This window comes from Candidatus Zixiibacteriota bacterium (genome assembly GCA_036480375.1).
In the GTDB taxonomy this organism is placed as follows: domain Bacteria; phylum Zixibacteria; class MSB-5A5; order GN15; family JAAZOE01; genus JAZGGI01.
Window position 1 is genome coordinate 1 of sequence record JAZGGI010000036.1, and the last position, 40,494, is coordinate 40,494.

The 40,494-nt window shown below is 44.8% G+C and carries 42 protein-coding genes; 12 read left to right on the forward strand and 30 right to left on the reverse strand.

Features of this window, described 5'->3' with window-relative positions; genetic code table 11:
• Positions 1-519: 519 nt before the first annotated feature.
• From V3V99_11675 to V3V99_11685, 3 genes are all read left to right on the forward strand, one after another.
• Entirely contained in the window at positions 520-3,345 is a 2,826-nt protein-coding gene (locus V3V99_11675; GenBank protein ID MEE9443312.1) for a PAS domain S-box protein, read from the forward strand.
• A 573-nt stretch (positions 3,346-3,918) separates the two neighbouring features.
• Positions 3,919-7,002 (forward strand): ATP-binding protein, encoded by a 3,084-nt coding sequence (locus tag V3V99_11680; protein ID MEE9443313.1) that lies wholly within the window; start codon positions 3,919-3,921, stop codon positions 7,000-7,002.
• 171 nt (positions 7,003-7,173) lie between these two features.
• Positions 7,174-8,328 carry an aminotransferase class V-fold PLP-dependent enzyme gene (locus tag V3V99_11685; GenBank protein MEE9443314.1) on the forward strand — a complete coding sequence of 385 codons (1,155 nt, stop codon included), beginning with the start codon at positions 7,174-7,176 and terminating at the stop codon, positions 8,326-8,328.
• A gap of 304 nt (positions 8,329-8,632) precedes the next feature.
• On the opposite strand, the gene V3V99_11690 is transcribed toward V3V99_11685, so the two are convergent.
• From V3V99_11690 to V3V99_11745, 12 genes are all read right to left on the reverse strand, one after another.
• Positions 8,633-8,809 (reverse strand): hypothetical protein, encoded by a 177-nt coding sequence (locus V3V99_11690; GenBank protein MEE9443315.1) that lies wholly within the window; start codon positions 8,807-8,809, stop codon positions 8,633-8,635.
• Positions 8,810-8,958: 149 nt separating this feature from the next.
• Positions 8,959-10,170: a molybdopterin molybdotransferase MoeA gene (locus V3V99_11695; protein ID MEE9443316.1), complete on the reverse strand. Its 1,212-nt coding sequence runs from the start codon at positions 10,168-10,170 to the stop codon at positions 8,959-8,961.
• Positions 10,163-10,693, reverse strand: coding sequence for a MogA/MoaB family molybdenum cofactor biosynthesis protein (locus tag V3V99_11700; GenBank protein ID MEE9443317.1), 531 nt, complete (start codon positions 10,691-10,693; stop codon positions 10,163-10,165). The genes V3V99_11695 and V3V99_11700 overlap by 8 nt, the downstream gene beginning before the upstream one ends.
• Complete coding sequence (locus tag V3V99_11705) at positions 10,671-11,108, reverse strand: MOSC domain-containing protein (GenBank protein MEE9443318.1); 438 nt, start codon at positions 11,106-11,108, stop codon at positions 10,671-10,673. Before V3V99_11705 ends, V3V99_11700 begins: the two co-directional genes overlap by 23 nt.
• Positions 11,083-11,565 carry a cyclic pyranopterin monophosphate synthase MoaC gene (gene moaC / locus V3V99_11710; protein MEE9443319.1) on the reverse strand — a complete coding sequence of 161 codons (483 nt, stop codon included), beginning with the start codon at positions 11,563-11,565 and terminating at the stop codon, positions 11,083-11,085. The genes V3V99_11705 and moaC overlap by 26 nt, the downstream gene beginning before the upstream one ends.
• A 1-nt stretch (position 11,566) precedes the next feature.
• Entirely contained in the window at positions 11,567-12,514 is a 948-nt protein-coding gene (locus tag V3V99_11715) for a radical SAM protein (protein ID MEE9443320.1), read from the reverse strand.
• Positions 12,501-13,010 (reverse strand): molybdopterin-guanine dinucleotide biosynthesis protein B, encoded by a 510-nt coding sequence (gene mobB, locus V3V99_11720; GenBank protein ID MEE9443321.1) that lies wholly within the window; start codon positions 13,008-13,010, stop codon positions 12,501-12,503. Before mobB ends, V3V99_11715 begins: the two co-directional genes overlap by 14 nt.
• Positions 13,007-13,564 carry a molybdenum cofactor guanylyltransferase gene (locus V3V99_11725; GenBank protein ID MEE9443322.1) on the reverse strand — a complete coding sequence of 186 codons (558 nt, stop codon included), beginning with the start codon at positions 13,562-13,564 and terminating at the stop codon, positions 13,007-13,009. The genes mobB and V3V99_11725 overlap by 4 nt, the downstream gene beginning before the upstream one ends.
• A 490-nt stretch (positions 13,565-14,054) precedes the next feature.
• Positions 14,055-15,950 carry an HD domain-containing phosphohydrolase gene (locus tag V3V99_11730; protein MEE9443323.1) on the reverse strand — a complete coding sequence of 632 codons (1,896 nt, stop codon included), beginning with the start codon at positions 15,948-15,950 and terminating at the stop codon, positions 14,055-14,057.
• Entirely contained in the window at positions 15,943-17,010 is a 1,068-nt protein-coding gene (locus V3V99_11735; protein ID MEE9443324.1) for a tetratricopeptide repeat protein, read from the reverse strand. The genes V3V99_11730 and V3V99_11735 overlap by 8 nt, the downstream gene beginning before the upstream one ends.
• A 45-nt stretch (positions 17,011-17,055) precedes the next feature.
• The gene (locus V3V99_11740; protein MEE9443325.1) at positions 17,056-17,598 is read right to left on the reverse strand and encodes a hypothetical protein; all 543 of its coding nucleotides are present in this window, start codon (positions 17,596-17,598) and stop codon (positions 17,056-17,058) included.
• Between the two features lie 259 nt (positions 17,599-17,857).
• Complete coding sequence (locus V3V99_11745; protein ID MEE9443326.1) at positions 17,858-19,213, reverse strand: sigma-54 dependent transcriptional regulator; 1,356 nt, start codon at positions 19,211-19,213, stop codon at positions 17,858-17,860.
• 144 nt (positions 19,214-19,357) lie between these two features.
• Here V3V99_11745 and V3V99_11750 point away from each other — a divergent pair, with 144 nt between their 5' ends.
• Positions 19,358-19,897 carry a hydrolase gene (locus V3V99_11750; protein MEE9443327.1) on the forward strand — a complete coding sequence of 180 codons (540 nt, stop codon included), beginning with the start codon at positions 19,358-19,360 and terminating at the stop codon, positions 19,895-19,897.
• A gap of 395 nt (positions 19,898-20,292) precedes the next feature.
• On the opposite strand, the gene V3V99_11755 is transcribed toward V3V99_11750, so the two are convergent.
• Positions 20,293-20,913: a hypothetical protein gene (locus V3V99_11755; GenBank protein MEE9443328.1), complete on the reverse strand. Its 621-nt coding sequence runs from the start codon at positions 20,911-20,913 to the stop codon at positions 20,293-20,295.
• A gap of 305 nt (positions 20,914-21,218) precedes the next feature.
• On the opposite strand from V3V99_11755, the gene V3V99_11760 reads away from it, so the two are divergent.
• From V3V99_11760 to V3V99_11775, 4 genes are all read left to right on the forward strand, one after another.
• Positions 21,219-21,506, forward strand: a complete 288-nt coding sequence (locus V3V99_11760) for a hypothetical protein (GenBank protein ID MEE9443329.1) — start codon at positions 21,219-21,221, stop codon at positions 21,504-21,506.
• 1 nt (position 21,507) lies between these two features.
• Positions 21,508-21,990 carry a hypothetical protein gene (locus V3V99_11765; protein ID MEE9443330.1) on the forward strand — a complete coding sequence of 161 codons (483 nt, stop codon included), beginning with the start codon at positions 21,508-21,510 and terminating at the stop codon, positions 21,988-21,990.
• A gap of 429 nt (positions 21,991-22,419) precedes the next feature.
• Positions 22,420-22,917: a ferritin family protein gene (locus V3V99_11770; GenBank protein MEE9443331.1), complete on the forward strand. Its 498-nt coding sequence runs from the start codon at positions 22,420-22,422 to the stop codon at positions 22,915-22,917.
• A 125-nt stretch (positions 22,918-23,042) separates the two neighbouring features.
• Entirely contained in the window at positions 23,043-23,375 is a 333-nt protein-coding gene (locus V3V99_11775; protein ID MEE9443332.1) for a hypothetical protein, read from the forward strand.
• Here V3V99_11775 and V3V99_11780 read toward each other — a convergent pair.
• From V3V99_11780 to V3V99_11820, 9 genes are all read right to left on the reverse strand, one after another.
• Positions 23,372-24,430 carry a DUF933 domain-containing protein gene (locus tag V3V99_11780; GenBank protein ID MEE9443333.1) on the reverse strand — a complete coding sequence of 353 codons (1,059 nt, stop codon included), beginning with the start codon at positions 24,428-24,430 and terminating at the stop codon, positions 23,372-23,374. The two genes, V3V99_11775 and V3V99_11780, sit on opposite strands and share 4 nt — an antisense overlap.
• Entirely contained in the window at positions 24,427-25,290 is an 864-nt protein-coding gene (locus V3V99_11785) for a deoxyribonuclease IV (protein ID MEE9443334.1), read from the reverse strand. Before V3V99_11785 ends, V3V99_11780 begins: the two co-directional genes overlap by 4 nt.
• A gap of 148 nt (positions 25,291-25,438) precedes the next feature.
• A complete protein-coding gene (locus tag V3V99_11790) occupies positions 25,439-25,594 on the reverse strand; it encodes a hypothetical protein (GenBank protein ID MEE9443335.1) in 156 nt (51 codons plus the stop codon).
• Between the two features lie 47 nt (positions 25,595-25,641).
• Positions 25,642-25,869, reverse strand: a complete 228-nt coding sequence (locus V3V99_11795) for a PspC domain-containing protein (protein ID MEE9443336.1) — start codon at positions 25,867-25,869, stop codon at positions 25,642-25,644.
• Positions 25,870-26,012: 143 nt separating this feature from the next.
• The gene (gene prfA / locus V3V99_11800; protein ID MEE9443337.1) at positions 26,013-27,089 is read right to left on the reverse strand and encodes a peptide chain release factor 1; all 1,077 of its coding nucleotides are present in this window, start codon (positions 27,087-27,089) and stop codon (positions 26,013-26,015) included.
• A gap of 89 nt (positions 27,090-27,178) precedes the next feature.
• Positions 27,179-28,156 (reverse strand): DUF1385 domain-containing protein, encoded by a 978-nt coding sequence (locus V3V99_11805; protein ID MEE9443338.1) that lies wholly within the window; start codon positions 28,154-28,156, stop codon positions 27,179-27,181.
• 126 nt (positions 28,157-28,282) lie between these two features.
• A complete protein-coding gene (gene rpmE / locus V3V99_11810; GenBank protein ID MEE9443339.1) occupies positions 28,283-28,492 on the reverse strand; it encodes a 50S ribosomal protein L31 in 210 nt (69 codons plus the stop codon).
• 121 nt (positions 28,493-28,613) lie between these two features.
• Positions 28,614-29,534 (reverse strand): N-acetylmuramic acid 6-phosphate etherase, encoded by a 921-nt coding sequence (gene murQ, locus V3V99_11815; GenBank protein ID MEE9443340.1) that lies wholly within the window; start codon positions 29,532-29,534, stop codon positions 28,614-28,616.
• Positions 29,534-30,277: a hypothetical protein gene (locus V3V99_11820; protein MEE9443341.1), complete on the reverse strand. Its 744-nt coding sequence runs from the start codon at positions 30,275-30,277 to the stop codon at positions 29,534-29,536. Before V3V99_11820 ends, murQ begins: the two co-directional genes overlap by 1 nt.
• Before the next feature lie 138 nt (positions 30,278-30,415).
• Between V3V99_11820 and V3V99_11825 the strand changes: the two genes are divergently transcribed.
• Positions 30,416-31,339, forward strand: coding sequence for an alpha/beta fold hydrolase (locus V3V99_11825; GenBank protein MEE9443342.1), 924 nt, complete (start codon positions 30,416-30,418; stop codon positions 31,337-31,339).
• Positions 31,340-31,345: 6 nt separating this feature from the next.
• Here V3V99_11825 and V3V99_11830 read toward each other — a convergent pair whose 3' ends face one another.
• The 5 genes from V3V99_11830 to V3V99_11850 are packed head-to-tail and all read right to left on the reverse strand — an operon-like array spanning position 31,346 to position 35,516.
• Complete coding sequence (locus tag V3V99_11830) at positions 31,346-32,242, reverse strand: DMT family transporter (GenBank protein MEE9443343.1); 897 nt, start codon at positions 32,240-32,242, stop codon at positions 31,346-31,348.
• Between the two features lie 24 nt (positions 32,243-32,266).
• A complete protein-coding gene (locus V3V99_11835; protein ID MEE9443344.1) occupies positions 32,267-33,418 on the reverse strand; it encodes an aminotransferase class V-fold PLP-dependent enzyme in 1,152 nt (383 codons plus the stop codon).
• 9 nt (positions 33,419-33,427) lie between these two features.
• A complete protein-coding gene (locus tag V3V99_11840; GenBank protein ID MEE9443345.1) occupies positions 33,428-33,853 on the reverse strand; it encodes a hypothetical protein in 426 nt (141 codons plus the stop codon).
• Positions 33,850-34,842 (reverse strand): NAD(P)-dependent oxidoreductase, encoded by a 993-nt coding sequence (locus tag V3V99_11845; protein ID MEE9443346.1) that lies wholly within the window; start codon positions 34,840-34,842, stop codon positions 33,850-33,852. The genes V3V99_11840 and V3V99_11845 overlap by 4 nt, the downstream gene beginning before the upstream one ends.
• Before the next feature lie 38 nt (positions 34,843-34,880).
• Positions 34,881-35,516, reverse strand: coding sequence for a hypothetical protein (locus V3V99_11850; protein MEE9443347.1), 636 nt, complete (start codon positions 35,514-35,516; stop codon positions 34,881-34,883).
• A gap of 256 nt (positions 35,517-35,772) precedes the next feature.
• On the opposite strand from V3V99_11850, the gene V3V99_11855 reads away from it, so the two are divergent.
• Together V3V99_11855 and V3V99_11860 are read left to right on the forward strand one after the other, a co-directional pair.
• Positions 35,773-36,228: a heavy metal-associated domain-containing protein gene (locus V3V99_11855; GenBank protein ID MEE9443348.1), complete on the forward strand. Its 456-nt coding sequence runs from the start codon at positions 35,773-35,775 to the stop codon at positions 36,226-36,228.
• A gap of 98 nt (positions 36,229-36,326) precedes the next feature.
• Positions 36,327-37,274, forward strand: coding sequence for a hypothetical protein (locus tag V3V99_11860; GenBank protein ID MEE9443349.1), 948 nt, complete (start codon positions 36,327-36,329; stop codon positions 37,272-37,274).
• A 54-nt stretch (positions 37,275-37,328) separates the two neighbouring features.
• On the opposite strand, the gene V3V99_11865 is transcribed toward V3V99_11860, so the two are convergent.
• Together V3V99_11865 and V3V99_11870 are read right to left on the reverse strand one after the other, a co-directional pair.
• On the reverse strand, positions 37,329-37,862 hold the full coding sequence (locus tag V3V99_11865; GenBank protein MEE9443350.1) for a hypothetical protein: 534 nt from the start codon (positions 37,860-37,862) through the stop codon (positions 37,329-37,331).
• Entirely contained in the window at positions 37,862-38,314 is a 453-nt protein-coding gene (locus V3V99_11870; GenBank protein ID MEE9443351.1) for a hypothetical protein, read from the reverse strand. Before V3V99_11870 ends, V3V99_11865 begins: the two co-directional genes overlap by 1 nt.
• 529 nt (positions 38,315-38,843) lie before the next feature.
• Between V3V99_11870 and V3V99_11875 the strand changes: the two genes are divergently transcribed.
• A complete protein-coding gene (locus V3V99_11875) occupies positions 38,844-40,241 on the forward strand; it encodes a sodium:alanine symporter family protein (protein ID MEE9443352.1) in 1,398 nt (465 codons plus the stop codon).
• 65 nt (positions 40,242-40,306) lie between these two features.
• Here the strand turns inward: V3V99_11875 and V3V99_11880 are convergent.
• Positions 40,307-40,494, reverse strand: a 188-nt coding sequence (locus V3V99_11880; protein MEE9443353.1) for a transposase, incomplete at its 5' end; no start/stop codon positions are given.

A 40,494-nucleotide genomic window follows, 5' to 3' on the forward strand; every position in this document is an offset into this window, starting at 1 on the left:
CTAACCACCGATTCAGGGTTCTGGCTTCTGTTGGTACTCATAACCAACTCCTCTCTGATATGCCAAATCTACAAAACTACGTCTTAACTTCAAGCCATTCCTGTCCACTTTAGGCTGAAACGACACACCAGGAAGGCTTCTACCGGCGCGGCAGCCATTTGTGATACAGTTCCTCCTAAGCCCAAACTGTTACCGGCAATCTATTACTTTCCGACGACTGCCATTCTTTGTCGAGTGGCTCATTATTACCTCGAACTCCACATAAGTTTTCTGAGAATTAGATCGGGGCTGCCAAATGTCATCGGTTAGCTGTGATATACGTCTAACAAATCCAGCCGCCAACCTCCTGAATCTCATTAGGTTACGGATAAATGCACGCCGCATATCATTCTATCGAACCTGTAAAATTTTTGCACAATCTGCCGATAGAAACAATAATGATTAGCCCGCATTGTCTACGTTTGATAAACGTAATACAAAAGCGATAGATAAGAATTTGGCCAAATTAGGGATAACTAGATGGCTGATGATAAGAAAACCAAGAAACAGTTAATTAAAGATCTGGTTGAGTTGCGTCGAAGGGTGGAAGAGGCTGAATCCGGTTGCCGCCAGAATGCTGGTTGCAATGAAAACAACATGGCCGCACAATGGAAACTGGCATGCTCACTTGACGATATCCAGGACGGCTTGGTGCTACTCAACAAACTGGGTACTATCATCGATGTCAATCAGGCCGCCGCTGATATTTTCGGCGGCTCGAAAGATGAATTAATCGGTAAACAGTTCACCCAAATCGGCATATTCACCCAAAAGGATGTCCCCAATCTCTTGAGTCGGTTTAAGGATCTCCTCTGCGGCGGTAAACGCGAATTAACACTGCAGATCACCAATAAACTCGGGCGGACTGTCCATCTGGAAAGTTCCGTATCGGTGCGGAAGATGCCCGACGGGTCGGTTGGCATCGTGGCCATCGTAAGGGACATCACCGAGCGCAAACTGGCCGAGGAGACGCTACGGGAGAGTGAGCAGTTCAGTCGGGCGGTTATAGCAAATTCGCCTCTGGGAATCTCTGTGCGCAATCGGCATGGCAAACTGTTGTCGGTCAATCAGGCGTGGCGGGATATCTGGCAGGTTCCCGAGGAAACGGTCCGCGAGTATATGGCCGCTGGTCCGGATGAATTGAGATTTGACAACAAAGACTTCTCTCTGGGCGAGTGGCAGTCGGAAGTGGCGAGGATCTATCGCGAGGGCGGACGGGTTCACATTCCCGAACTTCGTCTGGACAATCATCGATTGGGCGAGCCGCGCTGGGTATCCCAGACGTTCTATGCTATCAACGACGAGAGCGGCCAGGTTGAACGGGTAGTGATTGTCACCAACGACATCACCGAGCGCAAACTGGCTGAGGAAGCCCTGCAAAATAACGAAGAGAAATATCGCTCTCTTTTTGAAAATATGCTGGATGCTTTTGCACTACATAAGATTGTGTTGGACGAAAACAATACGCCTATAGATTACATTTTCCTTGAAGTAAATAACGCTTTCGAAGTCCAGACAGGATCAATAAAAGAGGAAATAATTGGAAAAACAATTACAGAAATATTACCCGGCATTGAAAATGATCAAGCTGATTGGATTGGAGTTTACGGAAAAGTTGCTTTAAGCGGAGAAGAAATCGGGTTTGAACAATACTCAGAATTATTAAAGAAGTGGTATAGTGTTTCGGCCTTTTCCCCCAAGAAAAATCATTTCGCAACTATATTTACGGACATCACAGAACGCAAACGAACGGAAGACGCGTTGCGTGAGAGCGAGAAAAAATTTAAAAGAATAACCGAGCGCATATATGATGTGATCGTGGCGGCTGACCTGAAGGGTAATATCCTCTATGTATCTCCATCTATCATACGAGTGTTTGGATACCAGCCGGAGGAATTGATCGGTAAGAAAATCACAGCATTTGCCCCTAAAGCTGAAATTCCACACATTATTGAGACTCTTCAACTCATTGCTGTTGGAAAGGACGTGGAAGGATATCACTCCGAATTTATCAAGAAAAACAGCTCCATTGCCAGCGTTGAGTTAAATGCTGTGCCAATCATTGAGGGTGGTGAAATTGTCGGCGCTCAAGCAATTATTCGTGACATCACCGAAACCAAGCGATTGCGGGAGTTGGAGTCAAGAGCGGCTCGACTTGAAATGGCCGGAACGATTGCCGGACAGGTGGCTCATGACTTCAATAATCTTCTGGCGCCCATAATGGCGTACCCCGAGTTCATTCGCGATGAGCTTTCACACGACCACAAAGCCCATGCATATCTTGACGCCATCGAAAATGCCGCAAATAAGATTGCGGATATCAACCAGGATCTTTTGACAATGGGTCGACGAGGCCATTACAGCCAGGAAGTGCTTGACCTCAATCGAATCGTGCTGCAGGCCGCACAGGAGATGGAATCGAGGACAAGGACAGTGGCAATCAAGATGAATCTTTGCAAAGACCTTATGAAAATAAAGGGTGGGAATGCCCAGATTCATCGTATGCTCATTAATCTGCTGGTGAATGCCCAGGATGCCATGCAGGATATTGGGCAGATTACTATCAAGACCGAGGACTATTATGCCAATAATACTTCAGTTGCGTTCGGTCGCGTCCCCAAGGGGGAATATGTAAAACTCACTATTACCGACAACGGATGCGGTATTCCTGATAAAATTATCCAGAAGATCCTTGATCCATTCTTTACGACCAAGACAACTGATAAGAAGCAGGGTTCCGGGCTGGGGCTGAGTGTGGTTGATGCGGTCATGAAGGACCATAATGGCTATCTTGACCTGAGCAGTAAAGTCGGCCACGGAACATCATTTTACCTTTACTTCCCCGCTACCAAAGAAGATACGGGAGAGGATGATTCTAAGCATTTAGGCTCAGGAACAGAGACGGTACTAATAGCTGATGATGATGATATCCAGCGAGAAGTCACTTCGAGACTACTGACGAAGATTGAATACAAGGTCAGTTCTGTTGAGAGTGGTGAGAAGGCCATCGAATTTCTCCTGAAAAATCCGCAGGACCTCCTGATCCTCGATATGGTGATGCCGGGCGGGATCGACGGGGCTGAGACATACCGACGAATTCTTGAGATCAGCCCGGGCCAACAGGCTATTATCCTATCTGGGTTTTCGGAGTCGGATCGAGTTTTCGAAGCTCAGAGGCTGGGAGCCGGCGCCTTTGTAAGAAAGCCAGTCACAAAGAGTGTCATTGCGGCTGCCGTCAGAGCGGAGTTGGATCGTAAGGTTGATAAATCAGTTCAAACGCCCGTATCTGTAACAACTTCCAAATAATTCAACAAAATTCCGAACCTGCCAATATCGCCTTCTTGTCCGGGCAACAATATATACAACGATAACTTAGGTGATCTATATTTTAGGTTGCAGATAATCAAAAGCAATGTAATAAATCTATCCAGAATGCCGATAAATAGGAGGACAGCAATTTTATATGTTGTTTGAAATTAGGGGGCATTAAAGTCAGTTAGGGCAATCACTCTATATATTCCAAAATGACTTCAATGTCATGGAAGTTTATCAACATGACCTTAAAGTTTTGTGGATGGGAAATGAAGGGGAAACACAGGCTTTTTCTACGGATTGTAATTCTTTGTTCAGTAGTTGCAATTGTAGTTGGGGCTACCTTCAGAATACTATATACCGCCGCTTTTGAACAGCAACACTCACGATTGGCAGAGGTTGCTCAAAGCCAAACGCGGCTGGTCGAAGCCATCGCCAAATATGATTTGCCACCAATCCTTCGAAATCGCGGAGCAGAGATCGCGGATGATGGATGACAAAAACCACAGAAGTAGCATGCGGAATAAGTAGAAGGGCTCCGGTTTGAGCGGTACGGAAAAGACAAGAATGACACGCGATATGAGAGAAGCGGGGAAAGGTCGGAAACATGCGTCCAGGGTGACAAAGTATGCCCTGCTACTGGCGGCGGGATGGACACTGGTCATCATCGCTTCGCTGGTGTGGAACTATTTTCACGAACAGGATGGGGCACTCACCGCGGCGAGGGTGGCCGCCCGGGCTCAATTTGCAAAAGACGTTATCTACCGCCGTTGGAATGCTGGCTATGGTGGCGTCTATGTTCCGATATCTGATTCATGCCAGCCAAACCCGCATTTGGCAGATGTCGAGGAACGCGATATCGAAACCCCCTCGGGTCGACGTCTGACGCTGATCAATCCGGCCTATATGGCACGCCAGGTTCATGAGTTGGGTTGGCAGGCCGAAGGGATACGCGGGCACATCACGAGCCTTAACCCGATTCGTTTGGCCAATGCCGCTGACCCCTGGGAAAAGGTCGTACTGGGATCCTTCGAGCGGGGCGAGCGGGAATTCGCCTCCGTCGAATCACTCGACGGTAAGTCGCATCTACGGCTGATGCGTCCCTTGGTGACTGAGAAGGGGTGCCTCAAGTGCCATGCCAAACAGGGTTACAAGGAAGGCGACATACGCGGCGGGATTAGCATGTCGATGCCAATGGCTCCGTACACCGCAATCATGCGGAAAAACACTGCGGCTATCGGTGTCGGCCATGGCGTGTTATGGCTGCTGGGCCTTGTGGCGCTGACGTTGGGCGCCCGCAACATCTGGCGCCGTGAGCGCGAACGTAAGCGGGCGGAGGTGGCGCGCGAACGCGAGCAGGAATTCATGCAGACGGTCATCGACGGGTTTCCCGAAGGCCTGATGGTAGTGAACCACGACTATACGATCGCGCTGGCTAATCGAATGATTTGCGATATGGCTGGAGAGAAAGACCCGGTAGCTGCCTGTCTGAAATGCCACCAGATTTCTCACAAAAACGAATCCCCATGTGAAGACAAGGAGCATTCCTGCCCCCTGCGTCAAGTTATCGAAACGTGCGCGCCCGTCACGGTCGAACACCTTCACTACGACGCCAGGGGCCAAGAGATAGCTTTCGAGATCACTGCCGCGCCCATCTTCGACGCGAGCGGTGAGGTCGTTCAGATAATCGAGTCATACCGTAATATCACCGAGCGCAGGCGGGCGGAAGAGGCGCGCAAGAAACTCCTGCACGACATGGGCGAACGCGTTAAGGAACTTCAATGCATGTATAGTGTGGCAGAATCTATCCGGACACGAACCACCCTGGAGGAGATATTCCATGATGTGGCCGAGTTAATCCCCCCCGCATGGCATTACCCGGAGATCACAAGAGGCAAAGTGATCTTTGATGGGAAGAAGTATGTTTCAGAGCCATTCGAGGAGACCCGGTGGAAGCAGTCAGGCGACATCATTATGAACGGTGAGTTCCGGGGGTTGATAGAGGTTTATTATCTGGAGGAGCGCCCGGAGCTGGATGAAGGTCCGTTCATGACAGAGGAACGAAACCTGATCGACGGGATGGCCAGGAATATTAGCGAAGCTATAGAGCGCAAACAGGCGGAAGAGGCATTAATAGAATCGGAACGCCATTATCAGGAATTGTTTAGTTCCGTTATGGAAGGCATCGGTATTGTCGATGAAAACGAAACAATAAAATTCGTCAATCCGGCTTTTGTAAAGATATTCGGGGAAAATTCGGCAAATGACATGCTGGGGAAAAATCTTCTCGACTACTTCTCTGAAAGCCAGAAGAATATTATTCTTTCGGAAACTGACAAAAGAAAAACCGGAGATAGTTCTCAATACGAGTTGGAAATAACAACTGCGGAAGGCATGAAAAAACATCTTCATGTTTCCATAACGCCAAGATTTAATAAGAACAATGAATATAGAGGAGCCTATGGTTCAGTTCTGGATATTACCGAAACCAGGCGTCTGAAGGATTTGGAATCCCGGGCTCAGCGTCTCAAAACCGCCGGACAGATTGCCGGTCAGGTAGCTCATGATTTCAATAACTTACTGGCGCCTCTGGTTGCCTATCCGGAATTTATCAGAGATGGGCTTCCCGAAAATCACTCTGTTTTGACTTTTCTGGATGACATGGAAAATTCCGCTCGAAAGATCGCCGATATTAATCAGCAGCTTCTGACGTTAGGAAGACGCGGACATTATAATCAGGAATTATTTAACCTCAATGAATTGGTCGAACAGGCTATCAAGGAACTGGAGGCGGTTCCGGATACTTTGAGTATCAAGACCGACCTGGATTTGACATTGATGAATACAAAAGGCGGCAAAGCTCAACTATATCGCGTTTTAATAAACCTGTTAAACAATGCCCGGGATGCGACGCGAGACACCGGTGAAATTTATATCAAAACCGAAAATTGGTATATCGAAGAGGACATTGATGGTTACAATCGGATCCCCGTTGGGGAGTATGCCAGGGCGTCTATTACCGATAAGGGCTGTGGAATTCCCGAGGATGTTCAACATAAAATATTTGATCCCTTTTACACGTCTAAATCTACGGATAAAAAGAGAGGCTCCGGTCTGGGATTAAGCATCGTTGATTCGGTCGTGAAAGACCACGGTGGGTTTATTGATCTGGATTCTACCGTCGGGGAAGGGACGACTTTCCATTTATATTTTCCCATCGCCCGAGACGTTAGAGACAAAAATGAACAGGTTCAACCAATGGCCGGCTCAGAAAAAATGCTGGTTGTTGACGATGACGAAATTCAAAGACAGGTGACTTCCCGATTGCTAAAAAAACTGGGATATCAGGTCGTCATTGCCGAAAGCGGCAATAAGGCGATTGAGCTGGTTCGGGAAAATTCATATGATTTGATTTTACTCGATATGATTATGCCTCCCGGAATTGATGGGGTGGAGACATTTAAGCGCATTAGAGAAATTAAATCCGATCAAAAAGCTATAATTGTATCCGGTTTTTCCGAAACGGATCAAGTTATGAAAGCGAAGTCGATGGGTGTTGGCGCGTTCGTAAAAAAGCCTTTAACTAAGAAAACTCTTATGATGGCCGTCAGAAGAGAACTGGACAGAAAGAACGAACCGGTTGTATCGTAATTGTTTTAACCTAATTTCGAAATTTCCCATATACCAAATCCAAGTCAGGATTTTTTTTGCTGCGGAGTAAACATTTATATTGTCCGAGAATAAATTAACAGCGATATTCCATAATTGCCGAACAGTCTATTGATACGTAGCATATTAATCGCTTGAACAGGCGGGGCTTAAATGTCAGGTTTACTTGCGTACCGTTCACAATTTAATTCACTCAACAATTGTCATCACTTAATATCAAACTCTCTCGGTGCAATGCCGAATCAGACCGCGGAAATGCTTTCCCAATTTGCCCGGATGTGGGCCGATCGCTCTGTACGAGCCTGGGAAGAAAAATGGTGGATGCTGGCCAGGGAAGTGGGTGATAAAATCGGCCGTCTAATCAACGCGCCTTCAAATTCCGTAACAATGCAGCCCAACGTAACCAGCGCCGAGGCGGTAATTCTTTCCTGCTTTGATTTTCAAGCCAAACGCAATAAAGTAGTCATGGTTGATGCTGAGTTTCCTTCGCTGTTATATTTGTATAAATCCTGGCTTGGACCGGCCGGTCGATTGGAAATTGTTGAATGCGGAGCCGGCCCGATCCTCCCTCTCGAAAAACTTCTTGATGCTATTGATGAAAAAACGCTGCTGGTCTCGATTTCGAGCGTATTTTTCAGATCTTCATACTTAATCGATGCCGCCGCGGTTATCGAAAAGGCTCACCAGGTGGGCGCAAAGGTTGTTCTTGATATTTACCAGGCCTTTGGCGTGGTACCTCTGGATGTTAAAAAACTGGAAGTTGATTTTGCCGCTGGCGGTTGTTTGAAATGGATATGCGGTGGACCAGCCGCCTGTTTCCTGTATGTCAGACCCGATTTGTCATCCAAACTTAAACCGCGCATTACCGGATGGCTGGCGCATGTCGAACCGTTTGCCTTTGAAGCACAACAAATGAATTATACCGACGGCGCTTATCGGTTTTTAAATGGCACGCCGTCGGTCTTGTCTTTTTATGTTTGCCAACCGGGTCTTGATATAGTCTCAGAAATTGGTGTCGAAAGGATCCGGAAGAGATCGCTTGAGATGACAACGAGAATGATTGATAACGCCGCCGGGAAAGATTGGTCTGTTTTCGTGCCGCAAGAGGAAGAACTGAGGGGCGGTACGGTAGCGCTGAATATACCTCATGCCCAGCGAATCTCAAAAATACTCCTGGAACGGGATTTCCTGATTGATTATCGCCCCGGAGTGGGAATTCGCGTCTCACCTCATTTTTACAATACCGACCAGGAGATAGATGATATCTTTGATGAAATCGAAAAGATAAAGGCCGAGGAAAATTGGTAACCTTCTCCGCATTTACTATTATCGCAAATCACTCAATTCTGGGCTGGGTTTGCGCTCTCAAACGTCCCCATTATATTTTTTATCCTTAGTTTTTCAGTATTTTGCGTTCTTTTTATGCCCCTAATATTCGAATTCGTAATTAGGGGCCGAAATGTCAAAAGAGCTTGAATCCGCCGAAGAGCTCTACCCCGCCAAACCTTGGCGGCCGCCCTTGGAAATGAACTGAATCGAAAGAAAACAGCAGCGATCTAATCGCAATTGAGTAATCTTCCGGTATGATAGTTCATACTTTCACTCCTCGCCACTACTTGAGTATGAATCCGTCGAATATCCAATTATCCCCGGGAATAAAATTTCCCACAATTGAGCGAACGCTCATCAATTCGACCTGATTTTTGCATTTGGAGCAGCATTTATTGTAATCAGAATCGGCGCAGTTTTTTTCCCGAATACTCTTCTCTTGCCTGACGATCTTAAGCACTTATTCCTCCTCTAATATTTTTGTATATGTATATATGTCTATATATGGATAAAAGTTTCAATTATTTTTTGGCTTTTCGAATATTTTTACATGGCATTGAAAGTCAATGGCTTGATAATAGAAATAAGAATGAAGCTTCCTATGGTGTATTAACTTAGAAGCTGATTCCAGAAGATTACTTGTACTTGAGTCGAAGCCGGTACATTATTTCCGGAGAGATCACTAAAAATCAATCCGTCCGAATTTAAAAGTGCCGACAATGCCGCCGATGACTTCTTTTCCGAATACTCGGCCGTAATACCGCTCCGGGTCCGCCGGAATTTTCCCGGCCAGATAAGCAGCCGCCCGCCCGGCCTGATTTGCTCGGGATTAATAACCGCGTTTTCGGCACGAATCTCATAATCATCTCGACCGATCAATTTCTTTAGAACTGGAATAACAAAAACGGCGCAGGTTACGGCGGTTGATAACGGATTCCCCGGCAAACCAAACAACAACCGTTGACTTTTTTTGGCGAAGAAGATTGGTTTGCCCGGTTTGATTCTCGCCTTATGAAAAACCTGCTCGAAGCCGATTTTATTCGCCGCTCCGATAACGAGATCTTTTTCGCCAGCCGATACCCCGCCGCTTGTAATGATGACGTCAAAATCAGCCGAGAGGGCTTGCTCGAGTTTTTCAGATTCATCGATAACCGTCGGACCGATTTCAATCCGTTCGACAAAGGGTTTAATTAGAGACGAGACAGTGTACTTGTTACTATCATATATTTGTCCGAATTTTAATTTTTCGCCGGGGGAAACGAGCTCATTGCCGTTGGAAAACACAAGTACGGACGGCTTTTTAAATACCGAAACTTCTTTAAGACCGATTCCGGCCAGGATACCGATGTCAAGGGGAGTCAATAAATGACCTCGTTTTAATACGAGTTGGTCTTTATGTATATCTTCCCCGGCCGGCCTTATGTTTTTCCCCTGAGTAATAGGCTTTGCAAAAACAACATGGGCATCATCATAAACCGTATCTTCGAATTTAACAACCGTATCAAATTTATCCGGCACAGGAGCCCCGGTCATTATTCTAATCGGTCGATTTTCCGATATTTTCGCGCTGCCGGAATCACCGGCAAAGACAGTCGTATCGATCGGCAATTTAATTGGATTATCGGGTGAGCATCTTTCCAACCATTCGGCCCGAACGGCAAATCCATCCATCGCGGAATTTCTAAAGGGTGAGATCGATAATGGCGAGATTATATCTCTTGAAAGAACATAAGAGACGGCGTCTTCAATCGGTTTTGCCATTTCACCGAGCGGATTAGCAGCATCAAAGATCAAGGAAGAAGCTTCTTCGAATTCAATCATTTTGTTTTGAATCCTTCTGGCAATCTTTTAATTGTCCGGCGATTAGCCTGAGGGGATGCCCAATTATGGGGAGCAAAAACTCGAGTATTTCACTAACCGCCTTGGGTGAACCGGGCAAATTAATTATAAATGAATTTTTGGCGACTCCCGATACGGCCCGGGAAAATATGGCGTTAGAAGAATACTGGGCGCTAAATGTTCGTATCGCCTGGTCAACTCCCGGAGTAGGTTTCTCAATTATCTTTTTGGTAACCTCGGGTGTGATATCTCGCGGGGTGCATCCGGTACCGCCAGATGTAAGAATCAAGCAGGTATCAGACGCGATCATTTTATTGAGGGCGGCCGTTAATTTCTCGGCATCATCGGGGACAATATCGGTATGCTCTATTGAATATTTTGATTCATCGAGAAATGACCGAAATGCCGGAATGCATTTATCTTCCCGCTCACCCGCTGAAGCCCGATCGGAAACGATTATTATGCCGACTGAAAATCTCATATTATTCGAGCGCGACCGTATCACCGACTGATATTTCTCCGCTTTCGACGACGCGCGCGAAGACGCCTTCCCGAGGCATGATGCAGTCGCCGACCAGTTTTTTTATCTGGCAACCGTTATGACACTTTTTACCAATTTGCGTGATAATTAGTTTTATGCCTTTGCCAATGGTAACCGTGTCGCCGATTTGAACCCGCGATAAATCGATTCCGGCAGTGGTTATATTCTCCGCAAAATCGCCTGGCTGAACATTCAGCAGTTCATGTTTGACTTTGACAAATGATTCCAGGGGCAACAGGGATACCTGTCTTTTACTCCCAAAATGAGCGTCGCCCTCCATGCCCTTATCCATAATCAGGTGGGCTGATTCGACGTTTTTCTTTTTTCCCCCTTTATTTTTGGAAATCGAAATTCTATGTATTTTCCCGGCCGAAGTCACCTGACTTGCCTCCTGTTTTCTCAAGTAGCATCAAATCTGAAATGACAATATCTTTATGTACCGCTTTGAGCATATCATAAACCGTCAGGGCCGCGACGGAACAGGCTGTCAGAGCTTCCATCTCCACTCCGGTTCGCGACGAGCACCTAACAGTCGAAAAGATTTTTATCATATTTTGGGATTGGTCGAATTCAAATTCAATTTCAACATGATTTAACGGTAGTTGATGACAGAGAGGAATTAATTCCGAAGTTTTCTTGGCCGCCTGAATTCCGGCCAGTTTTGCCACCGTTATAACGTCGCCTTTGGCGCTGCGATTTTCACGAGCGATCTCAAAACTTGTCTCATTTAGTTTAACAGAAACAGTTGCTCTTGCCTGGCGATTGGTAATCTCTTTTTCGCCGACATTTACCATTCGAGCCTTTCCGTCTGAATCGAGATGGGTCGGTTTATTCATATTATCCCCCGACCTGATAAAATGAAGGCAGACTATTGAGATTATTCATCGCGGCATTACATCCTCGAAGATTTTTCGACGCCAATATCTGCGACAATTTGTTCTGCAAATCAATTGATTTATCATTCAGTATACTAAACAGATTAAATCCTTGTGAAGAAAACAGGCAGCCGTATATCATCCCATCGGCGGTCAATCGAATTCGATCGCATGAGGCGCAAAAAGGATGGCTGACCGGGCTGATAAATCCTACCCGAATATCCAAATCCGGCGAGCTGAAGTAACGGGCCGCTGCCGAATCTTTATGAGGCAATGGAGAAAATTCGTATCTTGAATTTGCCCTCAGCTCTTCATTAGCCAGATACCCTCTCCTTTGTTTATTATTATGCCGGGTAGGCATGTATTCAATAAATCTGATATCGATGCCCATTGTGTTCGCGAATTCAATCATATCATCGGCTTCATCGTCATTAACACCGTTGATGAGAACGCAATTCAATTTTACTTCCGATATTGATTCACGGGTGGATTCGATTCCTCTGATTACTTTATCGAAGCCATCAACCGATGTTATAGACCTGAATTTATCGGGATTGAGAGTATCGAGGCTGATATTAACGCTGTCAAGTCCGCTTTCGGCATACAAAGGCGCGAGTTTTTCGAGAAGAAGTCCGTTTGTAGTTATTGCGGTAAAAATATCGGGATCGAATTCTTTGGCGTGGCTTATGAGTTTGGGGAGCGGTTTATAAAGAGTAGGTTCGCCGCCGGTAAATCGAATTTTGCGTATGCCCAATTGATGCAATGCGCGAATAGCATCAAAAAATTTCCCGGGAGGGATTTGAGGCAATTTCGGATCATTTGTTCCCGGCGGACGGCAATAGAAACAGTTCAAATTGCAATTAGACAATAATGATAATCGAAGATATTCTGGCATCTTAATCGCGTTCATGGTCATCATCCTCGGGTTGCAAGCCAAAACGGCCAATCACAAATTCAGCCAACTCTTCCGTTTTGTCGAGAGGGAAATAATCGTTCGCCATATTGTTATTAACGGGTCCGTAAACGGCAATAATATGGTCGGAGCTAATCTCTCCTAAATCATCAATTTTGCGTGTCAAAAGTATCGTGGACCTTTTTGCTCCTTTATTACCTTCAACAAAGCAAACATCACAGTTGTTCTTGAGAAACTCAAAAATTTTTACCCTGTTTTCTTCATCGGGTGAGGCGAAAAGCGCCATGTCGGCGCTGCTAATCCCGACCGTAAAGCGCGCCCCGGCCCGCCGGTGGCGAAAAGTATCTTTACCTTCGGTATCAAAAGTATGCGAATGAAAAGTATGTTTTACCGTCGCCACTCTCAACCCGCGATGGCTCAGAAGGGAGGCCATTTTTTCTATCAATGTTGTTTTGCCGGAATTCCGGGCGCCGATAATACCTATTTCAATCATAACTCGACCCCCGATAATTCCGCGTCCCGGGGAGTATTGATATTTCTCCACTTTTTATTCGGTACCGGCAGAAGCCGGGTATCTAATTTTCCAACCGCATCCTGCATTTTGAAATTTCCTCGCTCAGCCATTGGCAGCATAACCTTCAATGCCGACTTGTGGTAAATGCCGCACAGAGGCTGGGACAGACCATCTTCACTATACCCAAGAAATTGCTCAACCCTGTAGAGCCTGAATAAATCGGTGAGATTTTGGGGAGTTATATCAATCAAATCGGCGGCCGTGATGAAGCAAATATCTTCGGGGCAATCCTCGAGAGCCGAAATAACTCCCGCCATTGGTCCCCGAGCGTGAGGGTAGTCGGATAGCACTTTGAAAGTTTCAGATTGATTAATTCCAACTCCATTGCCAACCAGTTTTATATCATCGCATACTGAGGCGCATGTTTCAATTATGCGTTCCAAAAGCGACAGGCCTTTTAGCTTCAAATGCAGTTTATCTGTTCCCATCCTGGAACTGGAACCGCCGGCAAGTATGTAAGCGAATCGAGTCATATTAAAAAATCCATAGCCCGACGGCTATGGATTAAAAAAAATCCCTCTCCTTTGCCAATTCGGGCAGGCTGGGCGATTACTCCCCCAACCGTAGAGTCCCCGCCGACCTCGTGGGCGCAACGGGATTCGGAGATATTCGAAATCTATTGTCAATTAGATGATACTGTGTTTGGGCGTGAGCCTCCTCAACTATCTTCTTTACAATTCACGAAAGCCTCAAATTTCGTTGAACTTTGAGGCAATCAATTACTTAATTTGGAATTTACGAAAATCTTAAGAGGATTCCAAATTATTTTCATCAAAGAGTCATCTATATTACCTAAATTTCAATAAGACCGCGCCAGGCCCTTATGAATGTAAATTCATCCATTTCGATCGGATTTACGTTAATGCAATCTGATATAAATTTGATATTTTTGTTGGGATTGAGAATTGTCTGCAATAAGTAAAAGAAATTGCCTGGATGAAATTGATCGAATTTAGGAATTGTTTAGCTCAATTGCCGGGCTTCTTCAGAAACCTCGGCCATGCATTGAGACCAAATGCTATACATCTCGTCATCACGGGTACGCGAGTTAATCACCAGGTCGGCTTTACCTTCTCCAATCATGGTCTCGAAGCATTTGAGAATAACCGGATCGAAAGTAGTGGCTGATTCCTTCCTCATGATTTCGAGGGCCGTTTGAACATCGCGGGCCGGACGGTAAACTCGGTCGGACGTGAGGGCGTCAAATACATCGGCGACACAGATTATTCTGGCGCCCAGGGGAATATCCTCGCCTTTGAGACCCAATGGATAACCGGTGCCATCCAATTTTTCATGATGATGGAGAATTGATGGTTTGACATCCCATGGAAGTTCCTTGGCCCTAAGAAGTTCAACGCTTAATTCCGGGTGTTTCATGATATGCAAATATTCTTTTTTGGTTAGTTTTCCCGCCTTTTTCAAAACTTCATCTTTAATGTTTATCTTGCCAATATCATGTAAAAGCGCCGCGGCCGCGATCGTTTTCAGCATATTGGTCGGAAGCCCCAACTCACGAGCTAATAGAAGAGCCAGGGAGGCTACCCGATCGGAATGACCCTTGGTATACTTATCTTTAAGATCGACATCTTTCGCCATGGAGTCAAAAATTTCGAGATATAATTTTTCAATGGAATTGATAACCTGCTCGGTTTGTTCTCGCTTCCCCTCGGCTTTGATGCTGGCATAAATCTGGTAGGAGGATTCCAGATCATTGAGGGCTTCAAAATGATTTTGTGTAGCTCGATAGAGTTTACCGCGTTCAAGAAGCACTTCCGCTTCAAGAAATCGGGTTCCCATGTCACGGCTTATTTCGAGAGCCGTTTCAAAAAACTGCTTCGAAACTTCATATTCTTCTTCATGAAAAGCGATCTTGCCGGCGATTCTTTTGACTTCAATCAAATGGCTGTTAACCAGCCCGGTTTCCTGCAGATAAGCATCGGCATTCTGGCAATGGATTTTGGCGTTGGTCAAATCGCCTTTTTTCAGAAACAGGTCAGCCAAATTGATATTGACTATTAAGGTCAAAGATGCATCGTTAATGCTCCGCGCGATATCGTTGGCTTCTTTGAAATATTCAAAAGCGTCGTCTTCTTTGCCCTGTTCAAGATATGCGATAGCGATATTATTTTTTGTATAAGCGCTTTTACGGACCTGATTATTGGCCTCATAGATTTTCAGAGATTCAGAATATAATTCCAGCGCCTTCTCGCGATTGCCTTTCATATTCATAATAGCGCCGAGATTATTGACCAAATCGGCGTAAAGAATCTCATCGCCGATTTTTTCGGCCAGCTCGATAGCCTGACCATAATTGACTTCGGCTTCTTCAAATTCGCCCAATTCGAGATAAATAACTCCCAGGTTGCGCAGCGCTTTGCAAGTACCCCGATCGTTTTTTAATCTTCGATTGGACCCGATTGCCCGCTGTACGTATCCCAGGGCTCGATCAAAATCGCCCTGTTTGGCCAACAATTGTCCAATTTGTGTGAAGGTCTCCGCCTTGATATTCAATTGGCTGGCATCACGGCAATATTTTAATATTTTCTGGAATTCATTTATGGCTTCATCATACTTACCCTGGGCGGAAAAAGCCTTACCTTTTTCCTGATGCAACTCAAAACGGAGTTCAAGAGAAAACTCCGGAAGACCTTTGGAGTCCCAAATTTCTTCCAGAGTACATAAGTAATTGATGGCTCTGTCGTATTCAAAATCTTTGTTCGCGCTCTTTGCCAGAGCCATCAAGTTACTTATTGTTTTCGCCCAATCTCCATCAACATTAAGCTGAATACTCTGTGAAGTCTTACCCGCCTCACGCTTAATGCTGATTTCACGGGTCATGTCCTGGTAAGCGTTAGCCACTTAATCCTCGCTTGAAATGATCCAGGGCTTGAACGGCATCGTGCAGACCCTTATCCATTCCAACCGATCGATACACATTAATCGCCGCGTCAAGCTTGGCAATAGCCTCGTAGCTATTACCCAGTTCTTTTGCCAGAAGGCCCTGTTCGTACAATACATCGGCTTCCAAGGCAGACAGTTTATGCTCAATTGTCATTTGGAGCGTTTCCTCAAGCAATTTCTTTGATTCTGTTAAATTCCCGGTCAATCTTAAGGTTTTACATTCCAGTACACCGAGTTCAGCTTCCAATGCTTTTGAAGATAATCCGGGAAGTATTTTGCGAGCGGTTTTCAGGACTGACTTTGCCAAACGATATTCTTTGTTTTCCAAATAACATTTGGCAATGTTTTGATAACATATTTCTACCAAATTGAGATCTTTCTCTTCCAAAGCCAGGGCCAGGGCTTTATTCAGACTATCGGTGGCCGCCAAAGTGTCCCCCAGTTCAGTCTGAGTCAGACCGATGTTCAATAAAACATAACCCTGTCGAATTAAATTGCCCGTACTCTGAAAATCAGCCAGGCAGAGTTTAAAGGTATTAATTGACTCCTGTAATTTGCCGGTAGCTGATTGAATAGCTCCGAGAGTATTTAATATAGTCGCCCGGAGTTGATAATCATTTGCCTCAGATACCCATTCGAGGGCAGTCTGGCAAAGATGTTCGGATTCGCGATAGTTGCCTTGCTGAAACAGCATATTGGCTCGATTTCTGGCGCATTGCGCCGCACCGCCGGGATTTTCCAGTTCAATGAAAATCTGTTGGGCTTCACGATAATTAAAGGCCGCTTTGTCCCAATCAGATTGCATCATCCAGGCCCGACCGGTCTCTTTGAGAATTTGAGCCCGTAGCTCTTTGTCACGAGACGCCTGTGGCGAGTCAATTGCCGGAACCAAAAGTTCCATTGCTACCACGGGATTTCCCTGTTTGAGCCAGTCTCGCGCCAAGTTAAGCAGAGCGAATCCATCGTTAATCCGGGAAGCTACTTCTTGATTTTCCTGATTTATGATTAACTCTTTCATCGTCCATTCCATCTTTTTAATGGTGAAATTTCCTGCTTATCCCAATTAGTCCGATATCAAGCCATAGGCTGAAAAATGATAAAGTTGGCCGACAACGATTTTTCGCTCAAAATCAATCTCGCAATCCATCTCAACGAAATTGCCATTACGGTTTATATAGACGATCCGGATAGTTGATTCATCAATACCGTTAAGATTGGCGTCACGATAAGACATTGTTACCGTAACCGGCTTATTAAAGACCAAACCATGAGTGCCGAACTCATTATAGAAAATCTCGGCATCCGGGATATCAATGCTGAATAAAGTGTCATTATCAATTGCCCCCGGAGGAATATCAAGAGCTACGTCATAAAGCTCAATTCTACCGCCTTCTTTAGCCGATATAGCCTTCTCAGTATAAAGGCTTAAACCCTTGGCGAACATAACCCCTTCATCGGTTCTGTTCAAGAGCCTTGGCCCGTCGCTGGAACTCGAATCAATCGCGACAGGGTTATTTGAACATGCCGTAAAAAGCATGACCAAACATGCTAAAATTACAATTGCCCCGATTTTGTTAACGCTGTTGAAAAGATTAAAACCCTTCATTTCAGCACTCCTTGTTTTTTGTGTGTGCCCTTTTCTCATTTGGAATAATCTTAAGCAAGGCCTGTGCCATTGATGTAAATTAGTCTTATCTTGTTGTACTATTAGTACTTACGCTATTTCATATGGGAGTGTCTGGAATAGGTAAATTACAAAGAATTGGAACGAATTGGACCACCGGACAATCATAAATCATTGTTAGTTGTTGTATATTAATAACTTACTGGAAATTTCGAGAATTTGGAACGGTTCGTTCCATCAATCAACTTTTGCGGCGATTTTGTTCCAGTTTGTGGAAATCTATTATGCGCCTTAAGCGGGGACGGGATATCTTAAGGTATTCGGCCGTCTGGGATTTGTTCCATTCACATATATTGAGGACTTCCAGAACAACCTGAGCCTCAATTTCGTCGAGAGCCTTTCCCCGCGGAGGCATATTTATGGTAACATGCTTTCTCTCGGCGACGCCCACGCGGCTTTTTTTGAGGGCCGACCGGATTTCCTGCAGATTGATTGTCCGCCCTCTATTTAGTAATACCGCTTTTTCTATGACATTGGAAAGTTCCCTGATATTCCCGGCCCAGTAATGACTTTTCATCTCTTCGATTACTTCATCTTTTATAATCAACTGCGGCTTACTATATAGAGAACTGAAATGTCTGAGAAAATGATGCACCAGTTCAGGGATATCTTCCGGGCGTTCACGCAGAGGCGGGATTTCAATCGTCAACAAATTAAGTCGAAAATATAAATCCTCTCGGAATTTCCCCGATTCTATGGCATTTTTCAAATCAAGATTGGTTGCCGCGACGACCCGAACATTAATATTTCTCTCGGCGACCTCCCCGACACGGCGTAGTTTTTTATCCTCGAGAATCTTAAGCAGCTTAGCCTGAGCCGAAGCGGTCAGGTTGCCGACTTCGTCGAGAAACAAAATACCGTTTTGGGCAAATTCAAATAATCCCAGTTTTTCGGCCTTTGCGTCGGTAAAAGCGCCTTTGGAATGTCCGAACAATTCAGCCTCAAATAGTTCATCGGGAATCGCCGAGCAGTTGACCTCCACCATATTGGAAGCCGCCCGAACGCCGGTACTATGGAGAATTTTTGATATTAAACTTTTACCGGTTCCGGTTTCACCCAGTATCAATGCGCTGGGGAAATCGACATCCGATAAGACTAATATTGTTTTGCGGATTTCCTGAATATGTTTGGAATTTCCGACCAGGGCCTGAATATCGAATCCATCTTTGCCGGAAGGAGGGGCGGGAATTTCATTTTTCAGTTCTTCCAGAAAATAATGGAGTTTTTCCAGACATTCATCGGAGGTTAATAATTCCGAGACACCCAATTTGGAAACCCGGATTGCCTCATCAATAGTCGGATTTTTTGACTTGCCGACGATTTTGGCTTCCTTGGAGTTATGGGCCAGAGATACCAAAAAATCAGGGGATGAAAATTCGGGATTATCAAGATCGACAAATACCAGGGAGGCATCGCCGAGCTGCTCAACCGGGCCGCTTTTTTCTACCCAATGGATATCGTTGGAATTTCGGCGCTCTAATTTGCTACGATCTTTGCCACCGCAAATATCGCCGTAAATAATCGATTTATCTGGCATTTTGCTCCTTTTGATGATAGTATCGGATATTGAGCCGATTCTCTAAACAAAACCGGGGCAAAAGATTTGGCCGGAACAGTTTAGAAAAAACGGTGTTGAAGATTTATTATAATTACCGGTTTCAAAAAAGCGGGAGCAAAAACAATGTTAAAACTTGATAACACGGCACTGGCCATCGTTGATATTCAGGGCAAGCTGGCCGGATTGATGCACGAAAAAGATAAGCTGTTTGAAAATGCCATTAAGATGATCAAAGGCGCACAGGTGCTGGAGTTGCCGATTCTCTGGAATGAGCAGGTGCCCGATAAATTGGGGGAGACGATCCCTCAGGTAAAAAAACTGTTTGCTCAAATTCGGCCGATGTCCAAATCGTCGTTCAGTTGCTGTGGTAACGAAGATTTCATCAAAGCTCTGACGCAGACCAGACGCAAGCAAATAATCGTCATAGGTATCGAGACGCATATTTGCGTTTATCAAACGGTTATCGATTTGCTTAATGCCAGTTACGAAGTCTATGTGGCCGCCGACGCGGTGTCATCACGGACGATGGAAAATAAGCATATTGGCCTTACGACAATGAAAGACGCCGGAGCGAAAATTACCAGTGTCGAGATGTCCTTGTTTGAAATTCTCCGGAAAGCCGGCGGCGATCGCTTCAAACAAATCAGCAAGATCGTAAAGTAAACTTGCCTTCTCAAAATGGGTTTGTTTCCTCAGATTAACGTTTTGGGTCATATCAACAAGCGAAAGCCTGTTTTCAGCTGTCGCGTAGATGACCTACCGTCGGTTCACCGCTTCGCTAAGGGACCGACGGCACAGAGAGCAACTTCTAAAATGGGTTTGTTTCCTCAGATTAACGTTTTGGGTCATATCAACTCGGTGTTAAATACGAAAGGTAAATACCTGTTTTTCCAGTAGGGGTCGCTCGCGAGCGACCCAGAAAGCAGGCGTCGCCTGTCGCGACGGTTATGCATATTATTTTTTAGATAACCCATACTACTAAATGAGGATGTTTTCGGAAATTACATCAGATTAGTTGATTAATTGTGAATGCTCATATGTGGGAACTCGTAGAATAATTAAGCTTTTACAGATATATATTCGCTCAATAATTTCCGCAATTGCTCATATGTCTTTTTATTATTAACTCTTGCGGGATGCCTAAATGGAACAACTAAATATTTTCCGCATTTGGATATTTTTTCATGTGGGTTATCTGGATTAACACCCAAATTGAGAAGCCAAATAAGGCTTTCAAAAGTTCCGCATGCTATAATTATATCTGGGTCAATTTCTGTAATTTGTTCGCTAAGAAGATGTCTTCCGATATAAGCGTGCGCATTTATAACAGCCATATTAGAAATGCTTCCCCCTGAAGTTTTTTTAAGATTTATACAAGCAATTTTATGAATGTCCTTGGTGTAAATTTCATTTTTGTCAATGTCTTTATACTCTGGAAAACCATTTAAGATTCCTGATGTCCAGCGGGCAATAGTAAACCACATGCGAATTCTTAATCCATCATTGAAGAGTGTTCTCAGGTCGCCGCCCGGCCAATCATTAACCTCTTTCATCACATACAATATTTTTTTAGACGATTCTTCATATTGCTTCTCATTAAATATTCCATCCTTACAGATTTTGTTTGAATCAATCCCTAATTTTCGATAATGATCAACCCATTTTTCCCAAATATCCATATAATTTACCCCTTTAATTCGTACCCCACACATTGGTGGATTTAAAACGATTCATCGGCTATGATAATAATAGAAAAATAATAGGATAATGGCAATCACTTTCTTTGTCGGGAACCTGTGTTTCTGACAATTGCGCAAAGAGCGATAATTCCCAAAATGGCGCAGAACAGGGATGTTACCCCACTGCTTGTTTTCCCTTATAGGACTATCACACAGTAAAATTCGATATAAAATAATTATTTCAGCTAATCTTATCGCACACTAATACCGATAATAATTAAAACAAATATTATAGGAAATACGATATGAAAACGCATGATATTGATTTTAGCCCATCGGCAATGAACACTCTGGATGATGTGAGTCAAGGGATGTATGCCACTCTACTTGATGAAGCGCAACAATTAGCCAGGAACAACTTTGATGACAGGGTAGAGCCAAGGCACGTTTTGACCGCCGTAGGGAATATTGCCAAACGAATAGTAAATGCCGGTTCTCAAGGAAATAGATTTGTGAATAGTGATACCAAAAATCGCTGGAGAGAACCAATCACAAAACAGGAACCAATTGAATTGATGTCAACAGAGGCATAAGATGGAAGATGATAGAAAATTCGATGATTTAAACAGAGAAGAATTTCCGGAATCGAGTAATGAGCCCGAAATTCCCACGAGTTTAATTGACCAAATTTTTGGCAGGAAACTAACTCGACGCGGCGAATTCAATTATTCTGGAAATATGAATTGGCATAAGGACGCTCTTGAGGAACGCAGGTCGGCTGGAAATGATATATTGAAAGCGCTTAGCCATGCATCGACAACAATGGCAAAGGCCAGGAGATCATCGGTAGTAACTGATGCCGATGTGCGAGATGCACTCCGTCGATTGGTATTGGGTCTTAATCAAACACCGTTGGTTAGATTATGCCGTTTAATATCTATAGCTGCAGTTTTTTGGGGTGGCACTCTAACCGCGCAAGGTTTCCAAACCGGAGATTACAATCTCATTGCTATTGGAACAGGATTTGGAATTGCCCTTATTGGCTTTGAAGAACTTCTTCTACATTTTAGAAGGTGATAAATTCGTACCCCACCCATTGGGCTTGTTGAAAAACCACCGCCAAGAGTTGCGGCGGGTCTTGGTTTTGTGAAACAAAATTGTGATCTGCTGTGTATCAAGAACTTACGATTCGAAATGTTTCCCCATTCTTTAGGCTGAAGATCATTTCAGGACTTTTTCAACATGCCTCATTGGGTGGGTTTAAAACGTCCTATTGTACCCTTGGGTACGAAATTATAAATCAATGAACCGTAAGAAGCATTGATCTACCCAAATTAAATACCAATTTATAGATTTTGCCATTACAATTTTCTGTGCCCGGTAACGTATTTAATAAAACGAAGCTCTTGGAATAGGGGAAATGTCGGACAGATAACTTGACTTTATTACGGAGTTATGATAGGTTTTCCACATTAATTAGTCAATTAAACGCAAGGAGAATTTCAGATGAACGCATTTGAATATGCCAAGAATATGGAATTGGATGGAAAAAAATATTATGAAGAGCATGCCGATCGAATGACCGAGCCAGTGCTGAAACGGATATTTGAGGAGTTGGCTCACGATGAGGACCGGCATTATAGAATATTTATCGCCATGGCCAGAGGCGAATTCGGTGACGTCGAAGCCGGTTTCAAAACAGCTATCTTAGAGACGACTAAAAATGTCTTTCAAAAATTGAAAGATGAAGAAAAAGACATCGATGCCTTCTCAGCCGAAGTTCGGGATGCTTGGGTCAAGGCCTGCAATATTGAAGAGCAGTCTGAAAAATTCTATAAGGAACAATCTGAAAAAGCCGAGTCGGATGAGCAGAAAGATATCTGGAATAGAATTGCTGCTGAAGAGCATAAACACTGGGTGGCTATTAATAATGTGATAAATTTTTTGGATCGGCCCAAGCAATGGCTGGAAGATGCCGAATGGTCGAATCTCGATAATCTCTAAGATCAATGATTCAAGCAATTCTCATATTAACCCCCGCTTCGGCGGGTTTTTTTATTGGCATTGTTTGACATTCCTCGCGTATTCGGGTAAATTAGTAAATTCTAATTTTTGAAAAAGGCGTTTTTATGAGTCGTTTTTTTATTATATGCCTGCTCTCTCTGGCGATTGTTGTAACGGTCTCATGCACCAAAAAGAAAAAACTTATCATCCTCGATAATTGCGGCGAAGTGGAACGGATTGTCGATTTGTACGGCAATGTCCGCAAGCTGGATGCCTTTCTGGTTAAATATAATATCGATACCGCAATGGGTGATACTCTTCCCGGCTGCGGGTATTTATTACAATTGGGCGATAATGCCGTCCAGATCGACACGATCATGCATTACAAGGAATTAAAAGAAGCCTGCGTCAAATTTTTTGAACTGGATACTTTGAACACCGAAAAGAATAGTAATTAGATATTGAAACGGAAGAGAATAACGTCTCCATCCTGAACAATATAGTCTTTGCCTTCCAGCCGGTACTTCCCGGCGTTTTTGGAAGCCGCCATTGAGCCGCATTCTGCAAAATCATCATATTTGATAACTTCGGCCCGAATAAATCCTCGCTCCATGTCAGTGTGAACCGCTCCGGCGGCCTTGCGGGCATTGGTGCCGCTTGAGATAGTCCATGCTCGGACTTCCGGATCACTGAGGGTGAAAAACGAAATCAATCCCAGGAGGCTGTATGATTTTTGAATCAATAATTCCATCGCAGGTTGTTTTATGCCCAGATCGGACAGGAAGGCGTCGCGGTCTTCGGGGTCAAGCGAACCGATTTCCATTTCTATCTTACCGCAGATGGCGACAAATTCTCTAATGCCCGGAATTTCTCGGTCTTTAAATAAATCCAGCCATTTCGATTCATTACCGATATCATCTTCGGAAATATTGAGCACCACCAGAAGAGGTTTCTGCGACAGGAAGCGATATCCCCGCAGAAGCTTTTCCTCGTTCTCTTCCAGTCCCGTTTCGGAAAGCGGCGTTTCATTTTCGAGATTGCCGAGGCATTTTCTCAGAGTTTCGACTTCACCCTGAAGAGTCTTATCACCGGTCAGTTTGGCGGTACGTTCTTTTTTCTCAATATTGCGCTCGATAATCACCTGGTCGGAAAGCATCATCTCATCGAGAAAAAGCCCGAAGTTTTTTTTGGGCGTACAGTCGGGGGCATAACAATTGATGACGACCATGAGAGCATCGGCATAGCGCAGATCATCGGGGATATTTAACGTTGACGCGTCGGTATTTTTGCCTTTGCCGGAAAAGGCGGTAATGTCGAGATAATCAATTTCGGCGTAAGTTGTCTTTTTTGGTCGAACAAGCTCAGACAATTTATCGAGGCGGGCATCGGGGACTTTGATAATCGCACGGTGTGAGGCTTTGGAGAAATCGCCAACCGCTTCGGATTTTCCGGCGGCGGCGTTGAATATGGTCGTTTTGCCTGACTGCGGCAGGCCGATAATTCCAATTTTCACTTTTTGGCTTTCTTCTTTTTTATCAGCGACCTGAGGATTTTCAGATTTTCAATATCTTCTTTAGCCGATTCTTTAGGCGTTTCCAAAATCATGGGGACTTTTTTCAAACGACGGTCATTCAGGAAAAATCCAAACGGCTCCTTGCCAATAAATCCTTTCCCGATATGTTCATGACGGTCAACCTTGGCGCCGAAGTCCTTTTTGGAGTCATTAAAATGTATGATTTTGAGCCGGTCCAGTCCAATAATATTGTCGAAATCTTTGATGGATGCCTTGTAATCTTTTTCAGTCGAGAACGGGTAACCGGCGGCGAAGATGTGACAGGTATCGAGGCAGAGGCCTATCCGATCTTTATTTTCGGTCAGGTCGATAATTCGGGCGAGTTGCTCGAACGTGTATCCCAGGTTCGTGCCCTGCCCGGCGGTAGTTTCGAGACAGATGGTCACTTTGCCGTTTAGGTCGGTGTTCATGATTTTATTGAAAGCGTCGGCAATTCGTTTTAACCCGACTTCTTCGCCGGAACCGACATGAGAGCCGGGATGCATGACGAGGTTCTCGATACCGAGCATATCGCATCGTTTCATTTCTTCGGCGAAACCGTTTGATGATTTTTCAAATAGTGTATCATCCGGCGAAGCCAGATTTATCAAATAGCTGTCGTGGGCGCAGACGACTTTGACGCCGGTTTCTTGTTGAGCTTCGTAGAATTTTTCGATATCATCATCGGTCAATGGTTTGGCTTTCCATTGATTGGAGGATTTGGTGAATATCTGGATTGCATCACAGGTAGCTTCGAGCCCGTGATGCGGGGCGTTGAAGACGCCACCGGCGATAGACATGTGCGCACCGAGAATCGACATACTCGTTTTAACCTTTCTCAAGATGGTGAATATATATGTCATATACGCAAAAGGGCAAGGAATAAGGTGAGGGGATGTTGGGTAATTCGTAATTATTATTACGTAGCGATAACCCTGGGATTGTGGCCAGGTGAATATAACCAGAACTTTAATTCGGTGTTTTGATATCCGATACGATCAATCCTTTATGATTGGAACCGATCTTACGCTGGTCATTATCAAAAATCAATTTGATGCGGAAACCCTGACGATGGAATTCCTTGTAGGAAACCAGAACCGAGCCGATATTCCCGACCCCGACCATGGCAACGTTCCGGATGCGGACATCTGATCCGCAATCTAATCTTCACCTTACCCCGTTGCGGCACCGTCTTTGACGTGGGTGTTCTTTGGGACGGCGTTGGGAATGAATAGACAGCTAACAAAATAAACGATCACCGTTGGAAATATAGCGGTGCTGATTGCCAGGACAATTGTTATCAATCGTACCAGCGTCGGATCGACTTCGAGCATCTCACCGATCCCGCCACAAATCCCAGCAATTTTGCGATCTTCTATCGAACGATATAATCTTTTCATGCTACACCCCTTTTATATTTAGATACGGGCGACTGGCACCAATGTTACTATATATACAAATCGTAAGGCTGATTATTCATAACTTCTTTGACAGCCAGACCGGATGGGATAGTTGAAAAACTGAGTTTTGGAATAGTTTTTACTTATTTAGCCATCCCTGCCACGGCCAGTTGATGTTCCTGCTCGTGTTTGCGCAAAGCCTCAATCGTTTCACTCAAATCGCCGTCAAGGATAGCCTGCAATTTGTACAGCGTCAGATTTATCCGATGATCGGTAACGCGCCCCTGAGGGAAATTATACGTCCGAATTTTGGCCGAGCGGTCACCCGAACCGACCATCGATTTGCGGTCGGCGGCGATTTTATTCTGTTGCTCTCGGATTGCCTTGTCAAGAAGCCTCGCTCGCAAAACTTTCATAGCTTTGGTTTTATTTTTCAATTGAGATTTTTCATCCTGACAGGTGACAACCAAACCTGTCGGAAGGTGCGTGATACGCACGGCCGAATCGGTAGTGTTGACCGACTGCCCGCCCGGACCGGACGAACGATATACATCCACTTTCAATTCGGATTCTTTAATCTCGATATCGACATCCTCGGCTTCGGGAAGAACCGCTACCGACGCCGCCGAGGTATGGATTCGGCCCGAGCTTTCGGTGGAAGGTACTCTCTGGACCCGATGCACGCCCGATTCAAATTTCAAAAGTGAGTAGGCGCTATCGCCGTTGATGCCGAAGACTATTTCTTTCAGGCCGCCGATTCCGGTCGGGTTGCCGGATAATAGTTCTACCTTCCAGCCCTGGTCTTCGGCATACCGGGAATACATACGGTATAAATCGGCCGCGAAAAGAGCCGCTTCCTCGCCGCCGGTCCCGGCCCGAATCTCGACTAAAACGTTTTTATCGTCATTGGGGTCACGGGGAAGAAGAAGTATCCGCAGCTTATCTTCAATCTCTTTTTGCCGGGATTCGTTTTCTTCCAGTTCGGTCGTTGCCATCTCAACCAAATCGGCGTCTTCATCGGCCTGAATAATCTCGCGCGCTTCATTGATGTCTTTTATTAATTTTCGATATGCGTCGCCGATTCGTTTTATCTCCTCGAGATGACGGTGTTCGCGCGCCAGACTTTTCAATTTGCTCGGACTGGCAAGAACCTCGGGCGAAGATAATTCCACTCCGACCGCGTCGTATCGTTCATCTATTTTATCGAGTAACTCCAGCATAGTATCCTCATTGCTACCTTAAAAATATAGACAAGATAAACTTGCCGTGCAAGGCGTTTTAGTTTTTGCGGATTGAAATTGAAGAAACGCTAAGTCGCGGGGACCTGGACTCGTTTGACCGATAGCTCCGAATTCTCAATATTCATGGCCGATTCCAACGCGACGATAGCGACTTCGATCTGGTCAGTTGTCGGTTCTTTGGTGGTGATACTTTGCAGCCATAAACCGGGAGCGATCAGAAGCCTGGTAATTTTGGAATCGCGGGTTTTGCCTGACAGCTTCAACAATTCGTATGACGCCCCGGCCACCAGAGGCAGAAGCGAAAAATGAATGCCGAACCGCTTCATCAGCCCAGGCGCTTCTCCCGTTACAATTGCGTAAATCGTATCCGAGATAGAATAAATAAGAATGGCAAAAATCGCGACGATCAATATAAAACTTGTTCCGCAACGGGGATGACGACGGGGGTAAGAACTGACATCTTCCGGAGACATTCTGGCCCCCGATTCAAAAGCGAAAATCGATTTATGCTCGGCTCCATGATAAGCGAAAACCCGTTTAAAATCAGCGATAAATGAGATTCCCCAGACATACATAATAAAAAATATTACGCGAATAATTCCGGCAACGATGTTAAATAACAGCGCGTCTTTCTTTACATGAAGAAGGGAAGAAATTACCAGAGGCAGAAAGAAAAAGATCGTAATCCCCAGCGCCAGGGCGAAGACAACCGTTCCGGCCAAAACCAGAGTATTCGATTTTTTCTTTTCTTTTTCTTTGTAAACTTCGCCGTTTTTGGCGGCTTCTTCTTTTTCGATTTCCGTAACCGCGACATCCGCCGAAAAATTCAATGATTTGATGCCGATAATCAGCATTTCAATGAACGAAACGGCTCCCCGGATGATCGGCCAGCCTAATATCTTTTTACGTTTGGTCAGAGAAATATATTTATCGGTTTTGACCTTGATTTCACCGGAAGGAATACGTACCGCCGTGGCGATGCGGTCATCCGACCTCATCATTACGCCTTCGATTACAGCTTGTCCGCCCACCGCCAAATCCGGCATGATGTCTCCTGTAGTTCTATAAAGAACAGTCTCAACTAATATAAAAGCGGCTGGAGGCTATCTCCCAAAAATCTCCAACCGTAAGAATAATACGCATCAATCAAACCTGAAGCTAAAAATAATCTATTATTTTTTCTTGTCCAGTTTATATTTCCGACGGAAACGCTCGACGCGACCGGCCGTATCGACCAGTTTCTGCTTACCGGTGAAAAACGGATGGCAATCGGAGCAGATTTCCACCTTGATATCCTTGAGAGTCGAACGGGTTTCAATCACTGCTCCGCAGGCACAGGTGATTGTGGTCGGTTCATACTTGGGATGAATTTTCGGTTTCATATTTACACCTTTTTCATTTCAACTTTATACGCAGGCTTTTTCCTCAAGACAGTCGGTCAATATAACGTTTTTCGGTAAAAAGACAAGTAATTTTACTACGGCTCGATTGTTGCCGGTTAGACTATTCTTCGAGTAATTTCCAGAGATAGCCGCCGGATTTTTCGAGCTGTTTTTTGGCCTCGGATTTGTCAATCCCGAGGGTCTGCATGGCAATAGCGACTTTAACCGAACCGCTGGATGCTTCCAGTAACTTATCGGCCTGGTCATAGTCAATATCGAGAAGCTCTATCAAAATCTTGCGAGACCGGGCTTTGAGTTTATTCGAGGTCGCCTTCAAATCCACCATCAGGTTGCCGTAACATTTTCCCAAAAGTACCATGGCCGCGGTTGAAATCATGTTCAGCGTCATCTTTTGGGCTGTCCCGGATTTCATCCGGGTTGATCCGGTAATTACCTCCGGGCCAACTATTAGCTGAATAAGAAAATCGGGTTTAATTTCCAATGAATTGGCATTATTGCAGATGATAAAAGCCGTTGCCGCTCCGACAGATTTTGCATACTCGATTCCTGCGATTGTATAGGGTGTCTTAATCGAAGCGGCTAAGCCAATCAGCATATCGTCCTTAGAAAAATTGAATTTCACCAAATCGATTTTGGCCTGTTCGGTTTCGTCTTCGACTCCCTCTTTTGATAGTACCAGCGTATCTCTGCCTCCGGCGATAACGCCGGTGAATAGAGATGGGTCGGCTCCAAAAGTAGGCGGTATTTCGGCGGCATCAAGAACGCCCAATCTTCCCGAAGTTCCGGCTCCGATATAGAATATTTGCCCGCCATTTCGAATGACATTGGCGACTTCTTCAGCCGTTCGGGCGATTTGAGGGATTTGTTCGGCAACGGCACCAGCGACGGTTTGATCTTCCTGATTAATTATCCGGCATATATCGACCACCGGAAGGCGGTCGATATTAAAAGATTTGGGATTGGAGCTTTCGGTTTCGAGTTGTTTCAGGTGACCAAGGAGTTTTCTCGCTTTGTCGCTCATCAATTCGTCACGATTATCGAATCGGGAGAAGAAATAACTATTCCAGCTACCCGACCGGTTACGTCGCCGGTCGTAATGTTATTGGCCGGACGGCCTGTTGCCGGGATATCAAACGGAATTGCATCGCCATCAAACGGAGCTCCGGTATAAGCGGCCACATATATCATATGAGTGCCGACTATCCGATCGGTAAGATTTAGCATAAACGTTTCCGAGGGAATTGAACCCGATAGATTTCCTGTAAATTCACCATATCCGTCCAGGTCGGAAAATGCCGCCGGAGGAGTTGTCGCCAAAATATAACCGGAACTTCCCGAGCTACCACTCCAGGCAACCGCTTCAGCGCCCCCGGTGTAATTCCTAATATCCGGGCCGTTAATTGTCACCGAGCCGGGCAACGTAATATTAGTAGAAAGTATCTGGGTAGTCGAATCGCTGATTTGCAATTGATAACTATTGCCCACTAATATTGTATCGGGACCATAAGCCCGATAATATCGAACAGTATTGCTTGAAATTTCTATGCTGGCCAGAGTCACATTTGCTTCGGTAAAAACTTGATTATTTTTGAGCAACGAAATCTCAATAAAGGCCGAATCGGTTTCGAGGCTTTTTGTCAATACTGCCGCGACAGTGTAACTGTCTTCATCCCCTGAACCGGGGTTCGTTAAATCCCCTCCGCAACCGGTCATCAATACCGTTGCGGCAACTATTATCCAGGATATTTTGAAAATCTTTTTCATATCATTATTATCGGAACGGCGTCATGCACAATTTACCCTAATATGGTAGCGATTCCGAATAATAAACGCAAATAAGAATTTTAGATTTTGTGCAATTTTTATTGCCAATCCTTATGTCAGACTGTTATTTATCGGATTATGACAAAAAAGACAAAAGAAGCTATCAAAGCAAGTATGGCCATCGTAATCGCCGTCGTGGCGGTTCTGGCTCTCTGGATTTATCCCCTGATTCAATCGGGAAAAATTATCAGCCGACCTGAAATCGAAGGGGTGTCTGAAAAGTCCGATTCGGGACTTAATACCGAACCGTTCACGATCATGACCGAAGATAATTTGAAACTGGTTTGCTATTTCATGGCGGCGCAAAATGAAAACAATGGGGCGTCGGATTCGGCATTAGGTACCGTTATCGTTTTGCATGGATTGTCGGATGATTTATCCAGTCGATATGAAAAGGCGCGCCATCTGACCGATGCCGGATTTAATGTATTTTATTATGACCAGCGGGCGTTCGGCGAAAGCGAAGGCGATTACCGCAGCGGCGGGTATTTCGAAAGTAACGATTTGCAGACGGTCATCTCGCGCCTCTATCTTGAGGATAAAATTATCGAACCCCTGATTATCTGGGGAAAGGACCAGGGCGGTACAGCCGCTATCAGAATCTGGGAAAACGAAAGTCGGATAGATTTTGTTATTGCCGAAGAACCGATTATTGACGGGCGCGACTGGCAAAAAAGAGAAATCGCCAGGAGAGATTTGTCCATTCCCGATTTTTATCTCGGGTTTATCTGGTGGTGGATGAAACAAAAATCGGGATATGAAATTGATATTGAGGAAACCGATATATCCGACCAATTCGGAATGGCGACCGAATTCCATCCCGATAATTTTTTGCTTATTGCTTCCGGAGAAAACGATATTCCCCAAAATGAATCTCTGGCCGAATTACGCGATATCGGAGGGAAGTGGATGATCCTGCCGGAAGCAGAGGAGGACTTAATTAATGCCAATAGTGATAGATTGATGAATGCGTTTGTGGAATTGGTAAAATCTAAAGAATAATTATTACTACTCAACAAACAGCATCGATACGCCGATGACGGCGATTATCGCGCCCAGTACCGAACGAAGGGTTGGGCGCTCTTTATAGAATATCATTACAAGTAGAATCACCACGACCGGAAATGACGACATAATTGTCGCCGCGATTCCGGCTTGAGTATGTTTAACGGCAACCAAAGACATCCAGACGCCTATCGTCGGCCCCAAAAAGGCCGCGCCTACTAAAGCATATAAAGCCTTGCGGGATGAAATTGCTTTAAACGTTGAAATTATTTCACTGCGTAATCCGGCAAAAATCCAAATTATAACTGCCGATGACAACATACGTATAAAGGTCGCCGAAAGAGGGTTGAATGATTCCCCCATGCCTTCTTTGGCCAATACCAGCCCCAAAGCCTGACCCGCGGCGCCTCCGACACCCATTAGTATTCCAACCAATTTCGAACCTTCCCGACTATTGATCTTTGAATCTTTTTTATCGGTTGATACCCAGGCGACTCCAAACAAAGTTATCCCGATTCCGGCAATTGCCATGAAAGATAAATATTCACCCAGCAAAAAGAAAGCGGCGATGGCGGTCATGGGCGGAGCCAGTGACTGCATCAATGCTCCGTGACGCGGGCCGAGTATGACCAGGCATCTAAAATAACAGGTATCCCCGAGAACCAGGCCGATTAGTCCCGATAATGTCAGATAAAGTATGGCTCGGGTGTCGGTTCCGGTTGGAAATAAAGTACTATATCCAAAGACAAGAAACAGCGCGAGGAATATCGCCGAGATTGGTATGCGCAGTTTATTGACATTATATGAGCCGATACTGCGCCCGGCAATCGTAAATAACAACGTCCCGCCTGCCCAGCAGAAGGCTGTTGATAAAGCAGCCAGTTCACCCAGAAGATTCATTAAAATATCTCATATTCAAAACGGTTAATGGGGAACGCATTTCCTTAAAGCGGATATTAAAGTCTTCATGTCGGATTCATTATTGTACAGGTGAACAGAAACTCGGATACATCCTTCACGCAATGACGTGATAATCGATTTACGGGTGAGATACTTGTAAATATCTTCGATCTTATCACCCGTGTCTCTAAAACTCAAAATTGAGCTTCGATGTTTTTGCGCCAGGGAACTCGCGATTTGAAAATACGGTTCCGATTTGAGATAGGTGATCAATTTATCAAGTAAATTATGATTATGCTTTTGAATATTCTTAATCCCGTTTTTAAGCATAAAATCAAGAGACCATTCAATAGCATTCACCAGTGACACCGGATACGTCCCCAGTTCATATTGCTGAGCGCCCAATACATAGGATTTATTGAAATTGCGAAAATTTGACCAGTTAGCTTTCCAGTCAACTCCCAGCCAGCTTCGCCAGGGGGGCAATATAATTTTCTGGATCCTATCGGAAGCGTAAAAGATCCCCGTTCCCTGTGGTGACAGCAGCCATTTTTGACCTCCGGCCGAAGCGATATCGATGCCCCAGTCTTTGACTCGTAGCGGTTCACATCCGGCGCCCTGAATGGCGTCGACGACAAAATATATTTTGTGCTTCCCGCAAATCTCTCCGATTTTTTTCAGGTCATTTTTATGACCGTTAAAAAACTGCACGAAAGAAATCGATACGACTTTCGTTTTTTTCGTTATAGCTTTTTGCAAATCATCGATATTTAGAAACCCGTTTTGCGTCTTAATAAATTTAACTTTAATGCCGCGGTTGCGGAGTTCCAGCCAGGGATAAACATTGGCGGGAAATTCTACATCGACGAGAAGCACTTCATCATCTTTGCCTAAGGGCAATCCAAACGCGGCCAGGTTGATGCCGAAGGTTGTATTGAATCCAAATCCGGTTTCCGACTGCCGGCATCCGAAAATCTTCGAGGCATTTCTACGTATTGAATCTAACGACGAAAACAATTCTTTCCGCGCTCCGATGGCCGCCATATTCGCGATGCGATTACTGTCGGTTATGATTTTGAAAGCCGGATTGGGGAGAGGACCATTTGAGGCGGCATTGAAATAAACTTTCTTACTGGTGTGTGGAAAGTGTCTGCGAAGAGATTTCTCGATGCTCATTTTTAATCCTTAAAGAATATATATATATCCGATTATGCCGTAGACTATGACCAGCTTTATCAAATAACCGGCCAGTTGAAATAAAACATACGATAGAGGTAATTTTACTCGCATAATCAGGGATATCGTAAAAGGTACTATTCCCAGGACAAAAAGAACAAATGCGACGGCGATGCCCGCCCGCGCGCCATAAAAAGGAAGGGTTAAATAAAACAAACTGTAAATAGCGGATGGGACGGCAACGAGAAACGATAATTGCATTATATATTTGGAGAAGAAATAACCGATGCTGATCTCTTCCAAAATATCTTTGGGGAGTTTATTGAGTAACGCCAATTTTTTCTCCAGAAGATACCAGATATAATCGATTATCAAAAGCGAGATTCCGGCCCAGAGAAGTGAAAAGAGCAAAAGCTCAAAACTGAATCCCATCATTTTAGCCATCCTTTTTTGCGGTACCACTTAATTGCCATTCGAGCGCCATGGGTAAAATTCGTTTGCGCCTCGAAACCCAGTTCATTCCTGGCTTTGGATACGTCAAATTCCCAGTCGGCGGTTAATTCTATTACTTTTTCCCGCGAAAAGTGAGGCGTTTGCCCCAAAGCCCGGAATAAAAATTCGGAGAATAACGCCATGCCTTTAAGAAACGATAGAGGGATCGAGATACCAATCCCTTTTTTATTAAGTAATGTACCTATCTCATCGAGCATTTCCCGAATTGTGTGCGCTTCTCTATCTGCGATTATATATGCCTGGCCGGAAGAAGTTGATGATTCGATCGCACATTTAATTGCTTCAGCCAGGTCATCGACATAAATCATCTGAACTCGATTTCGCCCCCCCGCCATATAGGGACGGATACCTTTGTTGACGATATTAAACAGTGGAAAGATTGCTTTGTCTCCCGGACCGTAAACACCGGGCGGGCGAAGAATTGTAATCGGGAATAAATCAAAATATGGTCGAGCTGCTTCTTCGGCGGCAAGTTTGCTCTGTCCATAAGTTGTCAGGGGTTGCGGCGGGTTTTCTTCGCGACGGGGCTTACCAGGTGACGGCCCGTAAGCTGCGGTCGATGAAATAAGAACAAATCTCTTGAGATTAATATTGTGATTCTTGACGGCGTTCAATATATTCAAAGTTCCCTGCTGATTAATCCGAAAATATGTTTCCTTCCTTTTCGCCTTAACCAGGCCGGCCAGATGAATTATGTAATCGGCACCGGTTACCGCCGGAATGAGAAAATCGGGATTGGTAATGTCGGCCATGTATTTGCTATAGGGAATATCGCTGAGTAAGCTTAAATTTGAACTCTCTCGACAGATAATCCTGATGGCGTATCCTGACGCGGCCAGGAGCCGGCAAACTCGGCTGCCGATAAAACCATTAGCGCCTGTTATTAAAATCGTTTTGATTTCGCCCTGCATCCCGCCAATTTACCGGATTGAAGGCTGCTTTTCAAGCTTTAGTTATGCTCAGATTCATCGTTATAAATCTTGTATTGTGATCCCAATTTTACCAGAGCCATCGCCATGACCGTTCGGGGCCGTTGATCCCAGATATGCTGAGCGGCTTCAATCATGCTTTGTCCGGTCGCGAAGATATCATCGAAGAGAAGAATATTTTTTTCCTGGACTAATTCAGGATAATCGAGGCGGTATCGCCTTAAATTATCCTCTATTCTCTCGTTAAAGGTACGCGCCTTTTGAGGCGGGCCGACATTAATATGCGAAAAAATATCATGACGAACCGGCCAGTTAAATTCTTTTCCTATTGCTTCAGCCAGGTATTTCACGGGACTTATCGGGCAATTTGTAATTGTATCGGGAATTGTTATTATCAAATCCGGATGTTGAGGAAGAGGATATTCCCTGATAAAACTAATTAGAATCCCAGATAGTTTCTTTGCCGCTTGCGCATTTTGGCGGTATTTCATCAAATGAATCAAACGTCCCATATCAGTCTTTTTGTGAAAAATATCCTCCGAATACTTGCCCAGAGCAGCCGAGTATGAAAAAGGACCCGGCAATTGATTGATGTTTATCTCGGGATTTAATCGGGCAATATCATTTTCATTCGCCCACAGCCGAAAAAAGGACAAAATATATTTTTCTAATAATTCCCGGAGTTTCATTAAATTACAATTTAAGCTATTTGGAAAATTTGGCAACTATTTCGCAATAATGGACGCTTAAGTATTCAAAAAATCTTACGATTCAGGAACAAAAGGCAAGATTGGGGGTTAAAGTCATCAATAAGACAATCGAGGACAAATGTTGTTATATATTGACTTGACCGCGAGAAGAAAATCCTTATATTGTTTGTAGATAAAACTATTTTAGGAGGCTTGAGTGAAAATGCGTATATTTTCGGTATGTTTGATGTTGGTCGCTCTCTTTGCGTTTGGCAGCTCGGCGATTGCCGGTGAGGGATGTCCTTCCTCCAAAGCCAAGTTGACCAAAGCTAATAGCGATGGACACACGGGCGCTTGTGTTCCGGGTAAGGATTGTGAAGTCGTTATTTTTACCGTATCGAACATGACTTGCGGCGGATGCGTCGGTAGAATTACCAAAACTCTGACGGCCGTTGAAGGCGTTCATGGCGTCAAGGTCAGCCTTGAGAAAGGTACCGCCACCGTTCATTATAAGATAGATTCCAAGGTGGAACCTTCTATGTTGACGGCGGTTGTTACCAAAGCCGGTTATCCGGCCAAATTGTCTGACGCCAAGGCCACCGGTGCAAAGGCCGCTCACGGCGGTTGCGACCCGGCCAAGTGCAAAGACAAAAAGGCCTGCTGCCCGGGCAAGAAATAAGTTTATATTATAAACTTAAAAATTTGGCGGAGGAGCCTGGGTGAGTTTCTCCGCTTTTTCTATTGCCCCAATCAGATATTTTGGGCTATATTAGCGCCATGAAATTTATAGAATGTTTTCTTGCGATAAGCATGATATTTATTCTCGTTATCCCCGCTTACGCCACCAAGTACGCCGGTGAGCCGTTTTCGTTAGGCGTTGGCGCCGGGCCTCTCGGTATGGGGGGAGCCGTCATTGCGGGACCATTCAACGCGACATCCGGTTATTGGAATCCTGCCGGACTGGCCTACACTTCCGGACGCCAGATAATGACCATGCACTCGGAAACATTCGGTTCGCTTCTGAATCATGATTTTATCGGATTTTCTTCTAATTCTGGAAAATCTACGGGATTGAATAGCTATGGTGCCTACCTGTATTATCTGGGAGGGGGTGGCATAAAAATTACCGAATTTGATCCCCAGAGTCAATATCCGGTTGTCGTTCGAGAAGAAAATCATTTTGATATTATGCTGGGCGGATCGCTGGCAGGCAAATATCGGGATAATGTATCATATGGCATCACCGCCAAGATAATATACCGCGATATCGCCGTTGAAACCGCCTACGGTCTGGGCCTAGATGCCGGGGTTGTCTATAAAGTAGATACCATAATAACCGCGGCGCTGGTCGTCACCGATTTGACCTCAACTTTTCTGGCCTATTCCAATGATAATACCGAAACGATTTATCCCGCTGTCAAACCGGGGATGTCGATTCGCTTCGCCCATCAAAGTATGACGGCTCTTGCAACAGGACAGGTGATTTTCAGATTCGAAGGACGAAAGCAAAACGCCGAGTTATGGCAGGGCGAAATCTCAGCCGATTTTCAAGCTGGTTTACAACTGGGTTATAAAGATATCGCGTTCGGACGAATCGGGTATGACCAGTCTCGTTTTACTGCCGGACTCGGCGCCATTTTTGATAAATATATAATTGATCTGGCGTATTTACATCACAGTGATTTTGATGAAACTTTCCGCATCTCCGCGGGAATAAATTTCTGAAAATAATTATTCTGGTGGGACAAGATCAAATCCGACCAGACTATCCTAAACACTTTAATTGCCTTTGATGGGTAAGACGAACTCAAATGAATCGGCTTCCTTGTCTGAAGGCAATGTGAATCCGGCTATTTCTTGAAAACTTCTATCCCAGTCAACTGCTTCTTTGGCTTGGCGTTTAGTCTCACGGCCGAATTCTTTCAGTAGTTCGTTAATGAAAACTTTTCCTTTCCCTAGGGCTTCTTGTTGTTCAGTCACTAATTGCTTTCTCGCCTCCAAATAACTGATCTTTAGGCTATTCGGATTTCCCTTACTATCAAGTACAATTCGATGTGCTTGATGTCGGGCTATCTCTATAAGATCTTTGTCTTTAACAAGGCCGAAGTAGTTTTTGCCTAGCGCAATAAAAAATAAAAGTACTTGACCTACAATGAATATAAATCCCCACCGGAGCAAAGACCATTCGCGTTCAGTGAGTTGAGAACCTTCGGTGGTAAACTCATGCCAACCATGATAGAAGAAGAATATCCATGAGGCAATAATGATGCCACTAAATATGGTCAAGACTACTATTCTCGTCACAAGCCGCATTATGTTTGCCCTCCATTAACTGAAGTACCGGGAGGAGACCAATCTCCACCGAGATAATGTTTTATCAGTTCTCGTAATTCCATATCTTCTGATTCTGTAAGAAGGAAGTTAGTCCCCGGTGGATACCGAAACAGCAGATTATTTCCCAGAACCGGATTATTTTGAATAAGCTTACTTGGGATAAATCGTTTTGGGTGGGCAAGAAAGGACTTCTTACACTCAACCTTAACCCGATTAACACCCTGCTCATCTACGAACGTGTGCGAATCCGATATTTGACCCCATCCGTAAAGTCCACGATGTTTTGGACTGCCAGCCAGCCAGAAGTATATGATGTTTCCAGCATTCATCTTGTCGCGTTCCCTACTGGCAAGCCAAGCTACGCGATCACCAACCTTGAGGTGTTTGCGAAGATCGTACTTTTCAGGTACTGATTGAAATATGAAACTCATAAATTCTCCAATGTGGTTAAAGATCTATATTGCCGTTAACAAGATATCCTTGAGTCCTATACATTATCCTGGTTTTCATTTCTATTATCATTAATAACAATCTACCATTCGTAAGCTAAGGAAATCTAATTAAAAGCATTCGTAACTTTGATTTCCCAGGCTTATTACTTTAGCCCAGTGCTGGCTGATATTTGTAGATGATACCAGATGCAGTACCTAATAAAACCTAAAAGCTATACGCGAATAATGCAAGAAAAATTTAGGCCTTTGACACTGAAAGCGAAATATAATTTACAGTAATTCCAATATCGATCATTCAAATGTTATTCATGCCGTGCCGACGTTCGCGCTTGCGAGGAAACTGGTAGCAGAATGAGTTATTGATTAAAATGTGTATAGGTTTAAATTTCAAATGTACTTTTCCCTTGCCCCGTGCGAGGGTATTATATACTTTGGGTTAACATGAATTCACAAACCACCGCAAAAAACGTCATTTACCTATTATACAGTTATCGCTTCGGGAGGACTCGTGGAAAAATTTCATGAAATTCTAACTACTATTAATGATAATCTCTGGGGCAGTCAGGAAACTTTCCCCTGGATGCTTGTGGCGCTGATCGGAACGGGTATATTTATAGCATTTCGTCTATCGTGGATTCAGCTACGCCAGGTCAAACACGCCATCGATATTACTCGGGGCAAATATGATAATCCCGAACACGCAGGGGATATCTCTCATTTTCAGGCTTTATCCACCGCTCTTTCGGCCACGATTGGAATTGGTAATATAGCAGGAGTCGCTACAGCGATTCATTACGGCGGGCCGGGGGCCTTGTTTTGGATGTGGCTGACAGGGATTTTGGGAACATCACTAAAATACGCCGAATGTACTCTTTCGATGAAGTATCGAAAAATCAATCCCGACGGCTCGGCGTCCGGCGGACCGATGTATTACATCGAAAAAGCCCTGGGATGGAAATGGCTGGCGGTTGTTTTTGCCGGAGCGGCGTCGATTTGCGCCCTGGCGACCGGAAATGCCGTGCAGGCTAACACCGTAGCCGACCAGATGAAATCCGATTTTAATATCAGCGTCTATATCACCGGAGCCGTTATCGCGATTCTGGTTGGAATGGTTATTCTGGGCGGTATCAAAAGAATTGGTCGGGTAACATCAATTCTGGCGCCCATCATGACCGTTATTTATATCCTCGGAGCTCTTTTAATTATTCTCATAAATTATGATAAAATTCCCGGAGCGATCACAACGATTGTCAATTCGGCTTTCTCGCCGCCGGGAATGGCGGCCGGATTTGCCGGAGCCGGATTCATGCACTGTCTTATCTGGGGAATCAAACGCGGCTTATTTTCGAATGAAGCCGGTCAGGGTTCGGCGCCGATCGCGCATGCCGCGGCCAAGACCGACGAACCGGTTCGCGAAGGTACCGTCGCCATGATGGGTCCTTACATTGATACCATCACAATTTGTACTTTGACGGGACTTGTAATTGTCCTGACCAACGCCTGGAATGCGGTTGACGCGGCCGGAAACGGATTATTTCTCAACGGTTCTCCTTTAACGACTTATGCTTTTTCTCAGGGACTCACCTTCATGGGAGGATACGGCGGATATATCGTAACCGCAGCGGTGCTCCTCTTTGCCTCGTCAACGATGATATCATGGTCATATTACGGCGACCGCTCGATTCAATATCTGTTTGGAGATAAAGTAATAATTCCGTACCGAATTATTTTCTGCCTGATGATTTTCTGGGGAGCAGTTAACCCGCTTGAAGTAGTCTGGACTTTTGGAGATATTTGTCTGGCCTTGATGGCCTTACCCAATCTGTTGGCCTTGATTGTTCTGGCCGGACTCGTCAAGAAAATAACCGACGAATATTATTCCCGCGAACATAAACCCTACCGATAAATTCCAATAGATACCCCCGGCTAAAGCCGGGATTCTATAGGCTTACACCAAACGCTTCGCGGTTGTTACAACTCCTGACGGAGTTGTCCTGAATCCTGTTGTCCTTGTAGTTCTACATAGTTCAGGATTGTCTTCTCGTCCAAACCTACACTGCTTACGAAATAGCCCGGTGACCAAACAATGTTTTCATTCCAATAGACTTTTGACAACCACGGAAAAAACTCTCGCATCCTTGACGCCAATTGACTTTTTA

Excerpts from the sequence above, each read along its gene's own strand:
- V3V99_11675 (MEE9443312.1), top strand. The coding sequence starts at position 520 with ATGGCTGATGATAAGAAAACCAAGAAACAGTTAATTAAAGATCTGGTT.
- V3V99_11680 (MEE9443313.1), top strand. The coding sequence starts at position 3,919 with ATGACACGCGATATGAGAGAAGCGGGGAAAGGTCGGAAACATGCGTCC.
- V3V99_11685 (MEE9443314.1), top strand. The coding sequence starts at position 7,174 with ATGTCAGGTTTACTTGCGTACCGTTCACAATTTAATTCACTCAACAAT.
- V3V99_11695 (MEE9443316.1), bottom strand. The coding sequence starts at position 10,170 with ATGATTGAATTCGAAGAAGCTTCTTCCTTGATCTTTGATGCTGCTAAT.
- moaC (MEE9443319.1), bottom strand. The coding sequence starts at position 11,565 with ATGAATAAACCGACCCATCTCGATTCAGACGGAAAGGCTCGAATGGTA.
- V3V99_11715 (MEE9443320.1), bottom strand. The coding sequence starts at position 12,514 with ATGAACGCGATTAAGATGCCAGAATATCTTCGATTATCATTATTGTCT.
- mobB (MEE9443321.1), bottom strand. The coding sequence starts at position 13,010 with ATGATTGAAATAGGTATTATCGGCGCCCGGAATTCCGGCAAAACAACA.
- V3V99_11725 (MEE9443322.1), bottom strand. The coding sequence starts at position 13,564 with ATGACTCGATTCGCTTACATACTTGCCGGCGGTTCCAGTTCCAGGATG.
- V3V99_11735 (MEE9443324.1), bottom strand. The coding sequence starts at position 17,010 with ATGAAAGAGTTAATCATAAATCAGGAAAATCAAGAAGTAGCTTCCCGG.
- V3V99_11740 (MEE9443325.1), bottom strand. The coding sequence starts at position 17,598 with ATGAAGGGTTTTAATCTTTTCAACAGCGTTAACAAAATCGGGGCAATT.
- V3V99_11745 (MEE9443326.1), bottom strand. The coding sequence starts at position 19,213 with ATGCCAGATAAATCGATTATTTACGGCGATATTTGCGGTGGCAAAGAT.
- V3V99_11750 (MEE9443327.1), top strand. The coding sequence starts at position 19,358 with ATGTTAAAACTTGATAACACGGCACTGGCCATCGTTGATATTCAGGGC.
- V3V99_11755 (MEE9443328.1), bottom strand. The coding sequence starts at position 20,913 with ATGGATATTTGGGAAAAATGGGTTGATCATTATCGAAAATTAGGGATT.
- V3V99_11760 (MEE9443329.1), top strand. The coding sequence starts at position 21,219 with ATGAAAACGCATGATATTGATTTTAGCCCATCGGCAATGAACACTCTG.
- V3V99_11765 (MEE9443330.1), top strand. The coding sequence starts at position 21,508 with ATGGAAGATGATAGAAAATTCGATGATTTAAACAGAGAAGAATTTCCG.
- V3V99_11770 (MEE9443331.1), top strand. The coding sequence starts at position 22,420 with ATGAACGCATTTGAATATGCCAAGAATATGGAATTGGATGGAAAAAAA.
- V3V99_11775 (MEE9443332.1), top strand. The coding sequence starts at position 23,043 with ATGAGTCGTTTTTTTATTATATGCCTGCTCTCTCTGGCGATTGTTGTA.
- V3V99_11785 (MEE9443334.1), bottom strand. The coding sequence starts at position 25,290 with ATGTCGATTCTCGGTGCGCACATGTCTATCGCCGGTGGCGTCTTCAAC.
- V3V99_11790 (MEE9443335.1), bottom strand. The coding sequence starts at position 25,594 with ATGGTCGGGGTCGGGAATATCGGCTCGGTTCTGGTTTCCTACAAGGAA.
- V3V99_11795 (MEE9443336.1), bottom strand. The coding sequence starts at position 25,869 with ATGAAAAGATTATATCGTTCGATAGAAGATCGCAAAATTGCTGGGATT.
- prfA (MEE9443337.1), bottom strand. The coding sequence starts at position 27,089 with ATGCTGGAGTTACTCGATAAAATAGATGAACGATACGACGCGGTCGGA.
- V3V99_11805 (MEE9443338.1), bottom strand. The coding sequence starts at position 28,156 with ATGCCGGATTTGGCGGTGGGCGGACAAGCTGTAATCGAAGGCGTAATG.
- rpmE (MEE9443339.1), bottom strand. The coding sequence starts at position 28,492 with ATGAAACCGAAAATTCATCCCAAGTATGAACCGACCACAATCACCTGT.
- murQ (MEE9443340.1), bottom strand. The coding sequence starts at position 29,534 with ATGAGCGACAAAGCGAGAAAACTCCTTGGTCACCTGAAACAACTCGAA.
- V3V99_11820 (MEE9443341.1), bottom strand. The coding sequence starts at position 30,277 with ATGAAAAAGATTTTCAAAATATCCTGGATAATAGTTGCCGCAACGGTA.
- V3V99_11825 (MEE9443342.1), top strand. The coding sequence starts at position 30,416 with ATGACAAAAAAGACAAAAGAAGCTATCAAAGCAAGTATGGCCATCGTA.
- V3V99_11830 (MEE9443343.1), bottom strand. The coding sequence starts at position 32,242 with ATGAATCTTCTGGGTGAACTGGCTGCTTTATCAACAGCCTTCTGCTGG.
- V3V99_11835 (MEE9443344.1), bottom strand. The coding sequence starts at position 33,418 with ATGAGCATCGAGAAATCTCTTCGCAGACACTTTCCACACACCAGTAAG.
- V3V99_11840 (MEE9443345.1), bottom strand. The coding sequence starts at position 33,853 with ATGATGGGATTCAGTTTTGAGCTTTTGCTCTTTTCACTTCTCTGGGCC.
- V3V99_11845 (MEE9443346.1), bottom strand. The coding sequence starts at position 34,842 with ATGCAGGGCGAAATCAAAACGATTTTAATAACAGGCGCTAATGGTTTT.
- V3V99_11855 (MEE9443348.1), top strand. The coding sequence starts at position 35,773 with ATGCGTATATTTTCGGTATGTTTGATGTTGGTCGCTCTCTTTGCGTTT.
- V3V99_11860 (MEE9443349.1), top strand. The coding sequence starts at position 36,327 with ATGAAATTTATAGAATGTTTTCTTGCGATAAGCATGATATTTATTCTC.
- V3V99_11865 (MEE9443350.1), bottom strand. The coding sequence starts at position 37,862 with ATGCGGCTTGTGACGAGAATAGTAGTCTTGACCATATTTAGTGGCATC.
- V3V99_11870 (MEE9443351.1), bottom strand. The coding sequence starts at position 38,314 with ATGAGTTTCATATTTCAATCAGTACCTGAAAAGTACGATCTTCGCAAA.